Source organism: Planctomycetia bacterium (assembly GCA_015075745.1).
In the GTDB taxonomy this organism is placed as follows: Bacteria; Planctomycetota; Phycisphaerae; order UBA1845; family UTPLA1; genus UTPLA1.
Genome location: JABTTW010000002.1, coordinates 691,719 through 749,389 on the forward strand (window position 1 = coordinate 691,719; position 57,671 = coordinate 749,389).

The 57,671-nt window shown below is 62.1% G+C and carries 45 protein-coding genes and 3 pseudogenes (1 of these 48 only partly in view); 25 read left to right on the forward strand and 23 right to left on the reverse strand.

What is annotated here, in order from left to right; translation table 11 throughout:
- Positions 1–65: 65 nt before the first annotated feature.
- The 3 pseudogenes from HS101_16425 to HS101_16435 all read right to left on the reverse strand — a co-directional run bounded on the left by HS101_16425 (position 66) and on the right by HS101_16435 (position 2,111).
- A pseudogene (locus tag HS101_16425) lies at positions 66–161 on the reverse strand (thrombospondin type 3 repeat-containing protein).
- Between the two features lie 666 nt (positions 162–827).
- Positions 828–1,073: pseudogene (locus HS101_16430) on the reverse strand (thrombospondin type 3 repeat-containing protein).
- Between the two features lie 615 nt (positions 1,074–1,688).
- A pseudogene (locus HS101_16435) lies at positions 1,689–2,111 on the reverse strand (proprotein convertase P-domain-containing protein).
- 202 nt (positions 2,112–2,313) lie between these two features.
- Between HS101_16435 and rmuC the strand changes: the two are divergent.
- The gene (gene rmuC / locus HS101_16440; protein ID MBE7507854.1) at positions 2,314–3,642 is read left to right on the forward strand and encodes a DNA recombination protein RmuC; all 1,329 of its coding nucleotides are present in this window, start codon (positions 2,314–2,316) and stop codon (positions 3,640–3,642) included.
- 43 nt (positions 3,643–3,685) lie between these two features.
- Positions 3,686–4,516 (forward strand): BtpA/SgcQ family protein, encoded by an 831-nt coding sequence (locus HS101_16445; GenBank protein ID MBE7507855.1) that lies wholly within the window; start codon positions 3,686–3,688, stop codon positions 4,514–4,516.
- Positions 4,517–5,082: 566 nt separating this feature from the next.
- Here the strand turns inward: HS101_16445 and HS101_16450 are convergent.
- Entirely contained in the window at positions 5,083–6,633 is a 1,551-nt protein-coding gene (locus tag HS101_16450; protein ID MBE7507856.1) for a hypothetical protein, read from the reverse strand.
- 121 nt (positions 6,634–6,754) lie between these two features.
- Here HS101_16450 and HS101_16455 point away from each other — a divergent pair, with 121 nt between their 5' ends.
- Both HS101_16455 and HS101_16460 read left to right on the forward strand, forming a co-directional pair.
- Positions 6,755–6,988 (forward strand): FeoB-associated Cys-rich membrane protein, encoded by a 234-nt coding sequence (locus HS101_16455; GenBank protein ID MBE7507857.1) that lies wholly within the window; start codon positions 6,755–6,757, stop codon positions 6,986–6,988.
- 17 nt (positions 6,989–7,005) lie between these two features.
- Positions 7,006–7,710, forward strand: coding sequence for an SDR family oxidoreductase (locus tag HS101_16460; GenBank protein ID MBE7507858.1), 705 nt, complete (start codon positions 7,006–7,008; stop codon positions 7,708–7,710).
- A gap of 10 nt (positions 7,711–7,720) precedes the next feature.
- Here HS101_16460 and HS101_16465 read toward each other — a convergent pair whose 3' ends face one another.
- Positions 7,721–7,972: a hypothetical protein gene (locus tag HS101_16465; GenBank protein ID MBE7507859.1), complete on the reverse strand. Its 252-nt coding sequence runs from the start codon at positions 7,970–7,972 to the stop codon at positions 7,721–7,723.
- Between the two features lie 396 nt (positions 7,973–8,368).
- Here HS101_16465 and HS101_16470 point away from each other — a divergent pair, with 396 nt between their 5' ends.
- The 5 genes from HS101_16470 to HS101_16490 all read left to right on the forward strand — a co-directional run bounded on the left by HS101_16470 (position 8,369) and on the right by HS101_16490 (position 14,162).
- Positions 8,369–9,814 carry a tetratricopeptide repeat protein gene (locus HS101_16470; GenBank protein ID MBE7507860.1) on the forward strand — a complete coding sequence of 482 codons (1,446 nt, stop codon included), beginning with the start codon at positions 8,369–8,371 and terminating at the stop codon, positions 9,812–9,814.
- A 47-nt stretch (positions 9,815–9,861) separates the two neighbouring features.
- Positions 9,862–10,881, forward strand: a complete 1,020-nt coding sequence (holA, locus tag HS101_16475) for a DNA polymerase III subunit delta (protein ID MBE7507861.1) — start codon at positions 9,862–9,864, stop codon at positions 10,879–10,881.
- Positions 10,882–11,031: 150 nt separating this feature from the next.
- Positions 11,032–12,672, forward strand: a complete 1,641-nt coding sequence (locus HS101_16480; GenBank protein ID MBE7507862.1) for a hypothetical protein — start codon at positions 11,032–11,034, stop codon at positions 12,670–12,672.
- 38 nt (positions 12,673–12,710) lie between these two features.
- Entirely contained in the window at positions 12,711–13,316 is a 606-nt protein-coding gene (locus HS101_16485) for a class I SAM-dependent methyltransferase (GenBank protein ID MBE7507863.1), read from the forward strand.
- Between the two features lie 63 nt (positions 13,317–13,379).
- Positions 13,380–14,162 (forward strand): uracil-DNA glycosylase, encoded by a 783-nt coding sequence (locus HS101_16490; GenBank protein MBE7507864.1) that lies wholly within the window; start codon positions 13,380–13,382, stop codon positions 14,160–14,162.
- A 48-nt stretch (positions 14,163–14,210) separates the two neighbouring features.
- Here HS101_16490 and HS101_16495 read toward each other — a convergent pair whose 3' ends face one another.
- The gene (locus HS101_16495; GenBank protein ID MBE7507865.1) at positions 14,211–15,251 is read right to left on the reverse strand and encodes an amidohydrolase; all 1,041 of its coding nucleotides are present in this window, start codon (positions 15,249–15,251) and stop codon (positions 14,211–14,213) included.
- A 2,758-nt stretch (positions 15,252–18,009) separates the two neighbouring features.
- Between HS101_16495 and HS101_16500 the strand changes: the two genes are divergently transcribed.
- Positions 18,010–18,624, forward strand: a complete 615-nt coding sequence (locus tag HS101_16500) for a thrombospondin type 3 repeat-containing protein (GenBank protein MBE7507866.1) — start codon at positions 18,010–18,012, stop codon at positions 18,622–18,624.
- An 84-nt stretch (positions 18,625–18,708) separates the two neighbouring features.
- Here HS101_16500 and HS101_16505 read toward each other — a convergent pair.
- The 3 genes from HS101_16505 to nbaC form a co-directional block, all read right to left on the reverse strand.
- Positions 18,709–19,844, reverse strand: a protein-coding gene (locus HS101_16505; protein ID MBE7507867.1) for an IS630 family transposase whose coding sequence is annotated in 2 segments (ribosomal slippage) — positions 18,709–19,412 and positions 19,412–19,844 — 1,137 coding nt in all. Because the reading frame shifts where the segments join, the coding sequence is not laid out codon by codon here.
- Between the two features lie 97 nt (positions 19,845–19,941).
- Entirely contained in the window at positions 19,942–21,297 is a 1,356-nt protein-coding gene (locus tag HS101_16510; protein ID MBE7507868.1) for a PQQ-dependent sugar dehydrogenase, read from the reverse strand.
- 37 nt (positions 21,298–21,334) lie between these two features.
- Entirely contained in the window at positions 21,335–21,865 is a 531-nt protein-coding gene (gene nbaC, locus HS101_16515; protein MBE7507869.1) for a 3-hydroxyanthranilate 3,4-dioxygenase, read from the reverse strand.
- A gap of 202 nt (positions 21,866–22,067) precedes the next feature.
- On the opposite strand from nbaC, the gene HS101_16520 reads away from it, so the two are divergent.
- The 5 genes from HS101_16520 to HS101_16540 are packed head-to-tail and all read left to right on the forward strand — an operon-like array spanning position 22,068 to position 29,915.
- Positions 22,068–22,820 carry a UMP kinase gene (locus HS101_16520; GenBank protein ID MBE7507870.1) on the forward strand — a complete coding sequence of 251 codons (753 nt, stop codon included), beginning with the start codon at positions 22,068–22,070 and terminating at the stop codon, positions 22,818–22,820.
- Positions 22,821–22,846: 26 nt separating this feature from the next.
- Positions 22,847–23,944 (forward strand): 23S rRNA (adenine(2503)-C(2))-methyltransferase RlmN, encoded by a 1,098-nt coding sequence (gene rlmN / locus HS101_16525; GenBank protein MBE7507871.1) that lies wholly within the window; start codon positions 22,847–22,849, stop codon positions 23,942–23,944.
- 18 nt (positions 23,945–23,962) lie between these two features.
- Positions 23,963–25,030 carry a tRNA lysidine(34) synthetase TilS gene (tilS, locus tag HS101_16530; GenBank protein MBE7507872.1) on the forward strand — a complete coding sequence of 356 codons (1,068 nt, stop codon included), beginning with the start codon at positions 23,963–23,965 and terminating at the stop codon, positions 25,028–25,030.
- Complete coding sequence (locus HS101_16535; protein MBE7507873.1) at positions 25,027–26,301, forward strand: glycosyltransferase family 39 protein; 1,275 nt, start codon at positions 25,027–25,029, stop codon at positions 26,299–26,301. Before tilS ends, HS101_16535 begins: the two co-directional genes overlap by 4 nt.
- A complete protein-coding gene (locus tag HS101_16540) occupies positions 26,295–29,915 on the forward strand; it encodes an AsmA-like C-terminal domain-containing protein (GenBank protein MBE7507874.1) in 3,621 nt (1,206 codons plus the stop codon). Before HS101_16535 ends, HS101_16540 begins: the two co-directional genes overlap by 7 nt.
- 74 nt (positions 29,916–29,989) lie before the next feature.
- On the opposite strand, the gene rnr is transcribed toward HS101_16540, so the two are convergent.
- Positions 29,990–32,371: a ribonuclease R gene (gene rnr, locus HS101_16545; protein MBE7507875.1), complete on the reverse strand. Its 2,382-nt coding sequence runs from the start codon at positions 32,369–32,371 to the stop codon at positions 29,990–29,992.
- A gap of 135 nt (positions 32,372–32,506) precedes the next feature.
- Between rnr and HS101_16550 the strand changes: the two genes are divergently transcribed.
- Complete coding sequence (locus HS101_16550) at positions 32,507–32,914, forward strand: YlbF family regulator (protein MBE7507876.1); 408 nt, start codon at positions 32,507–32,509, stop codon at positions 32,912–32,914.
- Between the two features lie 19 nt (positions 32,915–32,933).
- Here the strand turns inward: HS101_16550 and HS101_16555 are convergent, their stop codons facing one another.
- Positions 32,934–34,475 (reverse strand): AarF/ABC1/UbiB kinase family protein, encoded by a 1,542-nt coding sequence (locus HS101_16555; GenBank protein MBE7507877.1) that lies wholly within the window; start codon positions 34,473–34,475, stop codon positions 32,934–32,936.
- Between the two features lie 310 nt (positions 34,476–34,785).
- On the opposite strand from HS101_16555, the gene HS101_16560 reads away from it, so the two are divergent.
- Positions 34,786–36,045, forward strand: coding sequence for an MFS transporter (locus tag HS101_16560; GenBank protein ID MBE7507878.1), 1,260 nt, complete (start codon positions 34,786–34,788; stop codon positions 36,043–36,045).
- Between the two features lie 30 nt (positions 36,046–36,075).
- On the opposite strand, the gene HS101_16565 is transcribed toward HS101_16560, so the two are convergent.
- The 3 genes from HS101_16565 to HS101_16575 all read right to left on the reverse strand — a co-directional run bounded on the left by HS101_16565 (position 36,076) and on the right by HS101_16575 (position 39,442).
- Positions 36,076–36,927, reverse strand: a complete 852-nt coding sequence (locus tag HS101_16565; protein ID MBE7507879.1) for a methyltransferase domain-containing protein — start codon at positions 36,925–36,927, stop codon at positions 36,076–36,078.
- Between the two features lie 108 nt (positions 36,928–37,035).
- Positions 37,036–38,865, reverse strand: coding sequence for a chemotaxis protein (locus HS101_16570; GenBank protein MBE7507880.1), 1,830 nt, complete (start codon positions 38,863–38,865; stop codon positions 37,036–37,038).
- 55 nt (positions 38,866–38,920) lie between these two features.
- Positions 38,921–39,442, reverse strand: a complete 522-nt coding sequence (locus tag HS101_16575; GenBank protein ID MBE7507881.1) for a purine-binding chemotaxis protein CheW — start codon at positions 39,440–39,442, stop codon at positions 38,921–38,923.
- Between the two features lie 352 nt (positions 39,443–39,794).
- Here HS101_16575 and HS101_16580 point away from each other — a divergent pair, with 352 nt between their 5' ends.
- From HS101_16580 to HS101_16600, 5 genes are all read left to right on the forward strand, one after another.
- The gene (locus HS101_16580) at positions 39,795–40,463 is read left to right on the forward strand and encodes an OmpH family outer membrane protein (protein ID MBE7507882.1); all 669 of its coding nucleotides are present in this window, start codon (positions 39,795–39,797) and stop codon (positions 40,461–40,463) included.
- Between the two features lie 22 nt (positions 40,464–40,485).
- Positions 40,486–41,562, forward strand: a complete 1,077-nt coding sequence (lpxD, locus tag HS101_16585) for a UDP-3-O-(3-hydroxymyristoyl)glucosamine N-acyltransferase (protein ID MBE7507883.1) — start codon at positions 40,486–40,488, stop codon at positions 41,560–41,562.
- The gene (lpxC, locus tag HS101_16590) at positions 41,528–42,838 is read left to right on the forward strand and encodes a UDP-3-O-[3-hydroxymyristoyl] N-acetylglucosamine deacetylase (GenBank protein ID MBE7507884.1); all 1,311 of its coding nucleotides are present in this window, start codon (positions 41,528–41,530) and stop codon (positions 42,836–42,838) included. The genes lpxD and lpxC overlap by 35 nt, the downstream gene beginning before the upstream one ends.
- 99 nt (positions 42,839–42,937) lie before the next feature.
- A complete protein-coding gene (gene lpxA, locus HS101_16595; protein MBE7507885.1) occupies positions 42,938–43,873 on the forward strand; it encodes an acyl-ACP--UDP-N-acetylglucosamine O-acyltransferase in 936 nt (311 codons plus the stop codon).
- Positions 43,870–44,877, forward strand: a complete 1,008-nt coding sequence (locus HS101_16600; GenBank protein ID MBE7507886.1) for a Gfo/Idh/MocA family oxidoreductase — start codon at positions 43,870–43,872, stop codon at positions 44,875–44,877. Before lpxA ends, HS101_16600 begins: the two co-directional genes overlap by 4 nt.
- Before the next feature lie 114 nt (positions 44,878–44,991).
- Here HS101_16600 and HS101_16605 read toward each other — a convergent pair whose 3' ends face one another.
- The 6 genes from HS101_16605 to HS101_16630 all read right to left on the reverse strand — a co-directional run bounded on the left by HS101_16605 (position 44,992) and on the right by HS101_16630 (position 51,734).
- Entirely contained in the window at positions 44,992–47,193 is a 2,202-nt protein-coding gene (locus HS101_16605) for a glutamine synthetase III (GenBank protein ID MBE7507887.1), read from the reverse strand.
- A 193-nt stretch (positions 47,194–47,386) separates the two neighbouring features.
- Positions 47,387–47,593, reverse strand: coding sequence for a hypothetical protein (locus HS101_16610; GenBank protein MBE7507888.1), 207 nt, complete (start codon positions 47,591–47,593; stop codon positions 47,387–47,389).
- 81 nt (positions 47,594–47,674) lie between these two features.
- Positions 47,675–48,298, reverse strand: a complete 624-nt coding sequence (locus HS101_16615) for an ammonium transporter (GenBank protein ID MBE7507889.1) — start codon at positions 48,296–48,298, stop codon at positions 47,675–47,677.
- Between the two features lie 399 nt (positions 48,299–48,697).
- A complete protein-coding gene (locus HS101_16620) occupies positions 48,698–48,988 on the reverse strand; it encodes an HU family DNA-binding protein (GenBank protein MBE7507890.1) in 291 nt (96 codons plus the stop codon).
- A gap of 196 nt (positions 48,989–49,184) precedes the next feature.
- Entirely contained in the window at positions 49,185–50,927 is a 1,743-nt protein-coding gene (locus HS101_16625) for a glycosyltransferase family 39 protein (protein ID MBE7507891.1), read from the reverse strand.
- A gap of 51 nt (positions 50,928–50,978) precedes the next feature.
- Entirely contained in the window at positions 50,979–51,734 is a 756-nt protein-coding gene (locus HS101_16630; GenBank protein MBE7507892.1) for a hypothetical protein, read from the reverse strand.
- A 199-nt stretch (positions 51,735–51,933) separates the two neighbouring features.
- Here HS101_16630 and HS101_16635 point away from each other — a divergent pair, with 199 nt between their 5' ends.
- Positions 51,934–53,352, forward strand: a complete 1,419-nt coding sequence (locus tag HS101_16635) for a S41 family peptidase (protein ID MBE7507893.1) — start codon at positions 51,934–51,936, stop codon at positions 53,350–53,352.
- A complete protein-coding gene (tsaD, locus tag HS101_16640; protein ID MBE7507894.1) occupies positions 53,349–54,374 on the forward strand; it encodes a tRNA (adenosine(37)-N6)-threonylcarbamoyltransferase complex transferase subunit TsaD in 1,026 nt (341 codons plus the stop codon). The genes HS101_16635 and tsaD overlap by 4 nt, the downstream gene beginning before the upstream one ends.
- 640 nt (positions 54,375–55,014) lie before the next feature.
- Here tsaD and HS101_16645 read toward each other — a convergent pair.
- The 3 genes from HS101_16645 to HS101_16655 form a co-directional block, all read right to left on the reverse strand.
- Positions 55,015–55,953, reverse strand: coding sequence for a hypothetical protein (locus tag HS101_16645; protein MBE7507895.1), 939 nt, complete (start codon positions 55,951–55,953; stop codon positions 55,015–55,017).
- A 140-nt stretch (positions 55,954–56,093) separates the two neighbouring features.
- Positions 56,094–56,888 (reverse strand): tetratricopeptide repeat protein, encoded by a 795-nt coding sequence (locus tag HS101_16650; GenBank protein MBE7507896.1) that lies wholly within the window; start codon positions 56,886–56,888, stop codon positions 56,094–56,096.
- A 3-nt stretch (positions 56,889–56,891) separates the two neighbouring features.
- Positions 56,892–57,407, reverse strand: coding sequence for a hypothetical protein (locus HS101_16655; GenBank protein ID MBE7507897.1), 516 nt, complete (start codon positions 57,405–57,407; stop codon positions 56,892–56,894).
- 168 nt (positions 57,408–57,575) lie between these two features.
- Here HS101_16655 and aceE point away from each other — a divergent pair, with 168 nt between their 5' ends.
- Positions 57,576–57,671: the 5' end (the start) of a pyruvate dehydrogenase (acetyl-transferring), homodimeric type gene (gene aceE, locus HS101_16660; GenBank protein ID MBE7507898.1), read on the forward strand. Its footprint extends 2,580 nt past the window's final position; 96 of the gene's 2,676 nt are visible here — the first part of the coding sequence; the start codon lies at positions 57,576–57,578; its stop codon lies beyond the right edge, outside the window.

The window sequence follows — 57,671 nt, forward strand, 5'->3', positions numbered from 1 at the left end:
ACCGTGGGGAAACCGGCGCCGCAGCAGCCGGGAACAGCCTGACCGCCGGGCGGCGGTGCGGCAGGACAGACGTCGCCGACGCCATTGCCGTCGCTGTCGAGTTGATCGGGGTTGAAGACCGCCGGGCAGTTATCGAAGCGGGCGGGAATGCCGTCCTGATCCTGTGGATCGAGAAAGAACAGTACGGCGAGGTTGTCAGAGATGACGCGATCGCCGTTGCAGGCGTAGTTCAGACCGTCGAGCTCATTTTCCTTTTCGATTCCGATGGCACTACTTGCGCCGAATGTGTTTCCGGCATCGAGAATCTGCACCAGGATGTCGCCGTTATCGAAGAGGATGACCTCAAAGGTGTGATCGCTGGTGGTGGGACCGAGCAGGCCGTTTTCGTAAAACCCTTTCCATTCGGCGATGAAGCAGGCGCCGGGGTATCCACCATAGGGACATTGGCCGGCCGGAAATGACTGCGAATACGCCACGCCGTTGGGCATGAACGCAACAGGATCCAGCCTGCCCCAGTAAACTGCGACCAGGCTGCCCTCGCTCAAGGTGCTGGGGAACGGACAACTCGGCAACGGAAGGCCACCTGCCGACACCGGACCCAGGTCGCTGAGGTGGAGCCAACCGTCATCGACTATCCAGGCGTTCGTCTCTGTCGTGCCGTAGAACGAGAATGGAAAACCAATCGGCAACGGACCTGCAACGCCGGAGGCGAAGGTGGCGACGGCACCGGTCGGGCCGATTTCAATCCACTGAAATGGCGGGCCGTGGGCCGTGTTGGAATCAATAACCCGGTAGCCGAACGAATCGTGATGGCTGAATTCGGGAAGGCTATCGCAGGCGTCGCCAAGACCATCGCCGTCGCTATCTTCCTGGCCTGGGTTGGCGAATTGCGGGCAATTGTCGCAATCATCCGCAACACCATCCGCGTCAGCGTCGGTGTACTGAAATGTCGTTATCTCTAAACCCCACGAATTCAATATCCCCCCGTCGCCGTTTGTGTCGTCGTGAATCGTGAGCACCCAGGTGCCGCCCGGGGGTTCACCCTTGAACGCAGCCAACGGCTCCTCCGGCACAAGAGAGGACGGCGTCACATTGTTGACATAAGGATGGTCGGTAACCAGTTCGTCGTTGCTCACGTATGGCACCGCGCCCTCGAAATCGGCCGTGTCTGAGAAGCTGGTGCCGTGGAAGAGGTTGTCCAGGGAGCCGCCGTTGTCGGTCGTCAGAGTGACCACAGTTCCAGCGGGAGACTGCAGCGTGATATCCAGATTGCCGCATGCTGTATGTGTGATGTCCAGGTTTACGAACAGGAGCAATACTACTCCTGGACTGAACGAGGGGACGGCGATGGCCGAACTAATCGTCGGCGTGCCGGCCATTTGAATCACCTGGGAAGTGGAGTTGTTTGTCGATTGCGGCATGAGATTGAAATCGGGAAGCGCATCGAGAAGGGTAAAACGCAGGGCCCAGTTATTCAGTGTGCCGCCCTCGCCGGCGGTGTCATCGGAGATTGTGAGCGTCCACGTTCCGTCTGCGCCGCCGAAGTAGAGCGAAGAAAACAGCGCCGCGAGTGAGAATCCCTCTTCGGGGGTCAATGGCGAAGCGATGACGTTATTCATGTATTGATGGTCGGTAACCATTCCGTCGTTGAAGCCCGTCGCATAGGGAACCTGCCCCCCCGGATTGGCCTGTTCGTCCCAAACGGTAAGACTGTAAACATTGTCAAAACCGCCGCCGTTGTCGGTGGTCAACGTCATGACGTTTCCGAAGGGAGACGTCAGAGTGATATCAAGGTCTGTCGGTCGCAGATGTGTGATTGACGTCACAACGTCGATGTCCCAGATGAAGCCTTTTGCGCCGGCGACATCGATCTGTGATGAAATAACGCCCGGGCCCGTGGGGATGACAATCGAATTTGCATTCGTGATTTCAATCGTTCTGCTTGGACAACCGGGCGGCGTCGGAGGTGCGACGGCGCGTCCAACATTGGGGTTCGAGAGCACGGCGATGAGACAGGCCAGGGCGAGGGAGCGAAAGCTCAGGTCGAAGCGGAATCGATTCGACACTCCGTTCGTGGAAATGCCGCCCATTTCGAGCTTCGTGGTTTTCATGGTATATGCCCTTGCCTCGCCGCCGAACTGCGAGGTGCCGAACGACTTTTATTCTACCACCCGACAAGCGGACTTCAAAAGTCGAATCCGTGCGAACGGCGGGGAAAACCGGTATCCTTAAAAGGGAGCACCTTGGATTAGGGCCATGTGGTCGCGGGCAGGGCAATGCCGCTCGACCATGTTGTCGCGTAACGAGCTTGTCATGGGCGATGTCATTTGGCTTTTCATCGGACTTATGATCGGCGCCGTCATCGGCGGCCTTGTTGGCATGATGCGCGGCCGGCAGGCGTCGAAGGCCGAACTTTCGCAGCGCATGGGCGAAGCGGCGGGGCTCGGCGCCACCGTTGCCGAGCTGCGCGGGCAGATCGCGGCGAGAGAAAAGGAGCTTGTCGAAGCGCGGGCCATTCTGGAGGCGGAGAAGGTCGCGGGCGCTGATGCCCGGGCACGACTTGAGTCGGCACGAGACCACTTCGCCGAACAGCGGCGACAGATCGAGGAAATGGAAAAGAAGGCGAAGGAGGCATTCGCTGCCGTATCCGCCCAGGCGCTCAAGAGCAACAACGAGCAATTCATCACGCTGGCGGAGGCGAAGTTCAAGCCAATCCGAGAGCAGCTCGAGCGATACGAACTGCAGGTCAAGGCACTGGAGAAGGTTCGCCAGGAGGCCTACGGCGGCATGAACGAAAAACTTGAGGCGCTATCGCAACGCAGCGACCGGCTTTCCAGCGAGACCAGCCAGCTTGTCTCCGCGCTGCGGCAGAGCGGGGCCAAGGGGAAATGGGGCGAGGTCACGCTGCAGCGCATCGTCGAGTTGTGCGGGCTGGTTGAGCACTGCGACTTCGTCGCGCAGACGGCGCTGGACGGCGGTCAGCGGCCGGACCTGGTCGTTCAACTACCCGGCGGGAGAAGCCTGGCCGTCGATTCCAAGGTAAATACGTCTTCCTACCTCGACGCGGCGGCAGCGACGGATGATGCCGAGCGCGAGCGTCAACTGTCGCGATACGCCGCGAGCGTCCGCGGGACACTCAAGAGCCTGGGCGGCAAGGAGTACTGGAAGCAGTTCTCGCCGGCGCCGGAATTTGTCGTGATGTTCATGCCGGGCGAAGCGTTCTTCGCGGCGGCGCTGGCTCAGGATCGCGACCTGCTCACCGACGGCGTCGAACAGGGTGTGTTGCTGGCATCGCCGACGACTTTGATCGCCCTGCTGCTCGCGGTGCGGCACGGATGGCAGCAGCAACAGGTCGCGGAAAACGCCGAGCAGATCGCCGAGGCGGGCCGCGAACTGTACGACCGGCTTTGCGTGTTTGTGAATCACCTCGACGGCATCCGAATCGGTCTCGAAAAGGCGGCCGATGCTTACAACAAGGCGATCGGCAACTGGTCAAGCAGAACGGAGCCGGGCGCGAGAAGGCTCAAGGAACTCGGCGCTGCCGATGCGGCCCGCGAACTGGGAACGCTGGGCAGAATCGACGCCAACATGCGAGCGCTACCCGGTGCGGATGAGAGTTCGGACGCTCGCCGGGCGGTCTGAGTGAGGTCCGTCAGGCAAACCAGTAAAAGGATTCCTTCCAATTATGTCATCACACGGACTGGGCTTTCTGGCCTCACTTTCGCGACCCGCATTAGTCGGCATGATTCACGTTCACGCCCTGCCGGGCACGCCGCGGTCGCAGAGGAAGGTCCGCGAGATCATTGAGCAGGCGCTGCGAGAGACGCGCGTACTGATCACCGGCGGCGTTGATGCGATCATCCTCGAAAACATGCACGACCTGCCCTACATGAATCGCAAGGTGGGCCCGGAGATTGTGTCGACGATGACGGCGGTGTGCAGCGCAGTGCGGCAGGCGACGGAGGGCCCGCTGGGTGTGCAGGTGCTGGCGGGGGCGAATCGCGAGGCCGTCGCGGTGGCACTGGCGGCGGAGCTTCAGTTCGTCCGTTGCGAGGGGTTTGTTTTTTCACATGTGGCGGACGAGGGGCTGATGGGTGAGGCGGATGCGGGGCCGCTCCTGCGATATCGGCGGATGATCGGCGCGGAGCATGTCGCCGTCATCGCGGATATCAAAAAGAAGCACTCGTCGCACGCGATTACGTCGGACGTGAGCCTTGCCGAGATGGCGAAGGCCGCCGCGTTTGCCGGGGCCGAAGGCGTCGTCGTCACGGGGACCGCCACGGGCGCACCGACGAGTCCTGCCGATGTTCAGGCGGTCGCCGAAGCGGTGGATGAACCGATCTTCGTGGGCAGCGGTGTGACACCGGAACAGATCCCGGCGCTGGCGAAGCACGCCGATGCGCTGATCGTCGGAAGCTACATCAAGAAGGACGGCCACTGGGCCAACGAGCCGGACCCGACGCGAATACAATCACTGGTCACGGTGCTTCATGCTGCCGCTCGCACAACTCGCTGATGTTTTTGATTTTGACTTTATTGCAAGTATCGGGCTCAAATCACCGATCGTCGGAATCATTGTCGGTTGGGCGCTCGTCGGTATCCCCGCGAGACGAATCGACTGGCGTCTTTGCTTGTATTACTATCTAGTGGCTCTGATCCTCTGGGTCGTAGCAGTGACCGCGAACCTGGTTGCAGGCGCGAACTCGATATTCGCGTTTACCCTCTGCCCATTGTATCTCGTCATTCTTAGCGGCCCGATCATTGGCCTCATTGCCGCTACCTCGCCATGCCGATTGCGCTCAAGGTATCCATCGGGTCATTGCCAGAGCTGTGGGTACAACCTGACCGGAAACGTGAGCGGCCGATGTCCAGAGTGCGGCCAGTCGATGTCTGCCCCACCGGCCGAGCCGAAGATGCGAAACCCAAAACATGTCTTCTGGACAACCTGTGGGCTCATCGCCGTTCTGCTCGCACTGGCGGGCCCAGCATTTTATGAGGAGGGCTTATTTTTTCCGGTAGTCTGGACTGTCGCCATAATTGCGTGCTGCACTCGGGCAATCTTGCTTGCCAAACATCTTAAGGTCAGCGGCCAGCCGCCGTCTCAGCCGAGTCATCACGCTGTGCCTGTTGACGAAACTCTACCCCCAATCGGACCAAGTCAGCCCTGAGCGCCTCCATGCGGATCACCTCAGGCAACGGGCCGTTCGTCGTCATGACGAAACCGCTGGACGAATCGGCATTCAGCGAACCGTGCGCCGCGGATACGTCCACCAGCTTTGTCATCAGCTCGCTGCCGCAGTGCCAGCCGTCCTGCACCGAGGCCATCACGTCCGGCGGGTGTATCATCAAACCATGGAAGGCTCGCCAGAGTCGATGGAGGGCGTCTGGATATAGGTGGTCCTTCGTCGCTTCAAACAATAAGTTGTCGACGATGCTGCCGTCCGGACCGACTTCGCCCCGCTGACGAAGAACATCGATAACGGGAAGCAACAGTAGCGGGTCGCCATATTCGCAGTCGTACCTGTAGCCTTCGCCGGCGGCGCTTCGACGGATGCGAGCCAGACCGCTTTTGCCTCGAACAACGACCGCATCATCCTTGTCCAAGAAGGTCGTCAACTCGATGCCGTCCACGCCGATCATGTCACGGGCGACGGAATCCGGCGACTGGGTATAGACGCCCGCGTAGTTGACGACGCCGAACTCCGGCACGACCACGTCGGCGGGCCCTCGAAGCCGACTGGTGACGCGATAGCCGAACTTCTTCAGCAGGTCGGACAGCGGAATGCGCTTGCTGGGCAGCAGACAGTGGCCGTGGTCGGACATGAGGGTGATCTGCACACGGCCGCGCAGCTCGAACATCACCGCCTGACAAAATCGGTCCAGTCGAACCAGCGCCGACTGATGGCCGCTTCTACCCTGGGTCGCGCCGAGGCCGGAGGTGGTGACGACATAGCCGACGAACGGATTCTCCTGGCCGCGATAGAAATGCCGCTGAATCTTGCCGAGCTCGTGGCCATACCAGATGTCCGGCCAGAGATAGGCGACGGCGTGGGCGATGAACTGGAGGTGATAGTCGGTGTGACCAAGCCATCCCGCATTGCCCTCGGCGGCATAGACATCGTAACCGCCGTGCAGGACTTTACCGTCGTAATACTCCGATTCCGCACCTCGAGACGGGGAGACGCCGAAGAACTCAGAAAACGACAAATCGGTCATGACCGGGAACGGGCTGATGACACGGCTGGGCGGAGGAAAGAGCCGAAATCGGCCTGCCTGCCAAGCTTCGTGGACGACGCCGTACGGGATGCTGTCGAGCAGAACGACGAGCTGCCTGTCGCCTTCGTTTGATCCGGCGCTGAGGCGATCGACGACTGCTTCGAGAACTCCGTCATTGTCGGTGTCGAATTGCAGACGATGAACTCGCCCGTCGGCGTTTAGAAACTCGGCGTAGTCCGGCTTCCCGTCATCGTTCATGTCATAGCGGTGTTCAACGTCACCGGCGTCTGTCGCGACAGTTTCCAGTGGCGCGACGGGGGCCAACTTCGGGCCAGGCCCGGCGCATCCCGGTCCCGTGGCGATTGCGGCCATCGCCGTGACGGCCGCGATGAGAATTTTGAACCACGACTTTTGCATAACTTGGCTCAATCCTGGAGCGATCGGCGAGACTTAATTCCTCGCGGGCGGGGTATCCTATGCTCGCGGCGTCACGCGGCCAAATCGCCAAGCGGCCGTCAGCGCGTTAGAATCCCTTGGCATGAATCCGTTGATTGAAATGTCGCTGGTCGCGGTTTGCATCGCCGCAGCCGTGATCTATCTGGTGAGGCGTATCGTCTCCAGCATGCGAAGGTCGGCGCTGTCCGGTTGCGGCGGCTCCTGTCGTTGCGAAGCCGGGTCACCCGATGAGCAGGACCGGCTCGGCAAACGGATTGAGCTCGTCGAACTCGGCGGACTTCGCGGCATCGGCCCTGGAAAGGGGACGCGCCCTTAATCGCTATGGAACCCATATTGCTCAGAGGACAAACGGCGGTTGTCACGGGAGCGGGACGGGGCATCGGTCGCGCCATTGCGCGTCGGCTCGCTGCCGCCGGCGCTCACGTTGCCATCACCTCCCGAACGGCCGAGCAGCTTCACGAGACTCAGAAGTGCATCGAGCGCGACAACGGCCGCGTGCTCTCGATTGTGGCGGACGTCACCCGTGAGGAAGATGTCGAGCGGCTTTTCGCCGAGACGGCCGAAGTCCTGGGACCGGTGAAGATCCTGATCAACAATGCGGGGATATCTCCGGTCGCCAAGATCGAGGAGATGGAGCCGCATCTCTTCGATACCCTGGTATGCACCAACATTCGAAGCGTATTTCTCTGCACGCGCGCGGTATGGGACGGAATGGTCAAGAGCGGCGGCGGCTCGATTGTCAACATTTCTTCGGTCTCCGCGTACGATCCGTTTCCCGGCTTGGCGGCCTACGGCGGGGCAAAGGCATTTGTCACGACCTACTCCAAAGGACTGGCGGAAGAGGGGCGGCCGCGCGGGATACGCGTTTATTGCGTGGCCCCCGGCGCCGTTGAGACGGACATGCTTCGCGGGGCATTTCCCGAGTTCCCTGAGGATCAGGTTCTACAGCCGGAAGATGTGGCGTCCCTGGTGGAGCTGCTGCTGATGCCCGGCGCGCGGTATTCGTCAGGGCAGTCGATCACGATTCGCAAGTCTTAAAGCGTCCGATTCAGGCGCTGGCGTACATGGCCCGCAGCTTGCGCTTCCACATCGAAGGGTGGCGTTCGCGGTAGTCCTCGGACGACTCGATCTGCTTCGGGGGCTGTTCGACGGTGGCGGGGCGGACATTTCTCGACGGCGGCGCCTGCCGAGCGGGACGCATGTCAGGCAGCCAGCGATAATTCACGGCCGAGCTGAAGTCGCTTTGGACGCAACCGGTGGCCCCGGCGAATATCAGACGGGCCGACGCGGCCATGACCATTCTGCAAATCCTGGACGAAGTCTTCACGGCGTATTCCCCCACTAGCTTGGCTGCTATCCAAAACTACCCACCGGCACAGGATCGATTCGCCGGGCACCCTCAACATCGTTCCGCGGGCCGGACGACGTGAGCAAAGAGCCGATTTCAGTATTGAAAACAGAGACGGACGGGGCCAGTCCAAAACGCATTTCGAGCATGCCTGGATTCGGACGACGCCACTGGCAGAGCTGGAATCGACGTTTTTTCGGGATGGGTGACGTCAGACTTTTAGTGACGACGCCTGATACGTCGATATGCCCGATAACCGGCGTGATCGTCGTTGCGCGACGGAGCGCGCAGGACGGATGTACTCGCCGGCCCGCCAGATCGTCGGGAGAGAACACCAAAGGAAGACAGATGACATCGCCTGACTCTTTTCTCGTACGCCTTGTGACTGCCGCCGCGGTCGTATGCGGCGCCGTGGCGGCGGCTTATGCGGACATCCCCTCTGACACGATCGCGTCGGATAACCGGCCGTCGCCGTTCTTCGAGCGAGAGATCCCGTCGTTGCCGACAAAGGACATCGAAATCGCCTACCAGTCGGCCTCGTCGGGAGGAAATGTCACGCAGGTCGATCTTTGGGTGACCACCGATCGCGGGGCGACATGGACGAAGTACACCTCTGAACGATTGGAGGGAGGGCTCGGCAAGAGGGGCAAACTGACCAAGCGAATAAGCGCGGCCGGCAGCTCCATCACATATCATGCGGACGGTGAGGGGCTCTACGGGTTCTACCTCGTGCTGCACAATGGCGCCGGCGCCTCTTCCCCCCCACCGACGCCGGGCACGGCGCCTCAGCAATGGGTTCGCGTCGACCTCAGCGCACCGATCGCCAAGATTCTCAGCGTGCGCTCGGCCGAAGACTTCGCCTCGCGGCGTGAGGTGACGATCCGCTGGGAGGTCCTCGACGACAACCTGACCGAGCGACCCGTGACGGTCTACGCGCGCACCGAGCAATCGAAGATGTACCGCCCCATCGCCGAGCTGCGCGCGGCGGCGAGCGAATTCCGCTGGGACGTTCCGCGCGACGTCACCGGTCGAGTGGAGATCAAGATCGCCGCGACCGACCGGGCCGGTCATACGGCGCGTGCGATTTTCAGCGACCTACACGTTGTCGCGCCCCCGGTGACGGCCCCCGAGGAGGCCAGCATTCAAACCGCCGATTCGACGCACGGTCGAAAGGAAGCCGCTTCGACGAACGACGCCGACGCGCTCTTCGTCGGCCCAACTATGACTCAGGGTGCTGGGCTGACTGCGCACGGAGAGCCCGATGCCGGCATGCAGCGCGTCGATCCCGCGGCAGCCGAAGATGCCCGCAAGCAATACGATCTGGGAACATGGCACCGGTTGCGCGGCGAGACCGACGTCGCGATCGTTCGTTACCGCAAGGCGCTGGAGTACGATCCCGGCCTTGCTTCGGCCCGACACGATCTGGCGGCGCTGTTGTTGCTCGTCGGTCAGACTAAGGACGCTGAAGCAGAGCTCGATCGGCTGTTAAAAGATCGACCCGACGATCCGTCGGCGCTGAAGACGATGGCGCTTGTGCAATCGCGACATCGCAATTACCGTTCGGCGGCGGCGACGTTGCAGAAGCTGCTATTTCTGGCGCCCGACGACGCCGACGCCTGGCTGAGCTTCGGCGACGTGACGCTCTTCATGGGCGACCGAACGCAGGCCCGGGCAGCGTGGAGCAAGGTCGAGGCATCACAGACAGCCACGCAGGAACAGCGGCGCAAGGCGGCCAAGCGACTGGAGCTGTATCGAGACGCCGCCGTCGCGGCGCAACTCGAGTCGACACCGTAAGCAGTCGGTCGAGCGCTGGCGGCTGTCTTGCTTCGGGAGGGCGAAGGATGGCGGCCGGAAGGGCAAGAGCAAGCGGAAGCGACCCGGGCAAGGGCCCGTCAAATCGCCCCCACCCCCCCATTGTCGTTATATACGGTCCGGATGTATTCCTCCGCGCAGTTGCGCTGGAGGATGTCCTGCAGTCCGTTCTCGGCAAGGATCGCGATCAGATGACGCTGGCGGAGTTCAGCGGGCCGGACGCGACCATCGCGACGGTGCTCGATGAATGTCGTACGCCATCGCTGCTCGCGCCGGTGCGATTGGTCCTCGTTCGCGACGCGGACGACTTCGTGAGCGCCAATCGCGACGTCATTGAGAAATACCTGTCCGCCCCCTCGCCGTCCGGCGTGCTTGTCCTGGATTGCCAAAGCTGGCCCAAGAACACGCGTCTTTACAGGCTGACGGCCGAGATCGGAAAGAACATTCCGTGCGAGACGCCCAAGGGGGCCGCGGTCGTCGGCTGGCTGACCGATCGGGCGAACGATCCCTACGGGTGCAGGCTGGAGAATGCAGCGGCCCGGCTGCTCGTTGATCTGGTCGGGGCTCAGCTTGGGCTTCTCGACATGGAGCTGTCGAAGCTGGCGACCTTCGTGGCCCCGGAGACGCAGATCCGCGCGAAGGACGTCGAGCAACTGGTCGGTGAGTCTCGCGCCGAGGTGGTCTTCAAGCTCGTCGATGCCATATGCGACGGCAATGCGCGGGCGGCGCTGGAACTGTGGGATCAGGTGATCAGTCACGATCGAGACGCCGAATACCGCGCGATCGGCGGGCTGGCCTATTCATTTCGGCGAATGGCCGAGGCCCGGCGGGTTGTTGAAAGCGGCGCACCGATCGCAGTCGCCGCGAAGGAAGCGGGAATCTGGGGCGACCTTCAGGCTGTGCGGCGGCAGCTTGGACGATTCTCCGCGGCACAGTGGGAGGACATTCTCAGCCAGTTGCTGCGGATCGATGTCGGTATGAAAAGCAGTCTGGGCGGCATCAAATTGGGCGTCGAAAAGCTGATTTGCAGCCTCGCCGCGGCCTCATAGCTGTCTCGGGCCTCGCCGGGGCTCGTGTCGTCGCACTGGATTTGTCGAACAAATACCGCGAGAATGGGCCCTTTGGTTCCGGGGTATGCAGGGAGGATGGTCCGGTCGGCGTCGCGCGGGACGCCCGTTAAACGAGGATAAGGTTTGCACATGTCAAAGTTGCCGTCCGTATCTCGTCCGTCGGTCTGTGCCGCGGCGCTCATCATTGCCACTTTCTTATACGGCTGTTCCGAACAAAAGTGGGACTGGTTCGGCCTGAAGAAGTCCGAATCCAAAGAGACCAAACCGGCCGCCATGGCCAAGCCGGCCCAGCCCGAGAAGACGGCCGCGAAGCCGGAATCTGCCGATCCGGACGATCCCAACGCCAAGGAAGTGGACAAGCGCGTCGAAGAGTACGTCAAATCGATGAACAATCGATACGACCCGGGCTACGTGCAAAACGACTTCACCACGAAGATCGAGCGGCAGAGCGATCCGGATCGGGCCAATCGAATTCGCAAGACGGCAGCGCGATCGAGGAGTGATTCTGGGCAGTATGAGCCCGAGTGGGCGCCGGACTCCGGCAAAAACCCCGGCAGCCTAGCCGGTACCGATACACTGAGCAAAACAGGAAATGACGACGCTCCGCAGATCGCCGATCTGAAAGATCCTTCAACGGAAACCGCGGACAAAAAGTCGGCCATCGGCGCGACGCCGGAAAAGAAGTCGTCCGGCCAGATGCCGGCCACCGCGAATCGCAACCAGCCCAAGCCGCTCGAACCCGACGCTATCGAGCATAAAGACTCTGCGCAGGAACCTGTCACGCAGTCGCCCGCCGTGGCCACAAATCGCCCACCGGCAAGTGTCGACCAGCCGGAAGAATCGACGCCGGCTCAGCAGCCTGAGACGGCGGAAACAGCAAGCGCCAACGAGAAGCCGGTCGCCAAGCCGCCGGTGCTCGCGGACATCTCCGTCTCCGCCGCGCCGAAAACCACGGCAAATTCCCGGCCGCAGACCATTTCAGACGATTCGACAGCAGAGGAAGTGATTCCGGCCAAGACGGAGCCGGTCGCGACGAATTCACCAGTAGCGCCGGCCCCTTCGACGGCTGCGCCGATTGCCGATGCGATCAAGGCGAAGATCGCCGAGCAGGAGCGGCTCGTGGCGCGCGATCCGAACAATCTGGAAGAGCAATTCCGACTGCGAATGATGTACCTCGTCGACGGCCAGGACGACAAGGCCCTCGCGCCGACCGACGGCGTCAATGAAGACATTCAGGAAATCATGCGCGGGCAGATTCAGGCCATGATGTCGGCGCGCAGCACGTCGGAGCGCGACCCGGCCACGTGGGCCAACCGGCAACTCGATGCCATCGAGACACTGCGCCAGCTCGTTCGCCAGAAGGCGGATCTGCGGGTACCGAAGGTTGAGCTTTGCAGCGCGATCGACGGATTCGGCCGATACGAGCCGATCTCGCCCCCCGACTTCCGAGTCAGCGCTCGAAACCTTGTCCTGCTTTACATCGAGGTGGACAACTTCCAATCTGAGAAGACGCCGTCGGGCATGTACCGCACCCTGCTCTCGGTGCGCCAGAGCCTGCTCAGCACCACGGGCGAAGAGCTCTGGACTCAGCGCGATGAGAATATCGAAGACCTTGCCCGGCAGCAGCGAAGCGACTTCTACCTGACCATCGGCCCGCTGGCGATTCCCAAGACATTGGGCGCCGGCGAGTATGTGATGAAGGTCGAGGTCGAGGACGTCATCGCCGGCAAGATGAACAGCAACGTGGCCAGATTCAAGATGGTCCCCTGATCGCCTCCCGGATCGCCAACAAGGGAGGGATACGCAGCGTGCTGGACCCCGTCGGCTCCACTTCCTGGCACAACCGTCACCTTTCTGTTTTTGAACGGCTCGCGGAACTCCTGCGCGAACAGGGAGCGGACAACCCCACGATTCTCGTCATCGGGCCCGGCGGCGTGACGTCGCTGATGGCCGGCATGTTGAACGATTCATCGCGGGAGGATGCGTCCAGTCTTCGCAAGCTGATGGGCGATGCGGCGCGATACAGCGATCAACTCCTGCGGCGCATCCCGGTCATGCCGCTTCGCTCGCTGGAGCCGGAGGAGATCGAGCGGACCATCACGATCCCCCATCGGTTGGTGGTGATCGACCGGTCGCAGCGCATTCTTTCGGCGGTTGCCCGGCAGATTCCCGGTGCGGCGTGTCATTGTCTCGATGTTTCATTTCAGCGCGTGCCGATGGAGGCGGATGTGATCGTGGCGTTTAACGTGTTCTGCCGACTGGAGCGGCCGGAGGAGGGGCTGCGCAACGTCATGCCGGCGCTTCGGCCGGGGGGATTGCTGCTCATCGACGATCGCTCGGCGACGGGACGGCTCGACGAATGGCCGGATTTGCGTCCGATTGATTCCAAGATTCACCGGCGGATGCCGGCGTAAATTCACAACGGGGATTCAGGTTGCCTTGTCGGCGCGGATTGACTCTGGTAAGACGATTGGCAGATGTCAGCCCCCCACTCGACGATCGCCGACGCCCTTCGACAGCGGTTTGAGGCCGACGCGCTGCTTGGCGCGGACGTGCTTCCGATTCGCATATCAGGCGATTTAGCGACATCCGAGTCTGGCTCGCCCGAAGCACCGCCGCTTCCGGCGCGGCCGCCGGTTTCGCGCGAGGAGATCGAGCTGCGCAATACGGCGCTGGCGGTCATTGACGATGCCGAGGTCAAGGTGTGCGTGAAGTGCGCCCTGCATGCCACGCGAACGAAGACGGTGTTCGGGGTGGGCAGTCCCGCGGCGCGGATCATGTTCATCGGCGAAGCGCCCGGTCACGACGAGGATGTATCGGGCGAGCCGTTTGTCGGGCGCGCGGGGCAACTGCTGACCGACATGATTCAGAAGGGAATGGGGCTGAAGCGCGAGGCGGTTTACATCGCCAACGTGATCAAGTGCCGGCCGCCGAACAACCGGACGCCGGCGACCGACGAGATCACGGCGTGCAAGGACTATCTGCTGCGGCAGATTGAGATCATCAAGCCGGAGGTGATCATCGCGCTGGGTGCGCCGGCGGCGCAAACGCTGCTGGGGACGCGCGACGGAATCGGCCGGCTGCGCGGGCGGTGGCACGACTTTTACGTGAGCGGGACGGCGACGATCGGCGAGCCGATTGCGGTGATGCCGACGTTTCATCCGGCGTATCTGCTGCGCGATGCCACCCAGAAGGGCAAGGCGTGGGCGGATTTGAAGATGGTGATGGCGCGGCTGGGCATACCGATCCCGCAGCGATGATGGTGCAATCGCGCTTGCACCAGACCTCCTGGTCATTTCGCAATAACGTCAGCCGTGCAGAAACTCCTTGACCGACGCATGGAGGATGTGCTCGCGAGCTTTCGCATCAAGCGGCGGCATTTCCAAGATGAGCTTGCCAGGTTCGGCCTCGCCGAGGGGGAAGGGGTAATCGGAGCCGAGGCAGATGCGGCGACTGCCGAAGAGGCCGAGGAGAAAGTTCAGGGCGTCGGCATCGTGGACGAGGGAGTCCACCCAGAAGCGGGCCGGGGCGCCGTCCGGTTTCGCCAGGTAATCTCGCGGGTTGGTTTTGCTATCCACGGTGCACAGGTCGGGCCGGACGCGCCAGCCGTGCTCGATTCGGCCGATGGTGAAGGGGAAGGACCCGCCACCGTGGGCGAAGGCGACGCGGAGCTTCGGAAACTTATCAAACACGCCGCCGAAGATCATCGAGCAGATGGCGAGGCTCGTTTCCGCGGGCATGCCGACCAGCCAGGGCAGCCAGTACTTCGTCATGCGATCCTTGCCCATCATGTCCCAGGGATGGACGAAGACGCATGCTCCCAGCCGCTCGGCGGTCTCGAAGACGGCGGCCAGCGCCGGCTCGCTCAGGTTCCACTGTTCTGTGCGCTCGGTGAACTTATTGGGCTCGATGTGGGTGCCGATCTCGACGCCGGGCATTCCGAGATCGCGGACGCAGCGTTCCATCTCGCGGCAGGCGAGGTCGGGGTCCTGCATGGGGATCGTTCCGAGGCCGATGAAGCGGTCGGGATTATCGCGGACGACCTCGGCGATGTGGTCGTTGAGGAGGCGCGAGAGTTCGAGGGCGTCGGCGGGCTTGGCCCAATAGCTGAACATGACCGGGACCGTTGAAAGAACCTGCATGGTGACGCCGGTGCGGTCGCAGTCCTCGATCCGCCGTGCGGGGCTCCAGCAGTTGTCGTCGATCTCGCGGAAGACGCGATCGCCAATGAGCATCTTCGCGCGGCAGGGCTTGTGGTGGTCCAGCCGCAACCAACCGGGATAGCCGAACTTCTCGACGAGGTCGGGCCATCGCTCGGGGAGGATGTGCGTGTGGAGGTCGATTTTCATCGTCGAGGCATTGTAGCGGCGAGGGGAAACGTCAAAACGGCAAAAAGTCAAAACGTCAAAATGGTGTGCGGCGGCGGGGTTGCGCGGGTGCATTCGGAAGGTGGTATGAACATGCAAGCTTCGAAAACGGCGTTGGGCTGCGATTTTTGCAAGGTGACATAAGGCGAAAAAAGGTTTCGCCGGCGATTGCAAGTTGCGCGGCGGTCGCGAGTTGGGGCGGATGGGGAAAAAGTCGAAAAATTGAAAAGTCGAGGCGTCGAAATGGGGGAGACTTGGGGCCTGGGGCCTGGGGCGCGGAGGGGTCGAGCGGGAATGCAAGGGAGGTGACACACGGCGATGCGGCGCGGCTGGTGGTCCGTCGCCAAACGGCAAGCCGCTTCGGGGACCGCGCGGGAGGCGAGAGATTGAAGGTGACATAAGGTGACACAGCGCCTTTGGAAATCGTGCCAACACACGTGGCGGTCGCGAGTTGGGGCGAGGTGATTTTTTGGTGAAAATCAGCCAAAAACGGGCGACCGGGGCGGCGTGGTTTTGAATGTGGTCGTCGATCATGGGTGGATGGGCCTCCGTTGATTGATACTTGCTCGGCGTTCGCGCGGGGGCTTGCGATACCTGGACTATGCCTATGCCTACTAACTCTTGGCCCTTCGGGCCGACACCGGGGGATTAGCCGTACAAGGTTCGTTTTCGGGCCTATTTTGAAATTTCGTGAATCCTGCGGTTCCGGCATCGCATAGCTATCGGCGGCCCGAGGGTTTCTTAGGGGGCTTCGGGCAGACCGCCATTTTGGAGCTTCCCAATGTCTAGATCATGGATCCGACCTTTTGTCTGTGCCGTCACCCTCCTGGCTCTTGCCGGGAGTTCTGCCCGGGGCCAGATGGCCTATCGAAAGGTCATGCGCTCCGGTGAGCCTGCCCCGGATACGACAGGCTACTTCGGAACCCAGCAGTTGAGCTATCCGACGATCGATGAGGCGGGACACGTTTCGTTTAGCTGTTACCTCGCCCACGGGATCGGCGGCGTGGATGCATTCAACCAATGGACCTTGTACTCCGAAAACGCTCTCGGTGAATTACACCTCGTTGCCCGGCAAGGCGATCCAACGCCCGGCAACGTGGCGCTCCATTTCGAATCCAACAGCTTTACGACGCAGCATAAGAATCCACTCGGACAAGTGGCCTTTTATGGCGTGGGCGCCGGCCCGATGGTCTATCAGGGAGGCTGCTGGGCGCAGAACACCCTTGGCACTGTCGTGAGAGTGGCATTCGGAGACGAAACGTTTACGAGCAGCCCGGCTGGTGGTCAGATCGCGAACGTCGGCACTCCGAGCATGAGCTCCTCGGGAGATGTTGTATTCCAAGGATTTCTCAAAATCGGAGTCGGTGGTGTCACCGTCAATGATGACGGCGCCTTATGGTGCCGGACAGCGGGAGGGCTGTTGAGATTGGTCGCCCGGGAAGGTGACAGCCTGCCCAACCTGCCGCCGGGTTTTGTCGCGGGCTCGGTTCAATACGCGCAAGTGGGCAATTCATTCTCGAACGTACCGCTGATCAATGCGGGCGGACAGGTCGCATTCTCGATTCCAACGAATTATGGACAGATGCTGATGGCCGAAAGCCACACCATGAATCCTCCGCGCGTGGCAGCGTATCAGGGCCAGCCGGCTCCGGGGCTTGGCAACGTCTCATTCCTGAGTTTTTCAAGCATGACTATCAACAACGGCGGAAATCTCGCCTTCAACGCGAAGCTGACGGGCATGGGTGTCAATGCGGACAATGACGAATCAATCTGGGTCGAAGATGGAGGCGCATTGCATCTGATCGCCCGGGAAGGCGATGCTGCTCCCGGCGGCGGCGTCTACAACATTCTCTATCCCCCGGCGCTGTCGGCGAACGGCGAAATCGCGTTCAGCAGTTTCCTCAAGGAGGGCATCGACGGCGTGAACTTCACGAACGACTTCGCCGTCTACAAATACACGCTCCCTGCGGGCACGATCCAGCTCATCATGCGTGATGGGATGGACGCACCGGGATTCCCAGCCGGCATTTACTTCGACACGCCGGTCGTTGTTCCATGCATCAACAATGTCGGGCAAGTAGCCTTCTATGCCCGAATCGCCGGCGCGCCCGCATATCAGTTCAACGGCGATTCCCTATGGGCCACGACACCGTCGGGCGTGCTGACCCCTGTGGTCGTGAAGGGGCAAAGCCTTGAGATTTCTCCGGGGGTTTTTCGAACGGTCAATTCGTGCGGCAGCTTTCCCGCCAAGGGCGTAGCCGGTCAGGACGGGCTGGGCTACCCATTCAACAACAGCGGGCAAGTCTGCTTCTCCGTCAATCTCTCCGACGGAACCAACGCCATTTACGTCTCGTCATTCGCTCCGTGCCCCGACAGCGACGGCGACGGGACCGATGACTGCGCCGACGGCTGTCCGAATGATGCCGCCAAGACTTCGCCGGGCGTCTGCGGGTGCGGCGTCGCCGACTCCGATTCCGATGCGGATGGAACCCTCGATTGCAACGACGGCTGTCCGGCAGACCCGCTGAAGGTCGCGCCGGGGATTTGCGGGTGCGGCGTGGTTGACAGCGCCAGCGACATGGACGGGGACGGGACCCCGGATTGCATCGACGGATGTCCGAATGACATTTTGAAGATCGCGCCGGGCGCATGTGGATGCGGCGTGGCGGACACAGACTCAGACGCAGACGGGACCGCGGACTGCAACGATGCGTGCCCTGCCGATCCGCTCAAAGTCACGATTGGCGTTTGCGGTTGCGGTGTCGCCGATACCGATTTCGACGGCGATGGGACGCCTGACTGCAACGACGGATGTCCCGCCGATCCGCTGAATATCGCGCCGGGCGTCTGCGGATGCGGCGTTGCCGATTCGGACTCAGACGGTGACGGCACGCTGAACTGCAATGACGGCTGCCCGGCTGACCCGTTGAAAACCGCCCCGGGCATTTGCGGATGCGGCGTTGTTGACAGTGCCGCTGACACGGACGGCGACGGGACCCTGGACTGCCTCGACGGGTGTCCCAACGATGCCGCCAAGACGGCACCGGGCGCATGTGGCTGTGGTAATCCTGATACCGACTCGGACGGCGATGGCCGCGCCGATTGCGTGGACAACTGTCCAAACGTCTCGAATCCCTCTCAAGCGGATGCGGACGGCGATGGGATCGGCGACGCATGTGACGCCATGCCGGCCCCGCCGCCGGGACCCGGCGCGCCGCTGCCCGGGCCGATTGTGAATCCCGTCAGCGACTGCGGCGCCGCGGGCGGCGGCTGCGGCGCGGGGATGATGACGATGCTGCCGGTGATGATGGTTGTGTCGAGGTCGATGCGGCGACGAAGCCGGCGCGGGGGGTGAGTGTGCCCACGGATTGGGATCCGTGGGCTTGGGGTGTCGCGCGGACGGCGCGAACATCAAGCGCGAATGTGACCTAGTACTCCGTCATGTTTCAATTTGCGGGTAAAGCCGATGGAGCTTCACGCGGGCATCATCGGTGGTGAACTGCCAGTTGATTCGTTTGGATCGATGGTTCCGATTTGATTCCCATGCCTTCACTTGCTTTGTTAGGGCCTTTTCATCGGGGACGCGGCCGTTGAGAGCCTGCTTTTCCATCACGCTGAACTCGATCTCCGCCATATTCAACCACGATCCATGCTTGGGCGTATGCACCACGTCCAGCTTGTCCATCAGCCGTCTTGCCTCGGCTGGAGGGAAGGCGGCATAAAGGCTCGACACGGTGTGGGTGTTGAGATTGTCCATCACCACGGTGATCTTCTCCGCACGGCGGTAGTGGAGGTCCACCAGCGCCCGCATCTGGCCGGCAAAGTCGGTTTTGCAACGCCGCGACGTCACCGTCACCTGCCGCCAACCTTTGAGCGGCTCCACGAAGACAAACAAATTCGCCGTCCCATTGCGCTCGTATTCATAGTCATACCGCGCCGCCTGACCCCGCTTCGCCGCCATCGGCCGACGTACCTCCGAGACCAGTTGCTTGGACTTCTCATCGAAACAGACCACCGGGCGTTTCGGATCATAGGGCCGGTGATAAACCTCCAGAACATTTTCCATCGCACAGACGAACGCCGCATCCTGGTCCGGCGGAATGCACCACATCTTCTTCTGCCACGGTTTCAACTCGTTTTTTGAAGAACACGCCGGATCGTCTCATGGGACACCGCGTCCACGATCTTCAATTCCACCACCCGGTCGGCCAGCAGCCGGAGCGACCAACGTTCGTATCCCTTCGGCGGCTGCGAGCAGGCCACGGCCACAAGTTTGGCCTCCTTGCGGCCGTCGAACTTTGGCGCCACCGGCGGGAAGGGCCGTTTCTTCGGTGCCAAACAGGCCTCCAATCCTTCCTCTACAAACCGCTTCCGCAGGTACTCGATGCTCCGAACCGACACCGCCAGGCCTTCTGCGATCCGCGTATCGGGCCAGCCCGGTCGTGACTTCGATTCATCCGCCTGAAGCAGAATGTTCGCGTGCCGAATTTTGTAGGCCGCCGCCCTGCCCGTCGAAACCAACTCCTTTAATCGCCGCCGCTCCACCGCCTCCAGCCGAACCACATACCGTTTCATCGCCGATCCTCCATGATCAACAGGCCATCCACGGCCATCCAATCATGAACATCGACCCTTTCCAAAAATAACCCGCAAAGCTAACGATGACGGAGCACTAGTTGGGCAGGCGCAGAGAATCGACGAAGCCCTGGATGTCGAGGCCGGTGACGATGCCGTCGCCGTCGAAGTCGGCCTGGGCGATTTGCAGGGGGTCGGCGGAGTTGCCGAGGAGGAGGTCGAAGAAGAGGGGCATGTCGTCGTCGGTGACGTTTTGGTCGCGGTTGATGTCGCCCATGGGGAAGCGCGGGCGGATTTTGAAGACTCCGCGGAAGGTGTGTGAAACGACGTAGAGGTACCCATCGGGTCCAATCTGAAGATCAGTCACCAAGCCAAAGCCCGAAGCAAACAGAAGCTGACCGTCGTCTTCATCTTCAAAGTCCATCACGCCATCGGCCAAGTTTCCACCAAGAACGAACGAGTCACGGTCTTCGTTGAGCGGAAATCGAAAGAGCTTATTGGTGCTTACATTTCCGACAATACAGTTGTTTCTTAGGTTAGCCGAGAATCTAGGGCTGTTGAGAAACCTGATTGCCGTCGGCGCGATCGTGAAGGCCCAACTAAAAACAGGATCGGCATACGAACTTCTGGGCACCTCGTACAGACTTCCAGGATCGCCGTCAATCCTGGAGAGCGGACCCATGAGTCGATCCCAGCCGCTGTTGAATCCTGGTCTGACTATGTTGATCTCATCGTAACTCGCTGGGCCATTCTCTGTATCCCAAAGACAGCCTGTCTGCGGATCGAACGCAAATCCGAATGAATTTCGGATTCCGTAGGCATAAATCTTCTCCCAGCCCGGCTCAGTGAAGGGATTGTCAGAAGGAACGGAACCGTCGTCATTGAGACGAACAATCTGCGCAATATTGAGCAGCGGAGCGGTAGCGTTATTCGTCGTTTTGCTCGCGCGGCGCGTATCACCCACAACAGCATATAGCTTTCCATCAGGCCCGAAAGCGATTATTCCTCCATTGTGACTCGAGTTCGTCGGAAAGGAAATAAGGAAACCCCTGCTGATAAAACTATTACCATCCCACCAATAGCGAACAATTTGGTTGCAATTCCTTTCTGAGTCAGTGTGATAAAAATACACCCAGCCTTTGTTGGTAAAATCGGGGTGCAGGGCAATTCCGAGCATTCCCTGCTCAGAACCAGTTATGCTGTTTAGCTGCAGAACGGTGGACAAACTCGGTCCAGGTAACTTGACGCGAATGACCTTTCCGGTCCGCTGTTCAAGAACAAGGAAATCACAATGGCCGATGAATGCCATGGTCGTAGGAAAATCGATGCCCGTTACGATAATCGTTGTATCGAGTACCGTCGGCGGCGACACAGCACCGGCAGAATTGTCCCTAGCCGAATAGACGGCGAGCACCATAATCGCAACGAGGCGACAACTTTTCATCAGTGTCATGCCTCCGGTCATTTCCTGATTCTACTGTAGTGCGGGCCTAAATGCTCTGCAGCGGCCCCGGTTTTTCTACGCGCTTGCCGCATTTTTTGCAGGTTCGGCGGGCCTCGTCGTGCCAGAAGTCTTCCATAGCCTTGCTGAAGTGTTCGACGATGTCGGCGCAGTCGAACTCCAAGTCCTCGACCATGGCCGAGCAGCCGGGGCAGTACCAGATGATGTGCTCGCGCTCGCCCGGGGGGCGGCGGCGCTCGACGACGACGCCGATGGTGTTCGGCGGGCGCTGCGGGGCGTGGGGGACATTCGGCGGGATGAAGAAGGTCTCGCCCTCACGGATGCGGTAGTCGACGATCTTGTCACCCTCGTGAATCTTCACGACGATGTCGCCCTTGACCTGATAGAAGTATTCCTCGGAATCGACGAGGTGGAAGTCGTTTCGCGCGTTGGGGCCGACGATGACCATGACGAAAAAGTCGCGGCCGTCGTAGAGGTAGCGGTTGGCGACGGGGGGCTTGAAGAGGTGCTTGTTTTCCTCGATCCACGCGTTGAGGTTGATCGGCTTCTGCACTGCCATGACGGGCCTCCCTGCTAGAGCACGTTCGAGAATCACGCGAGCGGTCTGATGGACCGTGCATATTCTATCGAATCGGCCGGGGGGCACCAAGCCGAATCGCGCCGGGACGGCACGGCCCCGCGCCTGATATCCCGATTCGCTGCGCCGGGTTACGATAGGGTTCGAAGTTGAGGCCCTGTTTGCCGAATCGGCAGGAAGTGACATGAGCAAGAAAAAGAAGAGCGGGGCGAAGTCTCGCGGCGGACAGAAGATTCACCGTGTGGTGCTGAAGATCTCCGGCGAAGGATTTTGCCAGGCGGGAGAGTTCGGGCTGGACGGCTCGGCCCTGCGGCGCATCGCCGAGGAAGTGATCGGGGTGTCGAAGCTGGGCGTGCAGGTGGCTGTGGTGGTCGGCGGGGGCAATTTTCTGCGCGGGGCCAAGATGGCGGAGAAGCTGAGCATTCAGGAAGCGACGGCGCACTACATGGGAATGCTGGCGACGATCATCAACGCCCTGGCGCTGCAGGACATGCTGGAGGAACTGGGTCAGCCGGTGCGGGTGCAATCGGCGGTGGCGGTTCACAGCGCCTGCGAGAACTTCATCCGGCGGCGGTGCATTCGCCATCTGGAGAAGGGACGCGTGGTCATCCTCGCAGCGGGCACGGGGCGGCCGTTTGTGACGACCGATACGGCGGCGGCGCTGGCGTCGGTGGAGCTGGGGGCGGACATCCTGTTCAAGGCGACGAATGTGGACGGGGTCTATACGGCGGACCCGAAGAAGGACCCGAAGGCGAAGTTCCTGGCGAAACTGAGCTACAATGAAGTTATCGACAAGCGGCTGAAGGTGATGGACGTGTCGGCGATCGACATGTGTCAGCGGCACGGGGTTCCGATCACGGTGTTCTCGCTGATGAAGCCGGGCAACATGCGGAAGGCCGTTCAGGGGCATCGGATCGGTACGATCATCCACGAGTAAGGGCGCGGCGAGGCAGGTATTCATTGATGAGCGAAGCAGCGTCGGCGGCAGACCGGCGACATTTACTGGAACTCGATCCGACGGCGCTGACCGAGTGGTTCACCGAGCACGGAGAGCCGGGGTTTCGCGCCGGGCAGGTGCTGTCATGGATTTATGAGCGCGGCGTGACCGACTTCGCCGCGATGACGAACTTGTCGAAGCTGCTGCGCGAGGGATTGGAGCGGGAGTTCGTCCTGTATCGCTCGCAGATTATTCGGCGCGGGGCTTCGACGGATGGGACGGTGAAGCTTCTGCTTCAGTGGCCGGACGGGGCGACGAGCGAGTGCGTGCTGATCCCCACGGAGACGCGGCGGACGGCGTGCATCAGTTCGCAGGTCGGGTGCCCGGCGAAGTGCCGGTTTTGCGCGAGCGGGCTGGATGGCCTGGAGCGCAATCTGACGCACGGGGAGATCATCGAGCAGGCGCTGCGGGTGAGTGCCGAAGCGACGGCATCGGGCGCGCGGTTATCGAATGTCGTTTTCATGGGGCTGGGCGAGCCTCTGGCGAATTATGAGGCGGTGATGCGGGCGGTGCGGACGATCAACGCGCCGTGGGGGCTGAACATCGGGGCGCGGAAGATCACGGTGAGCACGGTCGGACTGCCGAAGATGATCCGAAAGCTGGCGGGTGAGGGATTGCAACTGAACCTGGCGCTTTCGCTGCACGCTCCGAGCGACGAACTGCGACAAGAGTTGATTCCCTGGGCGGAGAAGATCGGCCTGCAGGAACTGAGCGCGGCGTGCGGACACTATTTCGAGAAGACGGGGCGCGAGATCACGCTGGAATACATCCTGCTGCACAACGTGAACGACCGGCAGCAACACGCGGCCCAGCTCGCACGGTTCTGCAAGCTCTTTCGCTGCAACGTGAACCTGCTGCGATACAACCCGGTGGAGGGGTTGCCGTACGAGCGGCCGACGACGGAGTCGGCCCATGCGTTTGTCGAGTATCTGAGAGACCACGGCGTCAACGCGCACATTCGCACGAGTCGCGGACTGGATATTGACGCGGCCTGCGGGCAGCTTCGCCGGAAGGTGCGCGCCGAGGGCGCCGTTTCCCTGACGGTCGGCCGGACTCAGGACTGACCGGCGGCATCCAAGATCATGGACGTTCGTCATTTTCATCGCAGTTTGTTTGAATCAGCGCGGCGGTTGATCCCCCACCGGGCCGGCGTTGTCTGCGCCGTGTCGGGCGGAGCGGACTCGGTGGCGATGTTGCACGGGCTCTTGCGGGTCAATGAGATTCACGACTGCGGATGGCGGCTTGTCGTGGCGCACCTGGATCATCAACTGCGGCCGACGTCGGCGGGCGATGCGGAATTCGTCGGACGACTGGCTGACGAGTTGAGGCTGCCGTTTGTTTGTGAGTCACTGGATGTTCGCGCGGCGGCCGAGACGACGGGCCAATCCATTGAGACAGCCGCGCGGGAGCTACGCTATTCATTCCTGAGAAGGGCTGCCGAGTCGCAATCCGCGAGCATTGTGAGTGTCGCGCATCATGCGGACGATCAGGCGGAGACTGTTTTGCATCGAATTCTTCGGGGGGCGGGGCTGGCCGGTCTGGCGGGAATGCCGCGGCAGCGAGCGCTGGGCGATGGTCATACCCTGGTTCGCCCGATGCTTGGGTTCTGGAAGCGGGATGTTGTCGCGTACTGCGAGGCCGCGGGTCTGACGTTTCGGGAAGATGACACCAATGACGATCCTGAAGCGGCGACGCGAAATCGAATTCGCCATGTGCTGATCCCGCTGATCGAGGGTGCGATCAATCCACAGGTCGGCCGGGCGCTGGTTCAACTGGCCGAGCAGGCAGCGCGAGCGCAGGAAGTGATTCGGTCTGACGCGGCGGATGCTTTGGACGCATGCGCCACACGATCCATCGCGGGTGAGTGGACGCTGGACGTGACGTCGCTTTCTAACCTGCCCCGGGCCGTCAGAACGGAAGTGCTGCGGCTGGCGATCGAGCGGTCGGGGGCTGCCATGCAGTCCATTGGCTTCGTGCGAATCGAGGCGGCGGCCGAGTTGATCGATGGGGACGGCCAATCGCGACGGGTGGAGATGGCCGGCGGCGTGACGATTGAGCGGCGCGGAGGGAAGCTCGTGTTGCATGTCGGCGAAGCGCGGCCAGGGCGCGACAATTTCGACAACCATCAAATCCAAGAAGCGTGCCGGTGACTGGGACTTCCCAACGTGACAGCGTGGAACCATCGGCGCCGTTGTGCGTCCCAACCTACCGCAGATGGCTTTGCGCGACTCTGCTCGGAGGCGTAGCCCTTCGGGTTTGCCTGCTGGTCTATGCCGAGCAGCGACCGGAGCGATTCGATTTTCCGGATTCACATCGATACGTACGAGTCGCCCGAAACATCGTCGCGGGGAAAGGGCCGATCGACTCGGCGCAGGTGAAGGCGGGAACGGACCCGGTCTATCCGGCGATTTTGTCAGCGGGTATCCGGCTCGGCGCAAGCAGCGACGAGGCAGTGTTTCGATTTGGTCGCATCGTCAACGCCGTGTTTTCGTGCGCGTCGATCCTGTTGATCTCGATGCTGGGCCGGGCGATTTGCGGCGATCGCGCGGGACTCATCGCGGCGGGCATATTTGCGATCGATCCGATTCTCCTGTTCTTCAATGGACTGGTGCTGACCGAGACGGTGCATATCACGATTCTACTGGCGGCGATGTGTTGCATGGCGCGACTATCGAGTCGTTATGCCCTCCTGCTTGCGGGGTGCAGCGGATTGCTGCTCGGCCTCGGCGCGATGACGCGGAGCACGGGGTTCCTGCTTGTCTTCGCGATGCTTCCGGCGGTGTGGCTGTTAACAAAGCCGGGCATGCGGCGCGCGACGGTTGGGCTGTGTCTCGTGGGGAGCATCGCGGCGCTGGCGCCGATGGTGATGCGCAACTATGCGGTGCTGGGCGCGTTCGTGCCGGTCCGAACGGGCGGCGGCGCGAGCCTGATGGAGGCGCTGGGGCCGTGGGCGGACGGCGGACCGGGGATGGATCGAATTGTTTATCCGGCGATGCCCGACGAGGCGAATGAAGTCGAGCGGGATCGGATCTGCCGCGAGGCGGCGGTGGACTGGGCGCGGGAGAATCCCGGGGCGGCGCTTCGGCTTTGCGTCGTGAAACTGGCCCGGACATGGTCGCCGCTGATGCACGCCGAGGGGTATTCGGGCATGGGGCTACAGGCGGTCGCCCTCGCATCCAGCATTCCCGTCTATATTCTGGCGGTCTGCGGGGCCTTTTCGATGCGAAAAAGCCCGGCGAAACTCTTGCTGCTGGCGAGCCCGGTGGTTTACTTTTCGCTGGTACATATGGTGTTCGTGGGGTCTGTTCGATACCGTGCGGCGATGATGCCGATGATGTTTGTACTGGCGGCCGTCGCGTTGGCCCGGTTCCTGGAGACTCGAACCACGGGCAGAGCTGGCGGCAGGGGCGCTACATGCTGATCCCGCTACACACCACACCGATTCGTCGTCCCAACCGGTGGCGGCAGTTCATTCGCCGCCGGGCGCTGGAGCGGCATCCGGTCTCGGTGTCGCGCGAGCGAATCGGCATCATCCTGCTCTGCGCGATCGTGTTGGGGTTGACCTGGTACGGCATCAATACGCGCGACGCGACGATCCGCGCGCGGGCGGAGGAATTTCTGCGCGGGGCGACGGGCGGCGATGTGACGGTTGAGAGCGCCAAGTTTCGCATGTTCGGGGGCATCACGCTGGAGAAGGTGCGCGTGGCCGTTCGTTACGACGAGAACCTCGACCCGAGCGCCAAGAGCATCGAGGCGCGGGAGATCTTCTCGGCCCGGCAGGTTCGGCTGATTCACGATCCGTGGCGACTGCTGTTCGGTTCATTGCACGTTCAGCGCGTGGTTGCATCGGGGCCGCGCATCACGCTGGTCCACAATGTCGATACCGACGTTCGCAACTGGCAATTGCTCACGCCTCACGCTCAACGATCCAGCGCCGCCAAGTCCGGCGGGCGACCGATCATCGCCCTTCGGTCGGCCATCGCGACGATCGTCAGCGTGAATTCCACCGGCAAACGAGAGTTCGATGAAGAGCGACTCGACGCAGATGTTCGTCCGTCGACGCAGTCGGAGACGGGCTACTACATCGAAGTGCGCCGGCTGAGCGAGCCCGCGGAGCGGACGACGGTCATCTTCGATCCCGAGGTACAGCTTGTGGCGAATACGCCGTTCGTGGATGCGCGGACGGTGCGGCTTCAATTGCCGAAGGTGGCGCGGGAGTTTTTCGATCGCATCGCGCTGGCCGGCGAGGTGAAGCTGAGCCGCCTGGCCTACAACTCCGCGCAGGAAAGCGACCGGGACACGGAAGTGGAGCTTCGGCGCGTCGAGTGCCGGATTCCGCTGTCGATGCTCGGCTCGAGCCCGGGCGGGCCGCCAACGACGACATCGCCGGCCGAGGCGGCGGTGGTGATGACTGACGTTCAGGGGCTTCTGGACCTGCGCCGGGATCGACTGGACGTGGACATCTCCGGGATGATCAACGAGGCGGCGTGCATGGTTCGCGGCGCGTTGATCGGTTCGGAGTCCTCGCCGGAGCAGATCGGCGTCGATCTTTCGATCAAGAGCAAGGATCTGGCAGCGCCGGAGGGCGCGCTGCGCCGGCGGCTGCTGGCTGATTCGCGCTTGCCGGAGACGCTGCGGACCATCCTCGCGGGCTACGACCCACACGGCCTGTTCGATCTGCAGCTATCGCTACAGCGGCCCCGCGGCGCCGGACAGACCATGAAGCTGACGGGATTCTTCGAGCCGAAGGGGGTTTCGGCGACATCGTCGGCATTTCCCTATCGCGTCGATCAACTGACCGGACGGGTTCGGTTCGACCCGCCCTTTGTCTATCTGGAACAATTGATGGGCCGGCGCGACGGGGCGATCATCAACGTCGACGCGGTGATCGACCGGACGACGGAGTTTTCGTCGGTGCAGCTTTCAGTGGATGCCATAGACGTGGCACTTAACAGCGCGCTGCTCGACGTGTTGCCGGTTCGCTATCGCACGGTCTGGGAGCGGTTTTATCCGCAGGGATGGGCCAACATCACGATTCGCAGCCAGCGTCCCGGGGGCGACGATGCCGACGGCGAGCCGCCCTGGCACACGACGGTGGTAGCGGACTTGGTCGATGCCCACCTGCTGCTGACCGATTTCCCGTATCCCCTTGAACACGTGACCGGGCGCATCGCGATTGAGGGCGATCGGATTGAGGTGCGCGGGATCCGTGGCATGCACGAGTCGGGCACGGTGCAATTCGAGGGAATCGCGGAAATGGCGGGCAACTCGATCGACCGTGCCGAGGTGCGCGTCGATGCGAAGTCGCTGAGAATGGACGATGCCCTTGCGGCCGCCCTTCCGGCGGAAGGACGCGGAGCCTTTGAACAGTTTCAGCCGGAGGGAGAATTCGATCTCTCGGGGGTGATCGCATGGACGCCCGGGACGTCGGGGCTGCGATACAACCTGACGGCCAAGCTTTGCGACGCGGCGCTGAAGTATCAGCCGTTTCCGTTTCGGATCGACGGCGTGCAGGGCGAGATTGTCATCCGGCCGGACGGCTTTTCGATTCTGGACGTCTCCGGGAAACACGGAGACGCATGGGTGACAGCGCGCGGGGACGTTCGGCGACTGGATAGCGGCTACGAGGCCGACTTGGTTTTTGACGCGCGGAACCTGGCGCTGGATGACGAACTGCGGGCGGCGCTGCCTGATTCGCTGCGGCATGTCTGGCAGGCGGTGCAGCCGAAGGGCAAGCTGAGCATTCTGTCGGCGGTGCATCTTGCATCGATCGACGGACAGACACAGCGCCATCATCGCACGCGGATAGAGACCGAGAATGCGGAGCTTTGTCTGAAGGCGTTCCCCCTGCCGCTGACCGATGTGTCGGCGCGGCTGAAGGTGGCGGACGATCATGTCGAGATCGTTTCGCTGCGCGGGCGGCGCGGCGAGGGAATTGTGGAGTTGAGCGGCGTGCTGGACTTCGCCGATCCCGGGCCGCGCGGGTCGCTGACGGTGAGGGCGACCGGACTTGTGGTAGACGATGAGCTGATCGCCGCGCTGCCGCCGCGGCTGCGCGACCTGGTGACAGCGGCAAAGCCGAGCGGGACCATCGGGCTGGAGTTTGATCCGCTGGTGTTTGCGCAAGGCACGGACGGGCGACTGAGCTGGGACGCGACGGGGCGACTGATTCTGGCCGGGGCTTCGCTGAATCTGGGGTTCAGCGCCGAAAACCTTTCCGGTCTGATCAGCGGGGCTCTGCATGTTGACACCGACGGTGAGGTGAGCCTCGACGGGCGAATGGCACTTGATACGGCGACGCTGGCCGGGTGGGAGATGAGCCAGTTGGAGGGACGCATCACTGTTGATCCCCAGTCACATCAGATTCACGTGCGCGATGCCGTGGCGGTGGCATACGGGGGGGAGGCGACGGGCGAGGCGGAGATCGACCTGCTTCACAGCGACGTGACGTATCAGGCGTCGATTGTCGCGCGCGATCTGAAGCTGCGGAGCTTTCTGGAGTCGCTCGGCGGTGATACGGACGACGAGACGCACGGGACGATACGCGGGAATCTCATCCTGCAGGGGCGCAGCGGAGCGCGGGGCTATCGCGAGGGCGCGGGGGAACTGTTTGTCGCCGGCGCGCAGGTGTGGCGGATGCCGATTGTCTTTGCGATTTTCCAGGTGCTGAATCTCACGCCGGACAAGAACGTCTTTCACGACGGGTGGGTCAAGTATTTCATTTCGCGGGATACGCTGACTTTTCAAAAGATCGACCTGCAGGGCAAGGCTGTTTCGTTTGTCGGCGGCGGGATGATGGACATGCGGACGAAGCAGCTCGACGTTCGGCTGTTGGCGGGCAGTCCGCTGCGGCTGCGTCTGCCCATCCTGACCGATCTGCTGGAAGGCGCTTCGCGGGAACTCATGGAGGTGCGGCTGACCGGCACGTTCCAGGAGCCGACGATTGAGCCGCAGCCGCTCAAGAGCCTGGCGAAGGCGCTGCAGCGCATCTTCCCGGAGGCGCCGAGCACACGATCACACCTGCCGTCGGGTTGAACAATATCGAGTATCTGAAACCATTTCGCGGCCGCCTGGGGCTGGGCGCCTCGACGGGTGCCGGTCCCCTGCCGCTATCTTCGGCCGCGTCTTTTCGATCGCCCGCCCTTTTTGGCGCCGCGCTTGTTGCCGCCTCGCGGTGACGGCCCCTTGCGGTGGCCTTTTTTGGCGCTGGGGTGATCGCCCTTGGCGCGCGGACGATCGCCGACGGCTCCAACGCCGCCAGCCCCCCCACCGCGGCGGCGCACCGGCTGGCCGCCCTGGACCAGCGCCAGATTGAGCTGACGCGCTGAGACATCCACCTCGGCGATCTGCACCTTGACAATCGTCCCCATCGTGAATGCCTGCCGGGTTCGCTCTCCCCATACGCGCCCCGCCTTGACATCCACCTCCCACCAGTCGTCGCCGAGGTCCTCCATTCGGAGCAACCCGTCGATCAGATACTTGGGGTGCTGCACAAACATTCCGAAGTTCGTGACTCCGGTCACGACGCCTTCGAACTCCTCGCCGACCTGCTCCGTCAATAGCTGCAAGACCTTGACCGTGCGAAGTTCATGTTCCGCGCTTTCCGCGCGACGGGCGTTGTAGGACAGCCGCCGGCCCATCTCGTTCAATTCGTCCACGTCAGGCACGTCTTCCAGGCCGACCTTGTTGCGACCGCCGAAGGGTCCCTCGAAGTACCTCTCGAGCAAGCGATGCACCATCAGGTCGGCGTAACGACGAATCGGACTCGTGAAGTGCGTGTAATGCTTGCTGGCCAGGGCGAAGTGACCGACGATCTTTGGCGAGTATTCGGCCATCTCCATCGACTTGAGCACCGCCAGATTCACGGCGTATGCCTCGGGCTTGCCGCGCAGCGGCTCCAACAGCGTCTGCAAGTCACGCGGCGTGATCTTCTTCGGAATCGCGAACCCCGCGGTGCGCATGAACCGGGCCATTGCCTCCAGGGAATCCTCATCCGGCTCGGGATGGATACGACGGATGCAGGGGACGCCGAGCTTGTCCATCAGGCGGGCGACCGCCTCGTTGGCCTCGACCATGAACATTTCGATGATCTTGTGGGAGAAGCTGTCGTCCTCCGGCTTGGCGTCCACCACCTTGCCGTTTTCATCGAAGATGAGGTCGACCGCGGGCAGATCGAGGACAATCATGCCTTCGTCGTGCCGTCGCTTCTGAATCGCGTGGGCCAGGCGGTCCATTTCGCGAACCAGCTCGACGACCGGTTTGGGAATGCCATCGGTGTTGCCCTCCAGGATGCCCGATGCCTGTTGATAGGTCAGGCGTTTGGCGGACTTGATGACTGTGTTGGCGAACCGGGCGCTGAGCACGCCTCCGCGCGCGTCATATCTGATGAAAGCGCTCTTGCACAGCCGAGGCTCAGCCTCCTGCAGACTGCAAATCCCGTTGGACAGCACTTCGGGCAGCATGGGAATCACATGGCCCGGGAAATAGACGCTGTTGCATCGCTGACGCGCCTCTTCGTCCATGGGTTGCCCGACACGGACGAAATGGCTCACGTCGGCAATGTGTACGCCGAGTTCCCAGGTGGCCGGGCCGATGGATCGCTCTTTGCGGCGCTTGCCCTTGGCGGGCGCTTGGCCGTCGCCCCGGCCGTCCGAAAGCCGCTCGAGCGTGATGGCGTCGTCGTAGTCCTTGGCGTCGTCGGGGTCGATGGTGATGGTGAGACGGTCGGTGAGGTCTTCGCGCTGGGCCAATTCCTTTTCGACGTCAAACGAGCGCACAGCGCTCCGGGCATCTTCAGTGACCTCTTCCGGAAATCCTTCCGGCAGATGGTATTGGCGGATGATGCTGATGAGGGCGACGCCGGGCTGGCCCTGTTGGCCCAGGCGTTCGACGATGACGCCCTTGGCTTGTTGTCCGGTCGACGGATAGCTGACGATCTCCACGACGACCTGATCGCCGACTTTCGCGCCTTTCGCGCCGACGTCGCCGACGAAGACTGGAACGTGCAGTGTGTTGCCATCCGGCTGTACAAACCACGTTCCCCCTTCGTTGCGCAATTGGCCGACGAATTTGCTGTCGCCGCGCTCGATGACCTTGATGATCCGGCCGCCGAGCGCCTTCTTGCCGTCGCGCATGCCGCGCGGAACGATCTGGCAGAGCACGCGATCGCCGGTGACGGCGTCGAGCGTGTCGCCTTTGCCGATGTAGAGGTCGCCGTGGGCCGTCGCCATATCGGGCACGACGAAGCCGAACCCGCGCGGATTCGCCCGGAATATGCCGCTGATCTGGTTGGGCGGATGCGGCAACATGACGGCGTTGTCGGTGCCGAGGACGACTCGTCCCACACGGCGGAGGGCGTCGACCGCGTCGTGAAAGTCGCCATGCTCGGCTTCGGCGATACCCATCGCCTTGGCCAGCTTGGGGCCCTTCATAGGCCGGTAGTCCGGCTGCCGCATAAACTCAAGTATTCGCTCTGAAAACCGTTTAGCCATGAATTGCTCGAAAAGATTGATCGGCCGACATCAACGCGCCGGCAGGACGTGATCGTGCGAGGGTCAACGTTGAAAACCGCTGTCGGGTATGCACCATAGCAGTATTTATCGTCGCACCTCGTGGAACGATAAGCCTTGCCGACTGCTGCGATCGAGGCGACGATGGACGTGTACGTCGAAACGACTCACCGAAAGGACTCTCTCATGGAAGACATCATCGCCGATGCCCGGTCGCTGGGCAAGAAGATCGCCTCCCACCCGCGAATGACCGCCTTCATGGCAGCGGCCCGCGCGGTTTCCGAGGACAAGGAGGCCCAGGAGACGCTCAAGGCCTATCAGACTCAGATGGAACGCATCCAGGAGTTGGAAGGCACCGGCAAACCAATCGAGGTGGCCGACAAGCGGAAGCTGGCGGAGTGCGAAGCGGCCGTGGCGGGCAACGACAAGCTCAAGGAAATGATGAAGCGCCAGACCGACTACATGGAAATGATGCACCGGATCAACAACGCCATCGACGAGGCCTCGCAGGCGGCGGGCGGTTGACGCGCGACTTCCGGTTTGCTCACTCCAGCCAGACGCGTACGGCGCGCTGGCCATCGGACTCGGGGATGGCGAATAGTTCCTGCGGAACGAAGGCCGACTGACGGACGCGGCGCACGATGGCCGCCACGTCGATTCCCTGGGAGCGAATTCGATTCAACAGGTCTTCGTCCATCAGATCGTCGAGGTCGTCCACCGCGTCGCTTTGAAAGGTCAGGGCCACCTTGGTTGCTCCGTTTTCGGTGACGCGAATCTTCAGGAGCTTGGCCATTCCGGCGAAGCCAGCCGTCGGTTCATCATCCATCATGTCGCAGTGCCAGTCGTTCAGTGCCTGGCGGTGCAGCGCGAGATATGGCCGCAGGGCAATCCCCCACGAGACGGGCGAGTCGAGCTTTTCGAGGTAGTACGTCAGTCCGCGAAATGCCCGCATGACGAAGATGAAATTCGGCGGGCCGCTCATTCGGAAGTTCCAGCGGTCGTCACCAAGAATGTCTTCGACTCGCTCCGACCGGCGCCAGCGCGACAGGTCGTACCTGGCCTCGATGCAAAACGGTTCGAGCATCGCCGCACAAAGCGCCGGCAGCTTGCTGCGAATCGGCCGAAGAAGCTCCTCGCGAAAGCCCAGCGAGAGCATGGGGCCCAGCGGGTCGCCTTGCTTGTGAGCGGTCATTTCGATCAGCTTCAATAGCGCGACGACCTCCTTGGGCTCCAGCGTCATGACGCTGCCGTAGTCGTATAGCACGATGGCCGGGCCGTCCGGCGACTGCTTAAACCGGTAATTGCCGGGATGCGGGTCTGCGTGAATCAGTCCGTGCCCGAAAAGGAGGTTGAAGAAGCCGCGCACCAGCGCGACGGCCAACTGATCGCGCTGCGGTTGGGGCCATGCCGCCGCCTCCTCAATTCGCTCCCCCACCACCCAGTGACTGACCAGGACGCGATGGGTGCAAAGCTCCGGAATCAGCTCGGGAACAATCCAGCCGGGAAGCTCCGGGGCGATCGACACGAAGCGCGACTGATTCTCCGCCTCCACGCGGTAATCGAGCTCCGCCTCCAGATCGCGAAGAATCTCCTGACGATATCCCGCCAGATCGAAGCCGCGTCGCAGGTCCCCCACCGGCGCGGACAGCCAGCCGAGCATCTTGAGGTCGTTCATCACCGCCTGACGGATGCCGGGATACTGCACTTTGATTGCCACATCGCGACCGTCGCGCAATTGGGCCTGATGCACCTGGCCGAGTGACGCGGCGAGACCGGTCGGTTCGATGGACGAATAAACTTGATTCGGATCGCGGCCCCACGAATCGCGCAGGATCGCCTCGATATCCGCGAGCGCCAGCGGCTCGGCACAATCGGTCATCGGCGCGAAGGCGTCTGCCTTCGCGTCGTCGGCGCTCATGCTGAGAATCTGGCCGATCTTCTGCGGCAGGCCGCGCAATTTGCCCATGCGCGCCGCCAGATGCCGCTGAGCATGAGCGCGAACGGCCTCGTCGGTCGATCTGAGCCTGCGACCGTGGCGGGCCATGTCAATGTAACCGGCGCCGCGGTTCAATATTCCGCACTTCATCGAAGGCTACTCCTGTCCATCAAGTTCCGTGAGCCCCGACCGGCGACGTGCGGACGCAGAGCAACTCGCCCGCCTCACCCGTGGTGCTTATCGGCTCATGGAAAGTCCGTATTGCGATTGTCAGATAGAAAATCGAAGCGCGGCCCGAGACCCCGCGGGCATTTCCGAGACACACCCCTTATTGGACCGCCGAAGTTGCGCTATCATATAGGCCTAACGGCCGGGCAGTCCTCGACGATCTGCCTTTGGGGTTTCACGGATACGCCCTGTGCAAGGTACGAGGCGCATTGGGTCAGGAATGACGTCAGCCATGCAATCCTCATCGAACGCCATTTCTTTCGCGGCCGACGCCCGCTCAGTCGCGATGGTCAAGTCCGGATCGGCGACGCGCGGCATCATTACGATCGCCATTCTGCTGTTCACCACCATGTTGCCGGTCACCCTGCTGGTCGCCCCGCTCAAGGAACTGGTCGGCGACCGGTACGGAGCGTCACCGTTCTGGGTCCACACGTTCATGTCGATCAACATGATCGGCGCGGCCCTGGCTGCGCCGCTCATCGGTGTGCTGTCGGATGCAGGCAGGCGCCGCCGGGTCGCCGCATGGGCCCTCGCCGCGGATGCGTGCCTGCTGTCAGGCATGTCGCTGGCCCCGAACCTGCCCACGCTCTTAACGCTTCGATTTCTGGAAGGCGCTTCTCATGTTCTCGCGCTCAGTACCCTGATGGCCATTGCCGGCGGTTGGGCTCACGATAACAAGCGCGGCCGAGCCATGGGGATCATCGGCTCCGCGATGATGTTGGGCACGGCCTTCGGGACACGACTGGGCGGCGAAGTGTGGCATCATCTGCCAGACTGGACCTTTCACGTCGCCGGGGGGATCAGCGCGGCGGCGGCCCTTGGCGTCCTGTTCATCGTGCGGGAGGCTCCAGAAGTTCGCGAGACCCGCCGCCCGGTGCGACGCCTGATTGGGCTGCTGGCCTGCCGCAAAGACCTTGCCGTGCCCCTGATCTATTCATTCATTGACCGGTTTTGCGTCGGCGTGGTCATCTCCACCTTTGTCCTGTTCCTTGCGGACATCCACGGCTTTCCCCCCGCCGAACGAGGGAAACTACTCGTGCTGTTTCTCGCGCCGTTTGCAGTTCTCGTCTATCCGGCAGGCCTGCTGGTCGATCGCATCGGACGCGTATGGCCGCTGGCCATCGGCTCCGCCGCCTTCGGGGTCGTCTTTGCCGCATACGGTGTGGTGACGCCTTCGCAACTGACGATCCTGATGCTGCTCTCGGGTGTGCTCAGCGCGCTGATGTTTGCCCCGAACCTGGCCCTGTGCGCCGACCTTGCCCCGCCCGACCAGCGCGGCGCGGCCTTCACGGGGTTCAACATCGCCGGCTCCATCGGAATGCTTTTGGGCCCTCTGTTCGGCGGCGGCATCCTGGCCTTTGCATCCAAGGCCGCCCAGGGGATCGACGCCTACCGCATCACGTTTATGCTCACCGGCGCGACGGAGATTCTCTGCGCGGTCGTCACCCTGCCGATGCTGCTCGCGCTGAAGCGCCGCGGCGTGACTCGCTAGTCTGGTGCGTTTCCGCGACAGAAGATCACATCAATGGGTTTGCCCGGCGCCACCCGGTTTCTGATAGATGCCGGGTCGCCTGTATTCAAGAGGCATCGCCCTTCTCAATTGGATCGACGCGCCGATCGGGTCGACATCGCCGACGATCAGGCACCCGCCCGGCGCGAGCGCCTCCGAGACCACTTGCAGCACGCGCTTTTTCATGTCGAGGTCGAAGTACATGAGGACGTTGCGCAGGAACACGAGGTCAAACCGGCCGTTGGGAAAATCGTCACGGAGGTTGTGATACTGAAAGGTCACCATCCGGCGAATGACGTCCTTCAGGTGATATCCGTCGTCCTTCCGGTCGAACCACGCCTGAACCTGCGACCCGCCCATCCGTGAGACTGCGTAGTCGTTGTAGATGGCGGCGCGGGCGTGATCGAGCACCCGGGGGCTGATGTCGCTGCCGATGATCGTCACCGACCATTGGTCGATTTCGGGCATATTCTCGCGAAGTGAAATGGCGGCCGTGAAACCTTCCTCGCCGCTGCTCGATGCCGCGCTCCAGATTCGAATCGACCGGCTCTTCGCCCTGGCCTGCTGCCAGTGCGGGATCAATTCGCCCTTGAAGTATTGCCAGAGTTGGTCGTTTCGGAAGAAATAGGTCTCGTTGGTGGTGACGGCGGAGATGAAATGCGGCAGTTCGCACTCGCCTCCGCGCTTGCTGCTGATAACGCCGTAGTAATCAGCGAAGGAATTAAGCTCCAACGCTCGCAGTCGCCTGCGGAGGCGGTTGCTCACCAGGCCGAGCTTCTCCGGCGGAAGGTGGATGCCGGTCTTGTCATAGACGATTCGCGCGGCCCGCTCGAATTCTTGTTGCGTCAGCTTCAGCAGTTCCACAGCGTGGATTCCTTTCCGGCTGTGATCGCTGCATGTTCGATACAGGGATCGGCGCCATATGTGTTAGTCTCCGCAAGGCCACCAAGTCCGGCATTGCGGCGAGTGCACTCATCTTCCTGCCGCGGCGACCATCGCCCTGGAGGGCGTTGCAGGACTCCTGACTCTGTCCAAGCCGATGTTGAACGCCCCGACCAGTTCCTTGAGCTGCTCGGCCTGACCGGAGAGCACTCTTGACGAGTTCGCCATCTCTTCGGCCGCGGAGGCATTGCTCTCGGTGATCGAGGAAATGTTCTGGACGCCGGTATTGACCTCGGCGGCCGTTGACGTCTGCTCCTGGGTCGCGCGGGCGATCATGCCGATGCCGGTCGCGCTTTGTTCGACGCCTTCGATGATCATCATCAGGACCTTGCCGGTCTGATGGCTCAGCTCGGCGCCTTCCTTGACCCGCTGGGTTGATTCCTTGATCAGTGTCGTGATCTCCTTCGCGGCCTGGCTCGATCGCTCGGCCAGCTTGCGAACTTCGTCGGCGACGACCGCGAAGCCGCGTCCATGTTCGCCGGCCCGGGCCGCCTCGATCGCGGCATTGAGGGCCAGCAGATTGCTTTGAGCGGCGATGTCGCTGATGACGCCGACGATCTCCGCGATCTGCTCGGCGGACTTATCGATCAGCTTGATCGCCTTGATGCTCTTTTCAATGGCCTCGCCGCCGGCGACCGCCCGCTGGCTCGTGTCCTTGGCGATTTGATCGACATCGCGGACGTTTTGTGCGACGCCTTCGATCATTTTGACCAGCGACTGGATCGAGGCCGTCATCTGTTCCACGTTTGCCGATTGCGTCTGGGCGCCGTCTGACAATAGATTCGATCCTTCCGAGACAACGCGGGCGCCGTCTGTGAACTGCTCCGCCGCCTCGATGATCTGCATAATGATGTGACGCAGCGACGAGATCATCTGGTCGAGGCCCTCGCCGAGCTGCCCGATGGCGTCGTCACCCTTGACGACGACGCGCGTGGTCAGGTCTCCCCCCGCGGCGGCCTGAACGTTGATCAGCAGCTTGTCGACCTTTTCCTTGAGTTCGGCGGCGTTGCGATCGTTTTCCTGCTGCAGCCGTTTCGACTCCGCTTCGAGCTTGAGTTTTTCGGTGAGGTTGGACCAAGTGACCATAGGGCCGAGATACGCGCCCTGCTTGTCGTAGATGCCGCTGACGAGGAGGTCGAGCTTCTGATCGCCCAGATCGATGATCGCGTTATGCGGGAAATTCTTGGGATTCGACAGAATCCGGCGCTGGTAGGCCGGATTCTTGTGGAAAATGTCCACGTTCGAGCCGACGACTTTGTTCGGGGCAACCGGCAGCAAGTGCGCCAGCGGCCCAAGATTCTTGACGGTCGCCGGATTTACATATGTGATGTTGAAGTCAGTGTCCGCGAGGACCATATTGATCGGAGCATTCTCGATCATCGCACTCATCTTGGCGGACTCGAACTCGGCCTTTCGGGCCCGGGTCGCATCCTCCCAGTTCACGACCTGACCGACGTATTCGCCGGTCTCGTCATGGATGGCGTTCACTTCCATGGCCAGCGTCAACGGACCGAGATTGATGTCCGTCCGGATCGGCAGGTTTCTCGGGTTGGACTGGGTCAGGCGGATTTCCTCGGCGCGATCGCCGTAGAGCCGGTCCACTGATCTACCCAGCAGGTCATCAACGCACAGGCCGAGCTCGTTCTCCAGGACGTCTTCGACGCCGCGAAGCGTGGCCTCGGAGCGCTCGTTCATATAGATCAGGTTTAAATTCCTGTCCGTGATCAGCACATTGGTGCCGAGATTGTTCACGGCGGATTGAAGCAGTGAGAAGGCGCGCTTGGCCCCGGAAGCGGCATGGAAGCAGGAAAATCGGTCCTTCGCCTTCGTCCCGCTCTTTTTGGTCGTCCTTGTCGCCATGTTCATCGCTCCTCGTACCTGTCGTCCGACCCCGGCAGTTCGCGGTTCCTTTCGATCACGCCTTCGGCGTGCTGAGCGTTTTCGTCCCTTCGGAAATCAACATATTGTCAATATTCAGCAGGATCATCAGCTTCTCATCGCACTTCACCAGACCGCTTACATAGTCGTGGTCGAGTCCGGCAATGCCCGACGGCGCCGGGTTAATCTGATCCTCGGTGATGTGCAGCACCTCATTCACCGCATCGACAACCAGTCCGATCGTCTTTGAACTCACTTTGGCAACAACGATGGGCGACTGTTCGTCCGACACGGGCGTCGGTAGTCCGAGTCGCTTTCGCAAGTCGATGACGGGAATCACCTGTCCATTGTGATTCATCAACCCGCGTACAAAGTCGGGAACCTCCGGCAGTTTCGTGACCGGCCCTAACTGGATGATTTCCTGCACGCACATGATGTCGATGCCGTACAGTTCGCCGGCCAACCGAAAGCTGACGATCTGCGAGGTGTGTTCGCCCTCGGCGCCCGCTTTTTTGAAAGCGGAGATGGCAGCCAGATTCGATGCCAATGTCGCCGACATGCCGTGAACCCTGTCTTGTTATCACTCAGATCGTTAATCTGAGCGAACGTCCGATTCAGCCCGCGGCCCATTTCGTTAATGGACCGAAATAGGACATTCCCCACCTTGATCGAGCCGGGGCGTTGCGCCCTTGATGAAAAAGAGAGGCTGGCTTCTGAATTGAAGGTGTGGGCGCTCGCAACTTTCCCGGAAGGCCACGCCACGAACCTGCCGTTCACTTGCCCAGCGGGAGCCGGCCATTTCCGCATTATTAGGCTCGTAATCCCCCAGCGCTTGAATTTCGCGGGGCCAAACCGACAATGACGCGAGTTCTCATTGACCGTTACCGCTTGTATTCAGGAGTAGCGACATCGTGCAACAGAAATTGGGATTGATCGTGGTTATCGGATTGTGCCTCGCCATTACCGCCGCTTTCGCCCAGGCGCCCCCGGCCGACACGCCGCCGGCGACCGAAACATCCTCGGGCAGCCATCCGGTCGCCGTCGTGGACCTGGTCCGCATCTTCAACGAGTGCGCCCAGATACAAGACCTTAACCAGATGATGAAGGAGCAGACCGACGAATTTGCCAAGGAGGCAAGCCAGCGCAGAAAGGTCATCGAGGACAAGCAGACCGAGCTCAGCGCCTTTCGCCCCGGCTCCGAAGACTTTTCACTCAGACGAAAGGACCTGGTCCGCCTGAATATCGACGCGAATGTCTGGCTGAAGGTCACGGAACAGACCATGGATCAGGACAAGTTTGACTGGACGCGGATCATCTACGAAAACGTCCTCAAGATTGTCCGGCAGATTTCCAGCGAGCGCGGTTATGACGTCGTGCTCAATCGAACTGATTTCAAACCGGACGATATCGAGCCGACCGTCCAGAATCTCCGCCGTCTGATTCAGGATCGCACCGTGGTTCACAACGTCCCGGAGATCGACATCACCGACCTCGTGATTCGCCGAATCGACGCCGACTACAAGGCGGCCGGCGGCAAGAAACAACTTTCGATCTCCCGCGGCGCAGCCGGGAAGCCTTAAGCCCGGGCGGAATAGGAACGACATGAACGATCGATCGTCGCCGAAGACCTTTCCCCTGTCCCACATCGTCGATCATTGCGGTGGAAGATTCGTCGGCTCTGACGATGACGCTCGCAAGCAGATTGCCGGCGTCGGCTCCCTCGCCGATGCGCGCCCCGATGAGGTTTCATGGCTGGTTGAGGAGAAGCACGCTCGCTCCCTGCCCGCGTGCCGGGCCGCCGCGATCGTGGGCCCTGAGAAACTCCTCGCGGATTGCCCCCGCGCGATCTTTGTCGCCGACCCGGCGCTGGCCATTGCCCGCATTCTCGACCTCTTTCACATTCCCCCGGTCGGCCCTGCACCGGGGATCCATCCTTCCGCCGTTGTTGACCCCTCCGCGAATCTTCAGGAGAACGTCACCGTCGGCGCAAGCGCTGTCATCGGTCCGACGGTGCGCATCGGCAAGAACACGATCATCCACGCGGGCGTCAGCATCGGGGCCGGCGTCAGCATCGGTGACGATTGTCGCCTTTTTGATCGCTGCGTGGTCTACGATCGCTGCGTCATCGGCCGTCGTGTCATCATCCACTCAGGAACGGTGATTGGGGCCGACGGCCTGGGCTACATCTTTCGTGAGGGCGCCCACCGAAAGATCGCCCACAATGGAATCGTCATCATCGAAGACGATGTCGAGATTGGGGCGAACAGTTGCGTCGATCGGGCCAAGATCGGGGCGACGGTCGTGGGCCGCGGCACGAAGATTGATAACCTCGTCCAGATCGCACATAATGTCCAAATTGGTCCCCTCTGTGTTCTGGCAGCCCAGGTCGGCATTGCTGGAAGTGCCCGAGTCGGCGCAGGAGTCGTGTTTGGGGGCCAGTCCGGCACCATCGACGGGGTCACAGTCGGGGACGCCGTCACGGTAGCGAGTAGATCGGTAGCAACTAAGAACATCGAGGCGGGAAAAACGATCGTCGGTTTCCCCGCCAGAGACAGCAAAGAGGCATTCAGACTCGATGCGCGCGTTCGAAAGCTGCCGAAGTTGCAAGAGGAAGTTGCCGATTTAGCGAAACGGGTGGCCCAGCTTGAAGCCGCAACACACCATCCAGAACGCGGCTGACATTTCCGGCCGCGGCTTGTTCACGGGGGAAGAGGTCTCCGTACGCTTCAAACCTGCGCCGGCTGACCACGGCATCGTCTTTGTCCGGACCGACGCCCCCACCCCTGTTCGTATCAAGGCCCACGTTTCCAATGTCACCAAGCGAGCCCGGCGCACTTCGCTGCGCAACGGCACTTTGGCCATCGAGACGGTCGAACACTGCATGGCCGCCCTGCATGCGCTCGGCGTTGACAATGCCGAAATCGAGTTGAGCGGCGGCGAACTGCCCGGCTGCGACGGCAGCAGCCAGTTCTTCGTGGATGCGATCCTCCAAGCCGGCATCGTCGAACAGTCCGCCGAGCAGCATCCGCTGGTCATCACCCAGACGGTCCGCGTGACCGAGGGCGACGCCGAACTCATCGCCGTCCCCACCGATACCCACGATCTGAACATCATCTACGATCTCGACTACGGGCCCGGCGGCCCGCTCCCGCGACAGATTTTTCCGATTCGCGTGTCCCGTGAGTCATTCCTCAAGGAAATCGCCCCGGCCCGCACCTTCCTATTCGAGAAAGAAGCCGAGCAATTTCGTGCCGCCGGCCTCGGTCAGCACCTCACTTACGACGACGTCGTGGTCATCGGCCCGGACGGCGTCGTTGGCAATCAATTCCGCTACCCTGATGAATGTGTCCGCCACAAGATTCTCGACCTGATCGGCGATCTTTATCTGGCCGGCCGGCCCCTTCATGGAAAGATACTCGCCCGCAAGAGCGGTCACGCACTGAATCATGAGCTTGTCCGCAAGCTGTTAGAGGGCATCGAACGGGCAGAACGATCTAACCGACTTCGCACTGTCACCGAGATGGACGCCGTTCAGCTCCGGCGAGTATTGCCCCACCGATACCCCTTCCTGCTCGTAGACCGTGTCGTTGAAATGGATTCCGATCGCCGGGCCGTCGGCATCAAAAACGTCTCGATCAACGAGCCCTTTTTCCAGGGGCACTTTCCGACCCAGCCCATCATGCCGGGAGTCCTCATTATTGAGGCCATGGCCCAGCTTTCCGGCATCCTGCTGGCCCAGAAGCTGGAACACACCGGGAAAGTCGCGGTCCTGCTGTCCATGGACCATGTGAAATTCCGTAAAGCCGTGCTCCCGGGCGACCAGTTGGTTTTGGAGGCCCGAACGGTTAGAGTCAAATCCCGTACCGGCCATGTCCGGTGCACCGCCTCGGTCGGCGAAAGCCTCGTGGCTCAGGCGGAAATAAAGTTTATGATGGTCGATGCGGAACCGGCCTAACGCCTGACACCGCCGACGGGTCTATTCTGCAGCCCCGGTGAGGCGGCAGGAATCGGAGGGCGTTAGGGATTGTGACCTCGCCCAATTCAGGATTGCTCGATGCCCAAGATCGCACCCAGTGCGACAGTTGATCCCAAGGCGGAGCTGGCCGAAGACGTAGAGATCGGCCCGGGTTGCTATGTCGGTCCGAAAGTCACAATCGGCCGCGGCACTGTCCTGATGCCTAATGCGACGATCCTCGGTTGCACGAGTATCGGCGAGGGCAATATCTTTTATCCGGCCACCGTCATCGGCGCTGCCCCGCAGGACCTCAAGTACAAGGGCACCGACACCCAGCTCATCATCGGCGATCACAACATCTTCCGCGAAGGCGTCACCGCCCACACCGGCACCGAAGTCGCCGGTGGTCACACAAAGGTCGGCAGCCACAATCAGTTCCAGGTCGGCACCCACCTCGCCCACGACGTCATCGTCGGCGACCACTGCATCCTGTCGAATCAGGTCCAAGTCGCCGGCCACGTCCAGATCGAAAGCAACGTCACCATCAGCGGCCTCGTCGGCATCCAGCAGTTTGTCACCATCGGCCGCTATTCGTTCATCACCGGCATGGCCCGCTGCACCATGGACGCACCGCCCTACATGATCTACGGCTTTGAAGGCTCCATTCAGGGCGTCAACGTCAAGGGCCTGGGCCGCTGGGGCTTCCAGGAAAGCGCCATTCAGCAACTCCGCGACGTCTATAAGAAGCTCTTCCCCCGCAAGGGTCAGGCGGTCAACACTTACAGCCTGCGTACGCTTTACGGTCTATTGCCCTCCGGCAAGAAGGACGACCGAAACGGCTCCGTCACACTTGCCCGCCGCCTCAGCGACGTCGACAGCATGACCAACCTCGACGAGCACTGCCGCTACCTCATCGACTTCGTGAAGCGCTCCATCCACAGCGGCGTCCACGGCCGCTATCTCGAATCCTGCCGCCGCGATGGCAACGGAGAACGCCCCGCCTTCTACGCCGGTAACGGGGGCAACGGCCGGTGACCGATTCTCCCATCCGCACTGCCGTCGTCGGCGTCGGGCACATGGGACGTCACCATGCCCGGCTCTACCAGGAGATGCCGCAGTCGCAGCTCGTCGCCGTCGTCGACCTGAACAAGGACCGCGCCGCGGAGATCGCCGGTAAGCATGGCGCGACCGCCCTCTCCAGCATTGACGAATTGCCGAATGATGTCCGCGCCGTCACCGTCGCGGTTCCCACGATTCACCACCGCGCAATCGCCGAAAAGCTGCTCCGCCGCGGCATGGCCGTCCTCGTCGAAAAGCCCATCGCCGACACCGTCGCCGACGCCGAGGCGATGATGAACTGCGCGAAAGAGACCGGCTCGATTCTCACCGTGGGTCACACCGAGCGGTTCAACCCCGTCGTCCGCGCCATCCAGCGGCTCGACATCCGCCCCAAGTACATCGAGAGCCAGCGGATCAGCCCGTTTCGCTTCCGATCGGCCGACATCGGGGTCGTCGCCGACATGATGATCCACGACATTGACATCATTCTGCACCTGGTCCGCTCCAAGCCCGTTCAGGTCGACGCCGTGGGCGTCAATGTGCTGGCGAAATACGAAGACGTGGCCAATGCCCGGGTGGTGTTTGAGAACGGCGCCGTGGCGAATCTCGTCGCTTCGCGCCTGGCGCTGAAGACCGACCGCCGGCTGCGGGTTTTCTCCGAGACGGCTTACCTGTCGCTCGATTATCAGCGGAAGAACGGCATCGTCGTGACCCGCGATGCAAATCTCGACGTGCTCTCGCTCGCCAAGGACAAGAAACTCGAAGACCTCGCCCAGATGGCCGACCTCGACTTCGGTCAGCTCGTCAAGGTCGAGCCGCTGATCGTGGATGACGTGGAGCCGCTCCGTGCGGAGCTGGAGGCCTTCCTCGACAGCGTCGCCACCGGCAAGCCCCCCGCCGTCAGCGCCGAGGACGGCGTCGACGCCGTCCGCCTCGCCGGACAGATCGTCAGCGCCATCAGTTCCCACCGCTGGAGCTAGGACGCTTCACATCCCAGAACGTACTCCGGTTCGCCACTCAGTGCGGAAAAGAAACGTCCCCTGGAACCGCGCCGACGCACGCCTCCAGGGGACGATTTAATTGCTTCACAGGCCCTACTTCAGGAACAAAAGCTCCCGGTAGGACGGCAGCGGCCAAAGATCCGCCGACACGTGATTCTCCAGCTCATCACCGGCGGACCGCAGCACCTCCATCAGCGGGATGATCTTTTCCTTCATGTACGTCGCGTGCTCGAGCGGGTCGTGCGACTCAAGATTGTCCGCCTCGGCCAGCCCTTCCAGCGTCGTGGTGAATTGCCGCACCTTCTCGCTGAAATGCTGGAGCATCGCCAGCCGTTCCTTGTGATCCGCACCTGCGTTCTTGAGCGCGGCGACCGCCTCACCCAGCCGGGTCTCGTGGGCAATCGCGGCCGGCAGAATCATTTGCCGCCCCATCATCACCATCGTCTCCGACTCGATCAGAATCTGCTTGGTGTATTTCTCAAGATAGGCGGTGACGCGGCTCTGCAACTCCTGCCTGTTGAGCACCTGATACTTTTCAAAAATCTGAATGGACTTCTCCGTTCCCAGCTTCGGAATCGCCGCGACGCAGTCGCGCAGGTTGGGCAGTCCGCGACGTTCCGCCTCGGCATGCCACTCCGCGGCGTATCCGTCGCCGTTGAAGATCACGCGTTTGTGCTGCTTGATCATCTGTTGCAACAAGCTGCGGGCCGCCGCCATCAGCTTCTCTTTCGGCGGATTGGCGCCGACTTCCTTCTCGAGATGTGTCGCAACGTAGTCGAGCGACTCGGCGACGATGGTGTTCATCACGGTATTGGGCCATGCCGACGTCGCGGATGAGCCGACCGCCCGGAATTCAAACTTGTTGCCGGTGAAGGCGAATGGCGACGTTCGGTTTCGATCAGCCGAATCCCGCGGGAGCTGCGGCAGGGTCATGGCGCCCAGGTCCATCGCGCCGCCCTTGATGGTCCGGCTCAACTCGCCCTTCTCCAATTGCTCGACGATATCGGTGAGCATCTCGCCCAGGAAGATCGAGATGATCGCCGGCGGGGCCTCGTTGGCGCCGAGTCGGTGATCGTTCCCCGCCGAGGCGATCGCCGCTCGGAGAAGCTCCGCATTCATATCCACGGCCCGGATCACCGCGCACAGGTAGACGAGAAACTCCATGTTCGTATGCGTGTCCTCGCGCGGGTCGAGCAGGTTCACGCGGGTGTCCGTGGTCATGGACCAGTTGTTATGCTTGCCGGACCCGTTGAGGCCCAGGAACGGCTTCTCGTGCAGGATCGCGTGCATCTCGTAGCGCGGCGCCACCCGCTTGATCGCCTCCATCATCAGCATCTGGTGGTCGCAGGCCACGTTGGAGGTCTCAAAGGTCGGGGCGATCTCGAACTGTCCCGGCGCGACCTCGTTGTGACGCGTCTTGACCGGGATGCCCATGCGATAGAGCTCGTACTCAAGCTCGGCCATGAAAGCCAGCACGCGCGGCGGGATCGAACCGAAGTAGTGGTCCTCCAGTTGTTGCCCCTTCGGAGGCCGCGCCCCGAACAAGGTGCGATCGCAGGAAACCAGGTCCGGCCGGGCGTAGTACAAATGCCGATCGATCAGGAAATACTCCTGTTCGGGGCCGACCGTGGTCAAAACGCGCTGCACGCCCCTGTCGGTTCCGAAGAGGCGCAGAACGCGCATCGCCTGCTTCGATAGAGCGTCCATCGATCGCAGGAGCGGCGTCTTCTGATCGAGCGCGGCGCCGGTCCAGGAGACGAAGGCGGTCGGGATACACAGGGTGACCGTGTTATGCCCGCGCACGAGGAAGGCTGGACTCGTCGCGTCCCATGCCGTGTAGCCGCGCGCTTCAAAGGTTGCCCGCAATCCGCCCGACGGAAAGCTCGATGCGTCCGGCTCGCTCTGGCACAGGCTGCTTCCGGACAGGGCGTAGATCATCTCGCCGTCCTTCTCCAGCTCGACCAGGGAATCGTGCTTTTCGGCGGTCAGACCGGTGAGCGGCTGAAACCAGTGCGTGTAGTGCGTCGCGCCATGTTCGACGGCCCAATCCTTCATTTCGGCCGCGACGACCTCGGCCACCTGGGCGTCCAGCGGCTCGCCCAGCTCGATCGTCCGCATCAGGCGCTTATAGATGTCCTTGGAAAGCCGCCGCCGCATGGTTCGTTGATTGAACACATCGCAGGCGAAATATTTGTCAATCTGGGTGGATATCGCGCAGCCGTCCAAACGGTTAGGCGGATGGGTCCACGTGGTTGCGGCGGCGACGGCCGCCCGACGTACGCTGGCATGATCCATGTTCATGATCTCCTCAAGAATCTACTGGCAAAGTTCGACACTCGGTCGAACAGAATGTACCGGACACGTTGGCTTTGGAAGCACTTGATCCAAGATGGGATGACTGAGTGCATGATTGACGGGCGACGACAGGAAACGCGGTCGATGTCATTATTCCGACTCTCCCCCCGAAAGCGGGCGACGAATCAATCGCTTAGTTCATCGCCTCGGCCAGGTTGTTGCCAACACTGAACAGGGCCAGGATGCCGCTCGATTGCATCAGTTTGGCCATCGCCGGCTGAACCCCGGCCATCTCGGCCTTGAACTGGTTGGTGCCGTGATAGTCGAAATCGCGGCAGCGAATGGTCGCGATCGTCGCCCGCGGATCATTCTGAATCTTTACGACGGATTCCTGGCTCATGAGAACTTCCTTACTCCCAACTGCTGTTCATGCGACTTATCGGCTCCTGGCGCCCTCTGCCGGTCGCTGGTCAGACCTGGCTCATGCCAGACCTTGTATCAATCGGCACGACTTCTCTCTATGAATACTCTGATCGAGTCCCGCGAGTTCTTGTGCCCCGGTCACGCGAAGCCCGATCGTGCTCTTGACCAAGAGCGCGATCAGATAGGTTCCGACGGCCGCAAACGCCGCCGCCAGGCCGACGTTCTGCTTCACAAGGTGACCCGAATGGCCGCCAATTATGCCGACAACGGGCGTAAAACAGAAGATACCGGTTGCAATTCCGCCCCTGGCCCCGCCGACGCCGAGTCCCCGGAATGCGTCCAGGGCGTCGTTATAGACCCCCGCCTGCTCCTTGGAGCGAACCGCGAAATAACAAACCGCCCCCGCGACCAGCCCGATAAGCAAAGCCCAGCGGGGCTCAACGTGACCGGCGCCCAGCGTGATGGCCACCAGGCCCGAGAGGATGCCGGAAACAAGTCCCAGGCTCGTACAGCGCCCCTTTCGCATAAACTCGACGACGATCCACGACAGGGCCCCAGCGGCGGCGAGCGTCCGCGTTGTCGCAAAGGCCAGACCGGCAACCGACCCGGCGGCCTGCGCCTCGGAAGCGATTGCGCTGCCGGCGGTGAGTATAACGAGGCCCAATTCACCAAACGGATTCATCAAAGCGAGTCTTCCGGATGCGTCTGCGAATTCGTCTTCTCTGCCACGAATCGGCGCCGAGCGACAGCAACGCGTATCCTAGAATCAGGTGCATTTCCCTGCCAGCATCAAACCTCGCCCCGCGCGCCTCGGCATGCCGTAACGGCTGGCCACGGCATTCCAATCAACGCTCAATCGTCAGCGCACAAGCGATTGGGCAAGCTGCACAGGATCAACCCCCGAAAAACCCGAAGGGCTTCAATTTAGGTAAAGCATTTCATCAACATCAGCCAAGCCCCTAAACGGCAAAACGCCCCATCGACGTATTCCGTCGCTGGGGCGCTTGAAGCCGACAATTCTGCTAGTTTGCTAACTGCTAAACCGTGAGCGCTTTTTTGCGTGCCATACGCACGCGCGGGCTTACTTCTTGCCGGTGAGGATCGCGTCCTTCGCGGCCTTCGCCACGCGGAACTTCACGACCTTCTTCGCCGGAATCTTGATCGTCTCGCCCGTTGCCGGGTTGCGACCCATGCGCGCCTTGCGATTCACAAGCACCAGCTTGCCGACGCCCGGAAGCGTGAAGCCGTTCTTCGCCTGCTTGTAGGCGGTGTCCACCAGCGTCTCCATGAACGCGACGACCTGCTTGCGGGTCATCTCGTTCGACTCAGCCAGGTGGCCGATCAGGGCTGACTTACTCATTGACTTGGCCATCTTCACTCCTTCAATGTTGAATACCACTCGCTCTTGATGCCGCAACTCCACGGCACCGACCGCGGCAAAATGTATAGACTTCTATCGGCCAATACAAGAGCAAACCCCCATTTTTAAGGGCTTTTCTGGACACCCCCTTAAAAATTTCTAGGAAACTCGCCCGTTTGGCAGGCCCGAGACCGTCCACCGACCCCTTCTACTCCCGCCGGGCATAGACCCACCCCACCGCGAAATCCCCCCGTTTTACGGTGTGAATCACCTCAAATTGGGCCGAAAGCGCCTCGGAATCCGGCCAGTCCGGGGGCAGGTCACCGTACCCCAGGAGGTTGTTGATGTGCAGCAAGACGAAGTCCGCCCCGTCGATCGAGGGGGCCGGCGGAACCGCGTCACTGGCCGGCGTCACCCCGCGCGGCACAAAGGTAAAGAAGGGTTCCTTCGGCAGCGCCTGCCCGATGATCTCGGCCTCCCAGAGGTAGCTGACCACGAGGTCTCCCTTCTTGACGCGGCCGTCCTCGCTGCACCATTTGATCAGCGACTCCACGCCGTCGCTCGGCGTCTGGATCAGATTGCGATACCCCCGCGACTCCGCCCCCAGCCAGCGGTTACCCACGTTGTCATAACCGTAAAGTTGATACCACGGGTGCCCCTGATAGACCCGCACGCCGAGATGAATGAGCATGGCCGCGACCACGACGCACCAAACCCGCGTGGCGCCGCGCGAAACCCTGGATAACCAACTGCCGATCTCCACCGCCAGCCCCGCCGTGACGATCATCATGCACGGATAGACGCCCATGAGATAGAAAGTTTGCCGCAGCGGCAGAAAGCAGATCATTACGACGTAAAAGACAAACGACAACGTGCACGCCCGCCAACGTCCGTCGTCGCGCTCCCGAAACCCCGCAAGGACCAACCCCACCGCCGTCATCAGCCCCAGCGGGATCGTCAACTTCACGAGGATGATCCCCGCGTACAGGCGAAGATGATCGCTCCACAATGCCAACGGGAATGAGTTGTCCCACCGCAGCAGCCTCCGCAGAACTTCGCGGGCGATCTGATGGTCCACCACGTGCGCCGGCATCAGGACACAGACCGCGGCCGTCGAATAGGCGACCATGGCCACGTACCGCGACACCCTGCCCGACGCCATCACCCGTTGCCGCACCACGAAGACCGTCGTCTGCAACCAAATGACCAGGGCAATCGCCCATCCCACGCAGGCGGCGGACTTCGAGAAGTAGGCGGCGATGGCCGTGCCCAGCAGTACGGCGCAGTTGATCCCAAGAAGTCGATGCAGTCGCCGCAGGTCCTCCACGCGGCCCGCCGATTCCGACGATCGCGAAGGCCCGGAGGAAACCGTCAGCACCGCGCAGACAATGAACAGGTATCCCGCAAACAGCTTCGACCCGATGGCCAACGCGATGAGCAGTCCCGCAAGCAGCCACCGCTCCGGGTTCGGCCGCTGCATGTAACGAACGAAGGCCCACAGCGCCAATGTGGCAAAGAGCGCGACGAAGACATCCCCCTCGGTCATCGAAATGCGCTCGAATGACAAGAAATACGGCGAGAGCCCCAGCAGGATCGACGCCAGCGCACCGACCAGCGGCCCGAAACAGGCGCGCCCCAGCGCCGCCGTCGCGATGATCGTCAGCGCCCCGGCGACGATGCTCAGCATGCGCGAGACACGCAAATCGTCGCGCCCCGTCACCGCGAACGCCAAAGCGTTGACGTACATCGGCAGCCGCATCTGCGAGGCATCGAGCGACTCGTCTCCCCCGGTCAGCGGATGCTCAACAAGTCGAACGGCGATGTCGTGGTCGACCTGCTCGTCCCAAAGTGTCTCGAGCCCGCGCTGCGAATGCCACGCAATCCACCCCGACACCGCCGCCGCCAGCAGGCTCACCACAATCGACGCTCGACGGGCCGAGTCGGGGTTCATCTAGATTGCATCGGAGATTGACATGAATCGCCCCACATCCGGGACTGCCGACTATGGTCTCGAAGCGATGGCTTGCGCCAGTGGATTGACCAGGAGCGGTATCACGCGCGACACGGCCCACTCTTCCGCCCGCTCGGACAGCTCGCGGTGAACGTCGAGCAGATTCTCGCCCGCGGAGAATCCCCAATAGCGCCGGAGTGTGAGAAAAACACTCAGCGGTTGAACCTCGTATTGCTGCGTCCGCACCTCAAAGGTCGAAGTGCGACTCTTCACTTCCAGATAGACCTGCGTATCGCAGTTCTCGCTGAGCGACAGGCCGAGAAACGGCTGCGAGTCGATCGTCTGCATCACGCCTTCGTGACCCAGCAGCCCCGCCAGCGGCCCCTCGGAGAAAAACGTCTCCGCGACGAGTTGATCGTGATTCCCCCGATACTCCAGGTCGAACCCCATCACCACTTCCAGATGGTCATAGTCGAGTTCGCCGAGCGTCAGGTGATAAGGGGCCATCTTCAAGACTACCTGCCCGAGCCGCTCCGCTTCCTCCAGCGACGGCGGATTGAAATGCCCGAGCCGGATCGCCCCCGCGTCCAGCCGAATCCAGCGCTTCGTCCCATCGTCGGACTCGTCCTCTTCCAGCAGCAACGAGGCATCGTCGCGCCGGCGCAGCTTTCGCAGAAGCGGAAACTCCCGCATCACGCTGTCGAAGAAGTGAAGCACCGTCTCGCGTTCCAGGCCCAGGTCGAGCTTCAGAAACAATCGGGTGGCGACATGAAAATCGTCGCAATGTGCTCCGAAGATGTTGCTCATTGTCGGGCTCCTCCATGAGAGTCTGCGACGCAGATACCCGCCTGTTTCGCATTATGCAAGACCGGGCCCGGCGATTCAACTTGTCAATCCGCCATTCTTCGGGCCCACCGAAAAATCGTCGCGGTTGACGCACCATACTCGCGGCGAGACAATCATTTCTCCGCAGCCACGTCGTGATGTTGACCCCGAAGGAGCCGCCATGCCGAAGCGCAATCTCGCCTGGATCCTCGTGATTGCCATGATCACTCTCCTCATGTGGCAACTCCCGCAGACCATTGCCGGACGCGACGCCGTTTACAAGGCCTTCGGGCCCCTCGCCGACGTCAAAGCCCAGATTCATCGCCGCTTCGTCGATGACCTCGACGACGCCCGGCTCACAGACGCCGCCGTGGAGGCAGGCATCAAGGCGATGGTCGAGGAGCTTCACGACCCCTACGCCGGATATCTCAACCCCGAAGAATACAGCCGCTTCAAGAATCGCACCGACGGTTTCTTTGGCGGCATCGGCGTCGAAGTCTGGGCCAATCCGCGCGGCCTCGAAGTCATCAGCCGAGAACCCCGCTCCCCCGCCGATGACGCCGACATCCTCCCCGGCGACATCATCACCCACATCGGCGAGAAGTCCACCGCCGAACTGCCCCTCGTCGAGGCGGTCAATCACCTGCTCAACGGTCCGCCGGGCACCGAGCTCACCATCACGGTGATTCGTCCGTCGGCGCAGGACGAAGAGCGCGTCCTCACGCTCGCCCGCGCGATCATCCAGTTGAACCCCGTCCGCGGTTGGTCGCGCGCCGCCGAGGGCGGCTGGCGATACATGATCGATCCCGCCCTGCGCATCGGCTATGTCCGGCTCAACAAGTTCACCCATGACGCCCCGCAAAAGCTCGACGTCGCCGTTCAGCGCCTCATCGGGGCCGGCCTTCGCGGACTGGTCCTCGACCTCCGCGAAAACACCGGTGGCCTGCTCGATGCCGCCCGCGACGTGGCCGATCGCTTTCTTGAGTCCGGCACCATCGTCCGCATCGCCGGCCGCCGCGCCGACGGCAAGCGATGGTCGGCCATGCACGACGGCACCTATCCCCCCATGCCGATGTGCGTCCTCATCAACGGGGCCAGCGCCAGCGCCGCGGAGATCGTCGCCGGGGCCCTGCGGGATCATGAACGCGCCGAGATCGTCGGCGAGCGTTCCTACGGCAAGGGCAGCGTGCAGGAAGTCGTCGAACTCGACGGCAACAACGGCGCGATCAAGCTGACCACCGCCTATTACTATCTGCCCAGCGGACAATGCATCAATCGCGGGACCGGCGACAAATGGGGCGTCGATCCGACCATTCCCGTGCCGCTCTCCGAGGCCGAGCGCGCCAAATGGCAGGCCACCTGGCGCGAGATCGAGCGCGAGCCGGGCGCCACGCCCGAGTCCGACGCGCAGGCCGTCGATCCCGCCGAAGAGTCCGTCAGCGATCCGCACCGCGCCGCCGCCGAGCGCCGCCTGCTCGATGGCGACTTGCAGCTTCGCGTGGCTCTCAAGCACCTGCAGGACAAGCTGCGACCGCCCGGCACCGATATCGCCGACGACCAGGCCGCCTCATCGGCCGCTTCCAACGCACGCCGCCCATGACCACCATCCTCGGAATAGAAACTTCCTGCGACGAGACATCCGTCGCCGTCGTCGATGACGGCCGCCGCGTCCGTTGCAATCTCACCGCCACGCAGTTCGACCTCCACGCCAAGTACGGCGGCGTCGTCCCCGAGATCGCCTCCCGCGCCCACCTCGAAAAGCTCGACCCGCTCATCGAGGAGGCCCTCGCACAGGCCGCCTGCACCCCGGACGCCATTGATGCCATCGCCGTGACACAGATGCCCGGCCTCATCGGCTCGCTGCTCATCGGCGTCACCGCCGCCAAGACACTCGCCTGGGCATGGGACAAGCCGCTCGTCGGCGTCAACCACATCCACGCCCACGCGACCAGCGCCGCCATCGAGCTCACCGAAGACCCCTGGCCCGCCGTCGCCCTCGTCGTCTCCGGCGGCCACACCTCGCTCTACCACGTCCGCGACTACGACGACATTACTCTGCTCGGCGCGACCATCGACGACGCCGCCGGAGAGGCCTTCGACAAGATCGCCAGCATCCTCAAGCTCGGCTTCCCCGGCGGGCCCATCGTCGACAAACGCGCCGCCGCGGGAAACCCGAAGAGCGCCAAGTTCCCGCGAACCATGCTCGCCGCCGATTCGCTCGACTTCTCCTTCAGCGGCCTCAAGACCGCCGTCCTCTACCGAGTCCACGGCCCCGGCAAGACGACCGGCGGGCTGGAGAAGCTCAGCGATCAGCAGATCAGCGACATCTGCGCCGCCTTCAGCGCCGCGGTGGTCGATGTATTGGTGGAAAAGACGATGCGCGCCGTGGCGAAGACCGGCGTGCGCACGGTCGTGGTCGGCGGCGGCGTCGCGGCCAACTCCATGCTCCGCACGCGCCTCTCGGAGCGCTGCACGAAGGAAGGCCTCGCCCTGCACCTGACGCCGATGCGCTACTGCACCGACAACGGCGCGATGATCGCGGCGCAGGGATATCACCTGTTCGCCAAGGGCCGGCGCGATGAGCTTTCTCTTTCGGCGAAGGCGAGCGTTGGTATTTCGTAACGCAGCAAGTGAAGCGCCCCACCAGAGACGAGCCCCGGACTTGAGTCCGGGCGGTTCGGCGTCGACCTTTTGGTCCAGTTTTCGAGCGAGATGCGGCAAATCCCAAGGTGACATAAGGTGACACAAGGCCTTCGGGGATTGTGCCAACGCTTGTGGCGGGCATGTGTTAGGGCGGATGGTGGAAACGTCGAAAAATCGAAACGTCGAAACGTCGAAATGGTGCGCGGCGGCGGGATTGCGTGGGGGCGTTCGAGGGGCGGTCCCTCCCTCACGGTTGGGGCTCCGAATGGGGGCCGACTTCGACGATTTGCAAGGTGACATAAGGCGAAAAAAGTTTTTGGAGGCGCTGGCAAGTGTTGTGGCGGTCGCGTGTTGGGGCAGTTCGCAAATCAGGCGGTTTTTGGATGACACAGGCCTGACACGAGCCCGGGCCAGGTGTTCAAAAGGCGAAGGGGGCAATTGGTTTCCATAGGACATCGCGCGCCGTCCTGCCGAGCACTTCTGGATCGATCTCCATTCGTGAATCCTTGCTCGGCGTTCGCGCCTTGGCAGGCTGATCTCGTGGACTGGGCGATCAATCATCTGAACGCCCTCGCCTGCGCTTCGGGCGGGTACGCGGCGGCGATTCGAAAAGGGTGAGCTACTTCCAGCGGCGAAGCTCGGAAAGCCTCAGGGCCCGATTGCCGGAGAGCGTGATGTCGCTTTTTTGCCGGACCGGGAACCACGGGCTGCCGTCCGAGCCTTTGAGGACGTGGAACGACTGGGCCGGGACGCCGGCCTCGCCGAGCAGGATGCAAAGCTCGCCGTTGGGGCCGGTGCAGGCGTCAAGGACGATGATCGTCGTCGGCTTCTTGCCGGTGCGGAGAAAGATGTCGCCCGGCGCGATGGAGCCGTCGGCGGCGGCGGTGGTGTCGTCGAGGAGGCTGTAGCAGGTACCGTATTGAAAAATGGTCTCGAGATAGCTGCAGAAGTTCGCCCGGCTGGGGTCGGGGTCGAACTGCTTGGCAAACGTCACCTCGCGTCCCTTGACGCTCGGTCGTTCGCCGGAAGCCCAGCCCTTCCACGTGGAAAGGTGGCCGCTGGTGAAATGGAATCCCAGATCGTCGAGCTGCTTGGCGGTCCAGCGATACTCGGCGCGCAGTCGGGTGAGCATGTTGGCCCCGGCCAGGGCGCGGTCGTTGGTCGGCTGGAGGGCGATCACGGCGGCGAGGGTCGGCGCGTCGGCTTTGAGGATGACCTTGCGCTTGCCGGACGTCACCGGCGTATCGGGCGGCATGACCGGCAGGTGCCGCAGCCACTCGGCGAAGCCGCGCGACGCGACCTTCACCCGGGTGAAGCCTTCGGGAGCGGCAATGCGCTCAACCAGCGGAACATACGCGGCGGCGATCTTTCGCGAGAGCCACGCATAGTGCTGCGCTTCGGCGGCCTCGTGGCGATCGAGCGTCTTCGCAAGTTCCGTCGCCGGGCGTTCGCTTTGCAGGGATGTCGGCGGAGAGACGCGCGTGGTCATGACCAGAACGATGACGGCAAAGAGGGCGAACACCGCCCCGCGCACCCACGGATCTCGCAGCCTGCTCATGGCGAACATGCTAGGCGCGCGAGCGGAAGATTGAAATGGGGATGTTTGCGGCGTCATGACTTACCGGTTGTTTCCGAGGCGAAGGGATTCGAGCATCTGAAAATCAAGGTGTCATCGACAGTCTTTGGGCCACACCGCGATCACGGCCCACTGGGTTCCACTTCGGTGGCCGAGCCGGCCAGGCGCTTACCCGAAAACACGGAGGGCTTGGGACCTGACTGATCCTGACTCATGACAAACGCGCGGGCACGACTCAACTGCTCCGCCGCGCCGGGGCAATCCGGATTGATGGCCAGGGCCTCCTTGAAGGAGTCGCAGGCAGCGACGTAATTGCCCTGATCCATCTGCAGAATGGCGACGTTGTAGTGGGCGATGTCGGCCGGGACGACGCGGGAGAACTCAATAAGGCTTTCCTTCATGTTTCCAACGTAGCCCAGCGAGATGGCCAGGTTCATGCGTGCCCGCGGAAAGTCGGGTGCGATGCGAAGGGCGTCGCGGAACTGCTGCTCGGCATCGGCGTATCGTCGTTGTATGAGGTAGCTGTAACCGAGGTTGTTGCAAAGCATCGCCGATCCGGGAATGGCCTGAATGCCCTGCCGCAGGATCTGGTCGGCATCGGAAAAGCGGCCGAGTTTTTGATAGCAGATGCCGAGCCGGCTATAGGCCACCGCCGAACGAGGCTCATTGATGATCGCCCGTTCGTATTGACCGATGGCCCCTTGCAGGTCGCCCTGCTTTTCGAGCATCCGTGCGGCGGCGAGATGGGTCTCGGCGTTGATCTTCGGCGGCGGCGCGGGCGTGGCCTTCTCGGCGAGTTGGGCTCGCTGCTCGCTGACGCCGGCGGCCGAGGAAACCTTTTCGGTCCGATCGAGGGCGCATCCGTGCGCGATCAGTCCGATGCAAGCCGACAGGAAGAGATTCAGCGTCTTGTTCACGACTTAATTCCCTTCGATGGCTCTGATGTTCAACTGGTAGGCGTTCTTTCGCGTCTCAGCCTGCTTGGCAACGGCCTGTCCGGCGAGAGCTTCCCTGGAATCCATGCCGCGTCCGCCGGCGATTCCGGGGACGACGTCGATCTGCTGCTTGCCGGGCAGGGCCTGAACGAGAAACCGCTTGGCGACGGCGAGGCGATCCCGGATCAGCTTGTCGTTTTCGAGGGAGGTTTCATAGTTGATGGTCCCGCCGCGCGCGGCCAGGAGCTCGGCATAGCGGGCGAGCCGGGCCTGACCGGTTCCGGACAGCTCGGCACAATGCGGGACGAAGTGGATGTCGGCGACCGACATGTCGGCCAGCATGCCCTGGTCATTGTGGTAGGTGTAATACTGTGACCACTCAGGGCGGCTGTTGCTCTCGCCCTGTGGCGGTGCATTGAGGCGTTGGTTTTCGGGCGGGATGCAACCGAGGGTAAAGAGCCCCACCCCGGCGGCGGTCAGGATAGATCGAACTCGAATCATCAAACGCCTCCCAAGCGCGAACCAACGGCGGTAAACAGATCGGAACGCTCCTCTATCTATCGGCAGGCGTCGCCGATCGCCGGCAGCCTCGGGCGACCCGGGGGCGTCGCGGGAGCCCAAACGGGCCGGAAATTTGCATTTCCGCCGGACGTCAGTAAAGTCGCTGCCATGTCGCACGCCAATTTGCCGGACAACGACCCCGTAGAAACAGGGGAATGGCTGGAATCTCTCCAGGCAGTTGTTGCCTCACAGGGACCCGAACGT

Bases quoted from the DNA above. Each gene is read 5' to 3' on its own strand.
- rmuC (MBE7507854.1), top strand. From the start codon at position 2,314: ATGGGCGATGTCATTTGGCTTTTCATCGGACTTATGATCGGCGCCGTC.
- HS101_16445 (MBE7507855.1), top strand. From the start codon at position 3,686: ATGTCATCACACGGACTGGGCTTTCTGGCCTCACTTTCGCGACCCGCA.
- HS101_16450 (MBE7507856.1), bottom strand. From the start codon at position 6,633: ATGCAAAAGTCGTGGTTCAAAATTCTCATCGCGGCCGTCACGGCGATG.
- HS101_16455 (MBE7507857.1), top strand. From the start codon at position 6,755: ATGAATCCGTTGATTGAAATGTCGCTGGTCGCGGTTTGCATCGCCGCA.
- HS101_16465 (MBE7507859.1), bottom strand. From the start codon at position 7,972: ATGGTCATGGCCGCGTCGGCCCGTCTGATATTCGCCGGGGCCACCGGT.
- HS101_16470 (MBE7507860.1), top strand. From the start codon at position 8,369: ATGACATCGCCTGACTCTTTTCTCGTACGCCTTGTGACTGCCGCCGCG.
- holA (MBE7507861.1), top strand. From the start codon at position 9,862: ATGGCGGCCGGAAGGGCAAGAGCAAGCGGAAGCGACCCGGGCAAGGGC.
- HS101_16480 (MBE7507862.1), top strand. From the start codon at position 11,032: ATGTCAAAGTTGCCGTCCGTATCTCGTCCGTCGGTCTGTGCCGCGGCG.
- HS101_16490 (MBE7507864.1), top strand. From the start codon at position 13,380: ATGTCAGCCCCCCACTCGACGATCGCCGACGCCCTTCGACAGCGGTTT.
- HS101_16495 (MBE7507865.1), bottom strand. From the start codon at position 15,251: ATGAAAATCGACCTCCACACGCACATCCTCCCCGAGCGATGGCCCGAC.
- HS101_16510 (MBE7507868.1), bottom strand. From the start codon at position 21,297: ATGACACTGATGAAAAGTTGTCGCCTCGTTGCGATTATGGTGCTCGCC.
- nbaC (MBE7507869.1), bottom strand. From the start codon at position 21,865: ATGGCAGTGCAGAAGCCGATCAACCTCAACGCGTGGATCGAGGAAAAC.
- HS101_16520 (MBE7507870.1), top strand. From the start codon at position 22,068: ATGAGCAAGAAAAAGAAGAGCGGGGCGAAGTCTCGCGGCGGACAGAAG.
- rlmN (MBE7507871.1), top strand. From the start codon at position 22,847: ATGAGCGAAGCAGCGTCGGCGGCAGACCGGCGACATTTACTGGAACTC.
- tilS (MBE7507872.1), top strand. From the start codon at position 23,963: ATGGACGTTCGTCATTTTCATCGCAGTTTGTTTGAATCAGCGCGGCGG.
- HS101_16540 (MBE7507874.1), top strand. From the start codon at position 26,295: ATGCTGATCCCGCTACACACCACACCGATTCGTCGTCCCAACCGGTGG.
- rnr (MBE7507875.1), bottom strand. From the start codon at position 32,371: ATGGCTAAACGGTTTTCAGAGCGAATACTTGAGTTTATGCGGCAGCCG.
- HS101_16555 (MBE7507877.1), bottom strand. From the start codon at position 34,475: ATGAAGTGCGGAATATTGAACCGCGGCGCCGGTTACATTGACATGGCC.
- HS101_16560 (MBE7507878.1), top strand. From the start codon at position 34,786: ATGCAATCCTCATCGAACGCCATTTCTTTCGCGGCCGACGCCCGCTCA.
- HS101_16570 (MBE7507880.1), bottom strand. From the start codon at position 38,865: ATGGCGACAAGGACGACCAAAAAGAGCGGGACGAAGGCGAAGGACCGA.
- HS101_16575 (MBE7507881.1), bottom strand. From the start codon at position 39,442: ATGTCGGCGACATTGGCATCGAATCTGGCTGCCATCTCCGCTTTCAAA.
- lpxD (MBE7507883.1), top strand. From the start codon at position 40,486: ATGAACGATCGATCGTCGCCGAAGACCTTTCCCCTGTCCCACATCGTC.
- lpxA (MBE7507885.1), top strand. From the start codon at position 42,938: ATGCCCAAGATCGCACCCAGTGCGACAGTTGATCCCAAGGCGGAGCTG.
- HS101_16605 (MBE7507887.1), bottom strand. From the start codon at position 47,193: ATGGATCATGCCAGCGTACGTCGGGCGGCCGTCGCCGCCGCAACCACG.
- HS101_16610 (MBE7507888.1), bottom strand. From the start codon at position 47,593: ATGAGCCAGGAATCCGTCGTAAAGATTCAGAATGATCCGCGGGCGACG.
- HS101_16615 (MBE7507889.1), bottom strand. From the start codon at position 48,298: ATGAATCCGTTTGGTGAATTGGGCCTCGTTATACTCACCGCCGGCAGC.
- HS101_16620 (MBE7507890.1), bottom strand. From the start codon at position 48,988: ATGGCCAAGTCAATGAGTAAGTCAGCCCTGATCGGCCACCTGGCTGAG.
- HS101_16625 (MBE7507891.1), bottom strand. From the start codon at position 50,927: ATGAACCCCGACTCGGCCCGTCGAGCGTCGATTGTGGTGAGCCTGCTG.
- HS101_16630 (MBE7507892.1), bottom strand. From the start codon at position 51,734: ATGAGCAACATCTTCGGAGCACATTGCGACGATTTTCATGTCGCCACC.
- HS101_16635 (MBE7507893.1), top strand. From the start codon at position 51,934: ATGCCGAAGCGCAATCTCGCCTGGATCCTCGTGATTGCCATGATCACT.
- tsaD (MBE7507894.1), top strand. From the start codon at position 53,349: ATGACCACCATCCTCGGAATAGAAACTTCCTGCGACGAGACATCCGTC.
- HS101_16645 (MBE7507895.1), bottom strand. From the start codon at position 55,953: ATGAGCAGGCTGCGAGATCCGTGGGTGCGCGGGGCGGTGTTCGCCCTC.
- HS101_16655 (MBE7507897.1), bottom strand. From the start codon at position 57,407: ATGATTCGAGTTCGATCTATCCTGACCGCCGCCGGGGTGGGGCTCTTT.